Raw genomic sequence first — 54753 nt, 5'->3', positions numbered from 1 at the left:
TAGTGGAACGGCCCTGGAAAGGCCGGCCATAGTGGGTGATAGCCCCGTACACCAAACCGCCCTTGTTGTGAAATCGAGTAGGACGGGACACGTGTTATCCTGTCTGAACATGGGGGGACCATCCTCCAAGGCTAAATACTCCTGACTGACCGATAGTGAACCAGTACCGTGAGGGAAAGGCGAAAAGAACCCCTGTGAGGGGAGTGAAATAGAACCTGAAACCGTGTACGTACAAGCAGTGGAAGCCTCCTTGTGGGGTGACTGCGTACCTTTTGTATAATGGGTCAGCGACTTACTTTTAGTAGCAAGGTTAACCGTATAGGGGAGCCGTAGGGAAACCGAGTCTTAACTGGGCGATGAGTTGCTAGGAGTAGACCCGAAACCCGGTGATCTAGCCATGGGCAGGTTGAAGGTTGAGTAACATCAACTGGAGGACCGAACCCACTAACGTTGCAAAGTTAGGGGATGACCTGTGGCTGGGGGTGAAAGGCCAATCAAACCGGGAGATAGCTGGTTCTCCCCGAAAGCTATTTAGGTAGCGCCTCGGACGAATACTACTGGGGGTAGAGCACTGTTTGGGCTAGGGGGTCATCCCGACTTACCAACCCCATGCAAACTCCGAATACCAGTAAGTACTATCCGGGAGACACACGGCGGGTGCTAACGTCCGTCGTGAAGAGGGAAACAACCCAGACCGCCGGCTAAGGTCCCCAAGTTCTGGTTAAGTGGGAAACGAGGTGGGAAGGCTCAGACAGCCAGGATGTTGGCTTAGAAGCAGCCATCATTTAAAGAAAGCGTAATAGCTCACTGGTCGAGTCGGCCTGCGCGGAAGATGTAACGGGGCTAAACCAGGCACCGAAGCCGCGGATTCAGAATTTATTCTGAGTGGTAGGGGAGCGTTCTGTAAGTCTGCGAAGGTGTGTCGTGAGGCATGCTGGAGATATCAGAAGTGCGAATGCTGACATGAGTAACGATAAAGGGGGTGAAAAACCTCCTCGCCGGAAGACCAAGGGTTCCTGTCCAACGTTAATCGGGGCAGGGTGAGTCGGCCCCTAAGGCGAGGGCGAAAGCCGTAGTCGATGGGAAACGGGTTAATATTCCCGTACTGACACACATTGCGATGGGGGGACGGAGAAGGCTAGATGGGCCAGGCGTTGGTAGTCCTGGTGAAAGGATGTAGGTGGTGCGTTTAGGCAAATCCGGACGCACAACACTGAGACCCGAGACGAAGTCACCACGGTGACGAAGTCATTGATGCCCGGCTTCCAGGAAAAGCCTCTAAGCTTCAGATGTGTGTGAACCGTACCCCAAACCGACACAGGTGGTCGGGTAGAGAATACCAAGGCGCTTGAGAGAACTCGGGTGAAGGAACTAGGCAAAATAGTACCGTAACTTCGGGAGAAGGTACGCTGGAGCGGGTGAAGTCCCTTGCGGATGGAGCCTGAGCCAGTCGCAGTGACCAGGTGGCTGGGACTGTTTATCAAAAACACAGCACTGTGCAAACTCGTAAGAGGACGTATACGGTGTGACACCTGCCCGGTGCCGGAAGGTTAATTGATGGGGTTAGCCGCAAGGTGAAGCTCTTGATCGAAGCCCCGGTAAACGGCGGCCGTAACTATAACGGTCCTAAGGTAGCGAAATTCCTTGTCGGGTAAGTTCCGACCTGCACGAATGGTGTAACCATGGCCACGCTGTCTCCACCCGAGACTCAGTGAAATTGAAATCGCCGTGAAGATGCGGTGTACCCGCGGCTAGACGGAAAGACCCCGTGAACCTTTACTATAGCTTGGCACTGAACATTGACCCTACATGTGTAGGATAGGTGGGAGGCTGAGAAGCGGTGACGCCAGTTGCCGTGGAGCCGACCTTGAAATACCACCCTTGTATGTTTGATGTTCTAACGTTGGCCCCTAATCGGGGTTGCGGACAGTGCCTGGTGGGTAGTTTGACTGGGGCGGTCTCCTCCCAAAGCGTAACGGAGGAGCACGAAGGTTGGCTAAGTACGGTCGGACATCGTACGGTTAGTGCAATGGCATAAGCCAGCTTAACTGCGAGACGGACAGGTCGAGCAGGTGCGAAAGCAGGTCATAGTGATCCGGTGGTTCTGAATGGAAGGGCCATCGCTCAACGGATAAAAGGTACTCCGGGGATAACAGGCTGATACCGCCCAAGAGTTCATATCGACGGCGGTGTTTGGCACCTCGATGTCGGCTCATCACATCCTGGGGCTGAAGTCGGTCCCAAGGGTATGGCTGTTCGCCATTTAAAGTGGTACGCGAGCTGGGTTCAGAACGTCGTGAGACAGTTCGGTCCCTATCTGCCGTGGGCGTTGGATGATTGAGGGGGGTTGCTCCTAGTACGAGAGGACCGGAGTGAACGAACCGCTGGTGTTCGGGTTGTCATGCCAATGGCACTGCCCGGTAGCTAAGTTCGGAATCGATAACCGCTGAAAGCATCTAAGCGGGAAGCGAGCCCCGAGATGAGTCATCCCTAGAGCTTCGAGCTCTCTAAAGGGCCGTCCGAGACTAGGACGTAGATAGGCAGGGTGTGGAAGCGTAGCGATACGTGCAGCTAACCTGTACTAATGACCCGTGCGGCTTAACCATACAACACCCAAGAAGTGTGAGACCTTGCGGTTTCGAGAACGAATTCATCGAAGACAGCTTTTCCGGATTGAAAGTTTATGCCTGGCGGCGATAGCGTTGTGGTCCCACCTGACCCCATGCCGAACTCAGAAGTGAAACGCACCCGCGCCGATGATAGTGTGGCAGCTGCCATGTGAAAGTAGGTCACTGCCAGGCACCCAATTGGAAAACCCCGATACGAAAGTGTCGGGGTTTTTTCATATCTGTCATTCCTTGTGTTTGCCCGTATTCCCACCCTTGGCACCACCATGTGAGTAATATGCTGTACCGAATGGCAGCGAACGGGGACAGCCAAGCAGAGCCTCCGCGCCAGGTAGGGCACGGCGGAGCCCCAAGGATGTTCACGGTGTGTCGGCGTGTGGTGCCCGCTCGATGTAGCACTATCAGGATCAGTTATTTACAATGAGACCCTCTTTGCTTGGCGGGTGATCCGGGATGAAAACGCTGCTCTTTATCGGGATGGGGGGGGCCATCGGGGCCATTTTGCGTTTCAGTGTGACCGAGCTGATGGGGCGCCTGTTCGGCAAGGGCTTCCCCTTCGGTATCCTCTCGGTGAACCTGGCCGGCTCGCTGTTGATCGGGGTGGTGTTCGTGCTGATCCAGCAGGGGGTGGTCGGGGCCCACTCCTGGCGACCCTTCTTTGTGGTGGGAATGCTCGGCGCCCTGACGACCTTCTCTTCCTTTTCCCTCGATACGGTACTGCTGCTGGAGCAGGGCCACTGGCTCAAGGCGGTATTGAATGTGTCTCTCAATGTGGTTTGCTGTATCATCTTTACCTATTTGGGCATGCAGTTGACCGGCAGCCTGATCGCTTCCCGTTAGTCCGGTCTGCGCATTTGCAGTACACTACCCCCTTTGATTGTTACAGGTGTCTTCAGAATGTCAGAACAGCACAAGTCGACGACCCATTTTGGCTATAAAACCGTGGATGCCACTGAAAAGGAGCAGATGGTCGCCAGCGTGTTCCACTCTGTGGCCGCCAAGTATGATCTGATGAACGATCTGATGTCGTTCGGCATCCATCGTCTGTGGAAGCGCTTTGCTATCGACTGCTCCGGAGTGCGCAAGGGACAGAAGGTGCTGGATCTGGCCGGAGGCACCGGTGATTTGACCGCCAAGTTCTCCCGCATCGTGGGGGAAACCGGTCAGGTAGTGCTGGCCGACATCAACGACTCCATGCTCAAGGTAGGCCGGGACAAGCTGCGCAATATGGGGCTGGGCAGCAATATCGCCTATGTACAGGCCAATGCCGAACAACTGCCCTTCCCCGACAACCATTTCGACCTGATTACCATCGCCTTCGGCCTGCGTAACGTTACCGACAAGGACAAGGCGCTGGCCTCCATGCAACGGGTGCTCAAGCCCGGCGGACGCCTGTTGGTGCTGGAGTTTTCCAAGCCCCAGCACGAAGTCATGAACAAGCTGTACGACTTCTATTCCTTTAACATTCTGCCGAAGATGGGCGCCCTGGTGGCGAAAGACAGTGACAGTTACCAGTATCTGGCCGAGTCCATCCGCATGCATCCGGATCAGGAAACCCTGAAAGCCATGATGGAGCAGGCCGGCCTCGAACAGGTGGAGTATTTCAACCTGACCGACGGCATAGTGGCGCTGCACCGCGGGTTCAAGTTCTGATGAAGGATCTGCTGCTCCCCCTGTTGAATGGCGCTCTGGAAAGAATAGCTAACCGTTTTATCCTGCAGGATGCCGAGCGGCGGCGGAAGATGCAGCCGCTGCAGGGCAAGGTGCTGCAACTGACGGTGAACGAGATTGCCAGCGGTTTTCTGCTGTTTTCCGGCGAGCGTCTGGAGATCCTCGGACGCTACGAAGGTCGGCCGGACAGCCACCTGAGCCTGTCTCTCAATGCCCTTGGCCTGCTGAAAGACAAGGGCCTGCTGATGCAATATATCCGCGATGGGCGCATCGATCTGGAGGGCGATCCCCAGCCCTGGCAGGATCTGGCGGCCCTGCTCAAGGATCCGACCATCGATGTGGAGTCCCTCTTGGTACCCTATACCGGAGACATTCTGGCGCACCTGCTGTGCCGGCACGGCCGGGAGCTGGGCACCGGCGTCGAGCGGCGCCTGATGGGGGCCAGGGCCCACCTGGGCGACTATGTGCGCGAGGAAGCCCGGCTGGCGGTAGGCTCCCTGGAACTGGCCGACTTCAATGATGAGGTGGCGGAACTGAACAAGCGTCTGATCCGTCTGCAGGCACGGCTGGCGACCCTGGCGGACAAGGTGGTTCACTCATGAGAAAAGTGCGGGAATTGCTTCGCCTCTATCAGATTGGCAAGACCCTGTTCGACTACGGCCTGGACGAGCTGATCCCAGCCCGGTTGCAGGTGTGGCCGGCACGGCTTGCCCGCCGCAGCCTGTTCTGGCTGAAAAACCGACACCCGGATTTGTCCCGTGGCAAACGCATCCGCCTGGCTCTGGAAAGCCTGGGCCCGGTATTCATCAAGTTCGGGCAGATGCTCTCCACCCGCCGGGATCTGCTGCCGCTGGACATCGCGGAAGAGCTCGCCCTGCTGCAGGACAGGGTGCCGCCCTTCGATGGTGCCCTGGCCCGCAAGCAGATAGAGCGCAGCCTGCAGCATCCCATCGAAGCGCTGTTCGACGACTTCGATGAACGGCCCCTGGCCTCCGCCTCCATCGCCCAGGTGCATACCGCCCGGCTGAAGACGGGGCAGGAAATTGTGATCAAGGTGATCCGGCCCGGCATCGAGAAGGTTATCGAGGCGGACGTCAGCCTGATGTACTCCATGGCAACCCTGATCGCCCGCCTGGTGCCCGAACGCAGCAGCCGGCTGCGGCCGGTCGAGGTGGTGGAGGAGTACCGCAAGACCTTGCTCGATGAGCTGAACCTGTTGCGGGAAGCGGCCAATGCCATCCAGCTGCGCCGCAACTTCGAGGGCTCCCGGACCCTCTATGTGCCGGAGATCTACCCCAGCTATTGCCATGAAAACGTGCTGGTGATGGAACGCATCTACGGCATTCCCGTGTCCGATATCGAGGCGTTGGAAGCCAACGGCACCAACATGAAACTGCTGGCCGAACGGGGGGTGGAGGTGTTCTTCACCCAGGTGTTCCGCGACAGCTTCTTCCACGCCGACATGCACCCGGGCAATATCTTCGTGTCTTACGAGCACCCGGAAGACCCCCAGTGGATCGGCATCGACTGCGGCATAGTGGGCACCCTCAACCGGGACGACAAGCGCTACCTGGCGGAGAACTTCCTGGCCTTCTTCAACCGGGACTACCGCAAGGTGGCCGAGCTGCACGTGGAGTCGGGTTGGGTGCCGGCAGACACCAAGGTGGAGGAGTTCGAGTCGGCCATCCGTACCGTGCTGGAGCCCATCTTCGAAAAGCCCCTGTCCGAGATCTCCTTCGGCCATGTGCTGCTCAACCTGTTTAATACCGCCCGTCGCTTCAACATGGCGGTGCAGCCGCAACTGGTGCTGCTGCAGAAAACCCTGCTCTACGTGGAAGGAGTCGGTCGTCAGCTCTATCCGCAGCTGGATCTGTGGAAGACCGCCAAGCCGTTTCTGGAAGACTGGATGCAACAGCAGGTGGGCTACAAGGCGGTGATCAACGCGGTGAAGGAAAAGGCGCCGTTCTGGGCGGAGAAACTGCCGGATCTGCCGGAGCTGGTATACGACTCGCTGCGCCAGGCCAAGCTGCAGCAGCGGCAGATGCAGGGGCTTTACGACCAGTTTACCCGCCACAACAAGGGCCAGGGCCAGGGCCGCTTTCTGCTGGCGGTGGGGGCCTCCACCCTGCTGGCCAGCACCCTGCTGCTGGGCATGGACAAAACCCAGTGGGCCATGTCTGGTATGGTGTTCACTTTGGTTGTATGGTGGCTGGGATGGCGGCGCACGGCCCGGTAGTTTGATCTGGTATCAACACTCTGTCATCAAGCCCGGATATAATGGTTTTTTATCGTTCTCTGTCTACATAGGAAAAGTGTGTTATGGGTGGAATCAGTATTTGGCAATTGCTTATCGTGGTGTTGATCGTGGTACTGCTGTTCGGTACCAAGAAGCTGCGCGGCCTGGGCTCCGATCTGGGATCGGCGGTCAAGGGCTTCAAGAAGGCCATGAATGACGATGAGCAAGGCAAGAAAGACGCCGACTTCGAGCAGCAGAAACTGGCCGACAAGAAAGAGCAGGGCGAGCTGCCGAACCAGCAAGAGCAGGATAAAACCAAAGACAAAGATCGGGTGTAATCATGTTCGATATCGGTTTCTGGGAGCTGATCGTCATCTCCGTGATCGGGCTGCTGGTGCTGGGGCCGGAGCGGCTGCCCGTGGCCATCAGGACCGTATCCCGGCTGTTTAAAACGGTGCGCGATACCGCCAACGCGGTCAAGACCGAACTGGCCCAGGAGCTGAAAATGGAAGAGCTGCATCGGGATCTGAAAAAGGCCGAGCAGCTCGGCATGCAGGATCTGAGCCCCGAGCTCAAGCAATCCATCGACGAGTTGAAAGAGGCGGCGGCTTCGGTCAACCGACCCTACGAGAAAAAGTCCGGTTCGCCAGCCGTCACCGATGATGCCCCCACCCCGAAAGAGCCGCAGGACAAATCCTAAATGAGTCAAACGCAGCAGCCGCTGATCAGCCATCTGGTGGAGCTGAGGAGTCGTCTACTCCGTGCCTTCGCCGCCATCCTGGTGGTGTTCCTGGCCCTGGTTTATTTTGCCAACGATATCTACACCATACTGGCGGAGCCGCTGCTCAGCCAGTTGCCGGAAGGGGCCAGCATGATCGCCACCGGTGTGGCGACGCCCTTCCTGACGCCGCTGAAGCTGACCCTGATCGTGTCCTTCTTCGCCGCCATCCCCTATGTGCTGTACCAGGTGTGGGCCTTTATCGCCCCGGGCCTGTACAAGCACGAGAAACGGCTGATCGCGCCCCTGGTGTTTTCCAGTGCCCTGCTGTTCTATGCCGGTGCCGCCTTCGCCTATTTCGTGGTGTTCCCCCTGGCCTTCGGTTTCTTTACCAAGATGGCGCCGGAAGGGGTAACCATAGCGACCGACATCGCCAGCTACCTGGATTTCGTGCTGGGGCTCTTTATCGCCTTCGGTATCGCCTTCGAGATCCCCATTGCCACCATACTGCTGTGCTGGACCGGCGTGACCACGCCGAAGGATCTCTCTGCCAAGCGTCCCTATGTGATCGTCATCGTCTTTATCGTCGGCATGCTGCTGACGCCGCCCGACGTTATTTCCCAGACCCTGCTGGCCATTCCCATGTGGCTGCTGTTCGAGGTCGGGGTCTTCTTCGCCCGTTTCTATGTGCGAGCGCCGGAGGGCGATGAAGAAGAGCGGGACGGCAGCTCATGATCGACATCGGCGTCAACCTCACCAGCAGCCAGTTCGACAAGGACAGGGAGCTGGTGGTCGAGCGGGCCAGGGCGGCCGGGGTGACGGGCCTGATCCTCACCGGTACCAGCCTGGTGGAAAGCCGGGCGGTGGCCGACTATGCCGCCGCCAACCCCGCCTTCTGCCACGCCACCGCCGGTGTGCATCCTCACGAGGCGCGCCACTTCGATGAGCACAGCCTGGACGAGCTGCGCCGGCTGGCGGCCCAGCCCCAGGTGGTGGCCATCGGCGAGTGCGGCCTCGACTACAACCGGGACTTCTCGCCCCGCCCCCAACAGGATGCGGCCTTCGAAGCCCAGCTGGCCCTGGCCGCCGAGCTGAATATGCCGGTGTTTATGCACTGCCGGGATGCCCATCCACGTTTTATGGAGATACTGGCCCCCTGGCGCGATCGTCTGCCGGCCGCGGTGCTGCACTGCTTTACCGGCACCGAGGTGGAGCTGCGCGATTGCCTGGCGCTGGATCTGCATATCGGCATCACCGGCTGGATCTGCGACGAGCGCCGGGGCCGGGAACTGCAGCAACTGGTGCGCCAGATCCCGGCCGAACGGCTGATGGTGGAAACCGACAGCCCCTACCTGATCCCGCGGGATCTGCTGCCCAGACCGGCTTCCCGGCGCAACGAGCCCGCCTATCTGCCCCATATCGTCCGGCGTATCGCCGAGTGCCGGGGCGACGAACCCCATGCCCTGATCGCCGCCGTCACGGCGACCAGCCGCGCCTTTTTCCGCATTGAGGAGCAGTCATGACCGAACAAGTTTTCGGCGGTTTTCCCAACCGTCGCCTGCGTCGCGTGCGCAAGCACGACTTTAGCCGCCGGCTGGTGCGCGAGCATCGCCTGACCGTGGACGATCTGATCTACCCGGTGTTCGTGCTGCCCGGCTTCCAGCGCCGCGAGGCGGTGCCCTCCATGCCGGGGGTGGAGCGCCTGTCCATCGATTTGCTGCTGGAGGAGGCGGCCGAACTGGTGCGGCTCGGGATTCCGCTGGTCGCCCTGTTCCCCGTGGTCAACGCCAGCCAGAAATCCCTGCTGGCGGAAGAAGCCTACAGCCCCGATGGCCTGGCCCAGGAAGCGGTGCGGGCACTGAAGGAAGCCTTCCCGGAACTGGGGGTAATGACCGACGTGGCCCTGGATCCCTTCACCACCCACGGCCAGGACGGCATCATCGACGAGCAGGGCTATGTCCTTAACGACATGACCACCGAGGTGCTGGTCAAGCAGGCCCTGAGCCACGCCGAAGCCGGTGCCGACATAGTGGCGCCGTCCGACATGATGGACGGCCGCATCGGCGCCATCCGCCAGGCGCTGGAAGAAGCCGGCTTCGTCAATACCCAGATCATGGCCTATTCCGCCAAGTACGCCTCCAATTACTATGGCCCCTTCCGCGACGCGGTCGGCTCGGCGGGAAATCTCAAGGGCGGCAACAAGGCCACCTACCAGATGGATCCGGCCAACGGCGACGAGGCGCTGCAGGAAGTGGCACTGGACATCCAGGAAGGCGCCGACATGGTGATGGTGAAGCCGGGCATGCCCTACCTGGACGTGGTGCGTCGGGTCAAGGAGCAGTTCGGGGTGCCCACCTTCGCCTATCAGGTCAGCGGCGAGTACGCCATGCACATGGCGGCCATCCAGAACGGCTGGCTGAAGGAGCGGGAAACCATCATGGAGTCCCTGCTGTGCTTCAAGCGTGCGGGGGCCGACGGCATCCTGACCTATTTCGCCAAGCGGGTCGCCGCCTGGCTGCAGGAAGAGAAATAAGCTCGGGACTGGGGACCGGGGATTTGGGGTTGATTACGATCCCTAATCCCGCTCCATAATCTCAAGCGGCCAGCCCTGCTCGGTCTGGCGCCTGGCCTCCTGCTGCAACTCGCTGGCCCGCAGGTGGTGCTGTCGGCTCCAGCCGGTGGGCAGGGTGAGGATCAGGCGATGGCCCTCTGCCGCCAGGTGGAATTCGGGCACGGTGCCGCGGGTGCGGCGCAGGCAGAGGATGATGGCCAGCCGCAGCAGCCGGGCCAGCAGTATGGCCTGGTCGGTGTCGACGGCGCTCTGCCGGGTCAGCGGCGCCGGCTTGAATTCGTCCCGCTGATTGAGCAGCAGGGCGGCCAGCAGTTGCTTCTGGGCCGGGGTAAAGCCGGGCAGGTCGATATGGCTGATGATATAGGCGGCGTGCTCGGGCGCTTGTTTGTATTCGATGCACAGGCCCAGCTCGTAGAGCAGGGCGGCCCAGCCCAGCATGGGCGCCAGGGGCGCCGCGTTCGGGGAAACCTGCTCCAGGGCGCGCAGCGCCGTCTTCCTGACCCGCTCGCCCTGGCTGCGATCCAGCTGGTAGCGGGCGATCAGGCTGTCGGCGGTCCGCTCCTGGGCGTCGCACTCCTGGCGCCGGCCCAGCATGCCGTACACCAGACCCTCGCGCAGGGCGCCGCCGGCCAGCACCATGGATTCTATCGCCAGGGTATCGAACAGGGCGATCAGGATGGCGAGCCCCGAGGGGAACACGGGTACCCGCTCCGGCTGCAGCCCGGGCAGTTGCAAGCGGTCGAGATGGCCGCAGGCCATCACCTGTTGTTGCAGCTGGCGCAGCTTGGCCAGGGTGATCTGCTCGTTTTCCCCTTGGCTTATCATGATTTCCTGGATGGCCTGCACGGTGCCGGAGGCACCGATGCAGCCCTGCCAGCCCAGCTTGAGGTAGGCGGCGGCCACCGACGCCAGGGTCTGCTGGGCGGCGGTGATGGCCTGCTCGAAGTTGTGGGCGGACAGCTCGCCATCGGCAAAATGGCGCCGGAGCCAGGTGACACAGCCCATGTCCAGGCTGTGCAGCAGTTGCGGGCTGGTGCTTTCCCCGATGATGAGCTCGGTGCTGGCGCCGCCGATGTCGATCACCAGCCGCCGCCCGGTACCGGAAGAGGTCCAGGCCACGCCCTGGTAGATGGTGGCCGCTTCTTCCTCGCCGGAGATGATGTTGACGGGGTGGCCGAGGATGGACTCGGCCCGTTCGATAAAGACGTCGATATTGCGGGCCAGCCGCAGGGTGGCGGTGCCGACGATGCGGATCTGTCCGGCGGGCACGTCCTGCAACTGTTCGGCGAACAACCGAAGGCAGTCCCAACCCCGCTGCATGGCGGCGGCATCGAGACTGCCGTCCGGCTGCAGGCCGGCGGCCAGTCGGACCTTGCGCTTGACCTTGGCCAGGGTGCGGCAGGCACCTTCGACCTCGTGCACCACCAGCATGTGAAAGCTGTTGGAGCCGAGATCGATGGCGGCATACAGAGCCGGGTTTTTCACGTCAACTCAGCTCCGGGCACCCTGGGGGCGCCGGCGCCGGTTATTGCCACCGGGGCGGCGCTGGCCGCCGCTGCCCTGGCGATCACGCAGGTTGCGGTTGGCGGCTGCCCTGTGGTGGTGAATGCGTTTGGGCGGAGTTACGTCGTCGAGCAGGGCGTCCTTGTCGTACTTGCTGACCGGGATCTCGTGCTCGATATAGGCTTCCACCGCCGGCAGGTTGAACACGTATTCCTCGCAGGCGAAGCTGATGGAGTGGCCGCTAGCGCCGGCACGGCCGGTGCGGCCGATACGGTGCACGTAGTCTTCCGCGTCGTCGGGCAGGTCGTAGTTGAACACATGGGTGACGTCGGGAATGTGCAGGCCGCGGGCCGCCACATCGGTGGCCACCAGGATGTCGAGCACGCCAGTGGTAAACTCTTCCAGTATCTTCAGCCGCTTCTTCTGGGGCACGTCGCCGGTGAGCAGGCCAACCCGGTGGCCGTCGGCCTTCAGCCAGGCATAGACTTCCTCGCAGCTGTGCTTGGTGTTGGCGAAGACGATGGCCTTGTCGGGCCATTCCTCCTCCATCAGGCTGAGCAGCAGCAGCATCTTGTCTTCCTGGGCCGGGTAGAACAGCTCTTCCTGAATACGCACGCCGGTTTTTTGCTCGGGTTCGATCTGTACGTGTTCGGGGCTGTTCATATGTTCGTAGGCCAGCTCTTGCACCCGCAGCGACAGGGTGGCGGAAAACAGCATGTTCTGGCGCTCGAGGGCCGGCGGCATGCGACGGAACAGGTAGCGGATGTCCTTGATAAAGCCGAGATCGAACATGCGATCCGCTTCGTCCAGCACCACCACCTGGATGGCGCCCAGGTCGATCACCCGCTGCTTGAGGAAATCGATGATGCGGCCCGTGGTGCCGATCAGGATGTCGACGCCGGCTTCCAGCACCTGGACCTGCTTCTCATAGCCTTCGCCGCCGTAGGCCAGGCCCAGCTTGAGACCGGTACTGTCGCTCAGGGTGTCGGCATCGTTATAGATCTGCACCGCCAGCTCGCGCGTCGGCGCCATGATGATGGCCCTGGGCTGGTTTTGCTGGCGCGCCGCGGGGGCGGGGGTGGTAAGCAGGTGGTTGAAGGTAGCGGCGAGGAAGGCGATGGTTTTTCCGGTGCCGGTCTGGGCTTGTCCGGCGATATCCTTGCCTGCCAATAGATAAGGGAGTGACAACGCCTGGATGGGCGTGCAGTGGTGAAATCCCTTTGCTTCCAGTCCGGCCAGCACCTCGGGCAGCAGGCCCAACTGGGCGAATTTGACGTCTGTTAAGTGTGTTTTGCTCATAGCGCTCAGAATATCAGGTTAGGCTTGCAATAATAAACAGGATCATTTGAAATAGGGCAACTAAATTGCCCCGGCGTTTTCTGTGGCGGGGTCGAACAACTGACTGGAGTTGGAGATGAGTGACAAAATTGTTCAGCTGACCGATGCCAGCTTCGATGCTGATGTGATCAAGGCAGATGGCCCGGTTCTGGTAGATTTCTGGGCTGAATGGTGTGGTCCCTGCAAGATGATCGCCCCCATCCTGGATGAGGTGGCCGGTGAATACGAAGGCAAGGTTACCGTGGCCAAGCTGAATATTGATCAGAACGCAGATACTCCGCCCAAGTTCGGTATTCGTGGCATTCCCACCCTGCTGCTGTTCAAGAACGGCGAAGTGGCGGCGACCAAGGTAGGCGCCTTGTCCAAGACTCAATTGAAAGAGTTTCTGGACGCCAACCTGTAACGGTGATGCAAGGGGTGCGCAAGGCGCCCCTTGTGGTTTTTGCTAGACGCTTCCCCGTTTTGGTGCTAGTTTATTGGTCGTTTGCTAGCCTATTTGTGCCCTAGGGCTCTCCGAATTCAAGCATCAATCCAGCAGACTTTTCTGTCCGTTTAACATTCCTGGTTGATAGAAACTCACCACTATGAATCTTACTGAACTCAAGAATACCCCTGTCTCTGAGCTGATAAAGCTTGGGGAAGAGATGGGCCTGGAAAACCTCGCCCGCCTGCGCAAGCAGGACATCATCTTTGCCATCCTCAAGGCCCATGCCAAAAGTGGTGAGGACATCTACGGCGACGGCGTGCTGGAAATCCTGCAGGACGGCTTCGGCTTTTTGCGCAGCGCCGACTCTTCCTACCTGGCCGGCCCCGACGACATCTATGTTTCCCCCAGCCAGATCCGCCGCTTCAACCTGCGTACCGGCGACACCATCTCCGGCAAGATCCGGCCGCCGAAGGAAGGGGAACGCTATTTCGCCCTGCTCAAGGTCAGTGAAGTCAACTACGACAAGCCCGAAAACTCCCGCAACAAGATCCTGTTCGAAAACCTGACCCCCCTGCATGCCAACGAGCGCATGAAGATGGAGCGGGGCAACGGTTCCACCGAAGACATCACCGCCCGGGTACTGGATCTGGCCTCCCCCATCGGCAAGGGCCAGCGGGGCCTGATAGTGGCGCCGCCCAAGGCCGGTAAGACCATGCTGCTGCAGAACATCGCCCAGAGCATCGCCTACAACCACCCGGAATGCACCCTGATCGTGCTGCTGATCGACGAGCGTCCGGAAGAGGTGACCGAGATGCAGCGGATGGTGAAGGGCGAGGTCATCGCCTCCACCTTCGACGAGCCGGCGGCCCGTCACGTACAGGTGGCCGACATGGTGATCGAAAAGGCCAAGCGCCTGGTCGAGCACAAGAAGGACGTGGTGATCCTGCTCGACTCCATCACCCGCCTGGCCCGGGCCTACAACACGGTAGTGCCTTCTTCCGGCAAGGTGCTGACCGGCGGTGTGGACGCCAACGCCCTGCACCGGCCCAAGCGCTTCTTCGGCGCCGCCCGTAACGTGGAGGAAGGCGGCAGCCTGACCATCATCGCCACCGCCCTGGTGGAAACCGGCTCCAAGATGGACGACGTCATCTACGAGGAGTTCAAGGGCACCGGCAACATGGAACTGCACCTGTCGCGCAAGATCGCCGAGAAGCGGGTCTACCCGGCCATCGACATCACCCGTTCCGGCACCCGCCGGGAAGAGCTGCTCACCACCCCGGACGAGCTGCAGAAGATGTGGATACTGCGCAAGATCGTCCACCCCATGGGCGAGATCGACGGCATCGAGTTCCTCATCGACAAGCTGGCCATGACCAAGACCAACGACGAGTTCTTCGAAGCCATGAAACGGCAGCAGAAGTAAGCGTCCGTCTTCCTGAAAAAAAACCGCGGCCCGACCGCGGTTTTTTGTGGGCGATACAAGCCATCCTTAACCGGGTATAATCCCCGCTGCCACTCGATACACTCGGAACAAACCCATGAAATATAAGGATTTGCGAGACTTTATCGCGCAACTCGAAGCCCAGGGCGAACTCAAGCGCATCCGGCACGAAATCGATCCCTATCTGGAGATGACCGAGATCTGCGACCGCACCCTCAAGGCCGGCGGGCCGGCGCTGCTGTTTGAAAACCCCAAGGGCTTCGACATGCCGGTGCTGGGCAACCTGTTCGGCACGCCCAGGCGAGTGGCGATGGGCATGGGCCAGCAGGACGTGGCCGCGCTGCGCGACGTGGGCCGCTGGCTGTCCTACCTGAAGGAGCCGGAGCCGCCCAAGGGACTGAAGGAGCTGATGGAAAAGCTGCCCATCTTCAGGCAGGTATTGAACATGCCGGTCAAGCGGCTGAAAAGCGCCCCCTGCCAGGAAGTGATCCAGGAAGGGGACGAGGTCGACCTGACCCGGCTGCCGATCCAGCACTGCTGGCCCGGCGATGCCGCACCCCTCATCACCTGGGGCCTGACCATCACCCGCGGCCCCTACAAGAAGCGGCAGAACCTGGGGATTTACCGTCAGCAACTGCTGGGTAAAAACAAGGTGATCATGCGCTGGCTCAGTCACAGGGGCGGGGCCCTGGATTTTCGCGAGTGGCAGGAGGCCAACCCGTGCCAGCCCTATCCGGTGGCGGTGGCCCTGGGCGCCGATCCGGCCACCATTCTCGGCGCCGTGACCCCGGTGCCGGACACCCTGTCGGAGTACGCCTTCGCCGGCCTGCTGCGGGGCAGCCGCACCGAGGTGGTGAAGTGCATCGGCAGTGACCTGGAGGTGCCGGCCAGCGCCGAAATCGTGCTCGAGGGCCACATCTATCCGGACGAGACGGCGCCGGAAGGCCCCTATGGCGACCATACCGGCTACTACAACGAGATCGACGACTTCCCGGTGTTCACGGTGGAGCGCATCACCCGCCGGCGGGACGCCATCTATCATTCCACCTATACCGGACGGCCGCCCGACGAGCCGGCGGTGCTGGGGGTGGCGCTGAACGAGGTGTTCGTGCCCATACTGCAGAAGCAGTTCCCCGAGATAGTGGATTTCTACCTGCCGCCGGAGGGCTGCTCCTACCGCATGGCGGTGGTGACCATGAAAAAACGCTACCCCGGCCATGCCAAACGTGTCATGCTGGGCGTTTGGTCGTTTTTACGACAATTCATGTATACCAAATTCGTTATCGTGTGCGACGACGACATCAATGCCAGAGACTGGAAAGACGTGATCTGGGCCATTACGACCCGAATGGACCCGGCGCGGGATACCACATTGATCGAGCACACCCCCATCGACTACCTGGATTTCGCCTCACCGGTCTCCGGTCTGGGCTCCAAGATGGGCCTGGATGCCACCAACAAGTGGCCGGGCGAAACCGAGCGGGAGTGGGGTGAACCCATAGTGATGACGGATGAAGTAAAACAAAGGGTCGATGCGCTATGGGATCAACTCGGGATCCTGGATGCGAGTGCCGAACAGAGTGAGACCAAAGGATAGTCATGCAGAAAGTAACATGTAGTGTAGAAGCCCTGGAAGAAATGGCCGACACCCTCTGGTATGTGCGGCTCAAGCCTGCACAGACCGTGGATTTTCAGTCTGGTCAGTACCTGCTGGTGGTGATGGCGGACGACGACAAGCGGCCCTTTTCCATCGCCAACATGCCCAATGAGCAAGGCACCCTGGAGCTGCATATCGGCGCCTCCCCCGACAACAGCTATGCCATGCAGGTGCTGACGCGGATGCAGGAGCAGGGGCAAATCGAGGTGCAGTTGCCGGCGGGCAAGGCCTACCTGCGCGCCGAATCCCGTCATCCGGTGATCCTGATGGCAGGCGGCACCGGCTTTGCCTACACCCGTGCCATTCTGCAAAAGATGCTGGCGGATGGCCTGCACAAGCCGGTGTTCCTGTACTGGGGCGTGCGTTTCGAGGATCACCTCTACGCCGACGCCGAAATGAAGGCCTGGGCCGCCGAGCACAGGGAACTGACCTATGTGCCCGTGGTGCAGAACGGCAACGAGCACTGGCAGGGTCGCACCGGCCTGGTGCACGAGGCCATCATGGAGGACTTTCCCAGCCTGACCGGCTACGACGTCTATGTGGCGGGCCGCTTCGAGATGGCGGGCGTGGCGCGGGAGGCCTTCAAGGAGAAAGGGGTGGAAGCCGAGCGGTTGTTCGGGGACGCCTACGAGTTTATCTGACACTAAGACCGGGAAGCGCTTTCCCGGTCTTCGTCACAGAAGGGGGCCAGGGTCAGGTGGCGGATGGCATCCATCGCCAGCTCGAATCGGCCCTCCTGGCACAATCCGAGCAGGCCGCCCTGTTCATAAGCCTCGATGGCTACCTGCAGGCAGGCCTGGCGGATGTGCTCCGCCTCAGAGCTGTTCATCCCGGCCTTCGGCCAGCTGGCGCTCGAGCTGGGCCAGCTTGGCTTCCAGCTCGTTCAGCTTTTCCCGGGTGCGCAGCAGCACCTTGGTCTGCACATCGAATTCTTCCCGGGTCACCATGTCCAGCTTGCCCAGCTGCGCCTGCAGCACGGTGCGGATGCGCTTTTCCGCTTCTTCGCCAATGTTCTTCAGCCCGGCGGGCAGGTTGTTTTGGATCTGCTTGGCGATCTCTTCCAGTTTTTTCGGGTCCAGCATGGTCGCTCTCCTTAAAGTATTGACGCTATTGTAACCCAATCACCGGGGCAATGGGGATCAGGGATTGGCCAGTTGCAGGGCAATCTGGCGAAAGGCCTGGATCAGGGGATCCTCCAGCCGTTTCTTCAGCAGGCAGACACCCACTTCGAAGGGCTTGAGATCCGGGGTCACGTCGAGCCGGCGGATCTTGTCGGCCATGGGACTGTGCTCGATCACCGCCGTGGGCACCAGGGCGATGCCGCAGCCCAGGGCCACCATGCCGACAATGGCCTCGTTGCCGGCTACCTCCGCATAGACATGGGGGCTGATGCCCTTGTTGCGGAACCACTGGTTGGTGCGTTTGCGGGCCACCCCCTGCTCCGGCAATATCACCGGGATCCGGCTCCAGTCGGCGTTGGCCTCCTGCAGCAGTTCGTTGGCCAGGCAGGGGATGCGCGGGGCGATAAACACCAGGGGTACCGTCTGCAGCCGGATAAAGTCGAGCTTGGCGGGCAGGGCGTCGGGGCGGGCGCCGATGGCCAGATCCGATTCGTCGTTCAATACCTTGTCGATGGCCAGGGCGGGATCCCCGGTTTCCAGCCGCAGCTCCAGCTGGGGATAGCGGGTGCGAAAGCGCGCCAGTATGTCCGGCAGCAGAAAGTAGCTGGCGGTGACCGAGCAGAACAGCCGCAGCCGACCCTGCAGGGGGCTTTCGCTCTGCTTGAGTTGCTCCCGCATGGCCTGCCAGTCGGCCAGCCAGTTACCGGCGAACTGCTGCAGGCGCAGTCCGGCCGGGGTCAGGGTGACGCTGCGGTTGTCCCGGTCCAGCAGCTCGCAGCCCAGTTCCTGCTCCAGCCGCTGTATCGCCCGGCTCAGGGTGGAGGGGCTGACCGCCATGGCGTCGGCGGTGCGGCCGAAGTGCAGGCTCTGGCTCAGGTGGAGAAACAGCTCCAGGTTGCGGATATCCATCACATTGCGCCAAATGAAATACTCTGTTTCGAATATATCATTTCAAGCAACGAAAAGCCTGGGTTATAGTGCTGGGGTCGTCACCGCCGGGCGGTGCAGGAATTCAAGTATTAAACGGATTAATTGGAGCAAAAGGCCATGGCTAACTATTTCAACACCCTGAACTTGCGTCAGCAGCTCGAGCAACTGGGCAAGTGCCGTTTCATGAAGCGCGAAGAATTCGCCGATGGTTGCAACTACCTGAAAGGCAAGAAAGTCGTCATCGTCGGTTGTGGCGCCCAGGGTCTGAACCAGGGTCTGAACATGCGCGACTCCGGCCTGGACGTGTCCTACGCCCTGCGCGCCGAAGCCATTGCCGAAAAGCGCAAGTCCTACGTGCAGGCCACCGAAAACGGCTTCAAGGTGGGCACCTATGAAGAGCTGATCCCCACCGCCGATCTGGTGATGAACCTGACTCCCGACAAGCAGCACACCTCTGCCGTCAACGCCGTGATGCCGCTGATGAAGGACGGTGCCGCACTGGGCTACTCCCACGGTTTCAACATCGTGGAAGAAGGCATGCAGATCCGCAAGGATATCACCGTTGTGATGGTGGCGCCCAAGTGCCCCGGTACCGAAGTGCGCGAAGAATACAAGCGCGGCTTCGGCGTGCCCACCCTGATCGCCGTGCACCCGGAGAACGATCCCAAGGGTGAAGGCCTGGCCATCGCCAAGGCCTGGGCCTCCGCCACCGGCGGCGACCGTGCCGGCGTGCTCGAGTCCTCCTTCGTGGCCGAAGTGAAATCCGACCTGATGGGCGAGCAGACCATCCTGTGCGGCATGCTGCAGGCCGGCGCCATCGTCTGCCACGAGAAGATGGTGGCCGAGGGCATCGACGCCGGTTACGCCGGCAAGCTGATCCAGTTCGGCTGGGAAACCATCACCGAGGCCCTGAAGCAGGGCGGCATCACCAACATGATGGATCGCCTGTCCAACCCCGCCAAGATCAAGGCCTTTGACCTGGCCGAGGAGCTGAAGGAGCTGATGCGTCCGCTGTTCAACAAGCACATGGACGACATCATTGAAGGCCACTTCTCCGCCGGCATGATGGCCGACTGGGCCAAGGACGATCACGACCTGCTGACCTGGCGTGAAGAAACCGCCAGCACCAGCTTCGAGCAGTACCCAGCCACCGACGTGGTGATCGGCGAGCAGGAATACTTCGACAACGGCATCCTGCTGGTGGCCATGGTCAAGGCCGGCGTGGAGCTGGCGTTCGAAGCCATGACCGCGTCCGGCATCATCGACGAGTCCGCCTACTACGAGTCACTGCACGAGCTGCCGCTGATCGCCAACACCGTAGCGCGCAAGCGTCTGTACGAGATGAACGTGGTGATCTCCGACACCGCCGAGTACGGCAACTACCTGTTCGCCAACGCCGCCGTGCCGCTGCTGCGCGAGAAGTTCATGCCCAAGGTGGGCACCGACGTGATTGGCAAGACCATCAGCGTCGAGTCCAACTCCGTCGACAACCGTCGCCTGATCGACGTCAACGAGGCCATTCGCAACCACCCGGTGGAAATCATCGGCAAGACCCTGCGTGCCTACATGACCGACATGAAGAACATCGCCGTCGGCGGCTGAACCGGATAATAAACAGAGCGGTAACAACGGGAGGCTTCGGCCTCCCTTTTTGTTTGCACAATGGGGAGGAGTGAGGGGGCAGGGCTCCATTATGTACCGGCGTAGCTCTCCTCACCCCTCACCTTTCACTCCTCACGGAGAGCGGGCTTGATATAATGCCCGCTTAACCAAGGGGAGCAGAAGATGAGTTTTGACGAGCGTTTTGGTGGTATCGCCCGGCTGTACGGGGCGGAGGCCCTGGCCCGTTTCGCCGCGGCCCGGGTGTGCGTGATCGGCATCGGCGGGGTGGGATCCTGGGCGGCGGAGGCGCTGGCGCGCTCCGGCATCGGCGGCATCACCCTGATCGACATGGACGATATCTGCATCACCAACACCAACCGTCAGATCCATGCCCTCTCCAACCGGGTCGGGGCCGAGAAGACCGCCGCCATGGCCGAGCGGATCGCCCTGATCAACCCGGACTGCGAGGTGAGGGTGGTGGACGACTTTATCGGTCCGGACAACCTGGAAGCACATCTGCTGGCGGGGTTCGACCATGTGCTGGACGCCATCGATTCGGTCAGGGCCAAGGCGGCGTTGATCGCCTTCTGCAAGCGCAACAAGATCCCGGTGATCACCGCCGGCGGCGCCGGCGGCCAGATCGATCCTTCCCAGATCCAGCTCGCCGATCTCAGCCGGACCATCCAGGATCCCCTGGCCGCCAAGGTACGCGGCGAGCTGCGCCGCAATTACCAGTTCAGCAAGAACCCCAAGCGCAAGTTCGGGGTGGACTGCGTCTTCTCCACCGAGCAGCCCCGTTACCCCGACGGAAGTGGCGGCATCTGCCGCAGCAAGCAGCAGTCGGACGGCACCATGAAGATGGACTGCGCCTCCGGTTTCGGCGCCGCCACCCATATCACTGCCACCTTCGGCTTCTTTATGGTCGGCCGGGTGCTGGCGAAGCTGGCGGCTGAAGCCGGAAGCGAGAAGCCGGAGGCTGGAAGTTAAGAGCGCCTCCGGCGGCTCATCCCCTGGTCACCAGCTGTTGTTGGCTTTTGATGGGGTGTGGACCATCGGCCAAAGGGCATACTCCAGCTTCTAGCTTCCGGCCTTGGTTTTAATCGCCTCCACCACGGCCCGCAGGCCGTTGCCCCGAGAGGGGCTCAGGTGGTTGAGCAGCTGCAATTCCTCGAAGTAGGCCTCCATGTCGAAGGCGGCGATGTCGGCGGCGGTTTTATTGTTGAGTGCGGCCAGCACCACCGCCATCAGACCCTTGACGATGCGGGCGTCCGAGTCGCAGTGCAGCTGCCAGCGGCCCTGCGCGTCCTGTCCGGCCAACAGCCAGGCCTGGCTTTCGCAGCCGTGGATGGCGTTGGCCTCGGTTCTCGCCTCCGGCGGCAGTGGCGGCAATTGCCTGGCCAGCAAAATCAGCTGCTTGTAGCGGGCCTCCCAGCCGTGGGCGGCGGCAAAGAGGGCGCGGATATCCTGGTCGGTGATGGCGGTGCCGAAGGGGTGGTTCATCACAGCAGCTCCCGGGCTTTGTCGATGCCGGCCAGCAGGGCGGCGACATCGTCGTCGGTGTTGTAAAAGGCGAGGGAGGCGCGCACCGTGCCCTGGGGCAGGGCCAGCGCCTGCATCAGCGGCATGGCGCAGTGGTGGCCGGTGCGCACCGCTATGCCCTGCATGTCGAGCAGGGTGGCCAGATCCTGCGGGTGAACGTCGTCCATCACGAAGGAGACGGCGCCGGCCCGGGGGCGGCCGATCACCCGGATATCGGCCATGGCGCTTAGCCCGTCCACCAACTGGCGCAGCAGGGCGTCCTCGTGGCGCATCAGGGCGGCCCTGTCCTGCGCGGCCAGGTAATCCACCGCCGCCCCCAGGGCGATGGCGCCGGCGATATTGGGGGTGCCCGCCTCGAACTTGAAGGGCGGTGCGTTGAAGGTGGTGGCCTCGAAGCTCACGGTTTTGATCATCTCGCCGCCGGTCTGCCAGGGCGGCATCCGCTCCAGCCATTCGCTCCGGCCATAGAGCACGCCGATGCCGGTGGGGGCGAACATCTTGTGGCCGGAAAAGGCGTAGAAGTCGCAGCCGAGCGCCTGCACGTCCACCGGGAAGTGGCCCACCGCCTGGGCGCCGTCTACCAGGGTAACGGCGCCGGCGGCCTTGGCCAGGCGGATAAGCTCTGCCACCGGGTTGACCTGGCCGAGGGCGTTGGACACATGGCCGATGGCCAGCAGCCGGGTGCGCTCGCTGATAAGGGCCCCGGCGGCGTCCAGGTCCAGCTCGGCGCTGTCGGTAAGCGGAATGACTTTCAGCACGGCGCCGGTGGCCGCCGCCGCCTGCTGCCAGGGCACGATATTGGCGTGATGTTCCAGGGTGCTGAGCAGGATCTCGTCCCCGGGTTGGAGGACGTGCCGGCCGAGGCTGAAGGCCACCAGGTTGATGGCTTCGGTGGTGCCCCGGGTCCAGATGATTTCCCGGGCCGAGGGGGCGTGGATAAAGCGCGCCACCTTTTCCCGCGCCTGCTCGAAGGCCCGGGTGGCCTGGCCGCTCAGGGCGTGGGAAGCCCGGTGCACGTTGGCGTTGGTATCCCGGTAGTAGTGGTTGAGGGCGTCCAGCACCGGCTGCGGCTTCTGGGTGGTGGCGGCGTTGTCCAGGTACACCAGGGGGTGGCCGTTGACGATTTGGGCCAGGGTGGGAAAGTCGCGTCTGAGTGCCTTGATGTCGGTCGCCATGATGTTGCCGGGAAAAGAAAAAACTGAGCGGATCATGAGCCAAAGCCGGGCCCATGACAAGGCGGCCTTCACCCGGAGGCTGTCTGCCGTTAAAATGACCGGCCGTTCAACGCCCCAGGAGCCTCGATGAAACTCAACCCCGCCCAGGACGACGCCGTACGCTATATCGCCGGGCCCTGCCTGGTGCTGGCCGGCGCCGGCAGCGGCAAGACCCGGGTGATCACCAACAAGGTAGCCTACCTGGTGCGCCAGTGCGACTACAAGGCGCGCCATATCGCCGCCGTCACCTTCACCAACAAGGCGGCGCGGGAGATGAAGGAGCGGGTGGCCCAGACCCTGGGCAAGCACGAGGCCCGGGGGCTGATGGTGTCCACCTTCCATACCCTGGGGCTGGAGATCCTCCGCCGCGAGCATAAGACCCTGGGGCTCAAGGCCGGCTTCTCCCTGTTCGACGATCAGGATCAGCTGGCGCTGATCAAGGAGCTGACCGAGCAGGAGCTGGATAACGACAAGGACAAGATTTCCCGCCTGCTGTCCACCATCTCCAACTGGAAGAACGATCTGGTGCTGCCGGCGCGGGCGGCCCGGCTGGCCACGGATCCGGAAACGGTGCTGTTCGCCCAGTGCTATGAGCGCTACCAGCGGCAGATGAAGGCCTACAATGCCCTGGACTTCGATGATCTGATCCTGATGCCGACCCTGCTGCTCAAGACCAACGCCGAGGTGCGCGCTTACTGGCAGAACAAGATCCGTTACCTCCTGGTGGACGAATACCAGGACACCAACACCAGCCAGTACGAGCTGGTCAAGCTGATCGCCGGCGAGCGGGCCCGCTTCACCGTGGTGGGGGACGACGATCAGTCCATCTATTCCTGGCGCGGGGCGCGGCCCCAGAACCTGGTGCTGCTGAAGGAGGACTACCCCAGCCTCAAGGTGATCAAGCTGGAGCAGAATTACCGCTCCCGGGGGCGCATCCTGCAGTGCGCCAACATCCTGATCGCCAACAATCCCCATGTGTTCGACAAGCAGCTGTTCTCGGAGATGGAATACGAGGCACCGGTACGGGTGCTGTTCGCCAAGCACGAGGAGCACGAGGCGGAGCGGGTGGTGGCCGAGATCATGGGCCACAAGTTTATGAACGGCAGCAAGTTCGGCGACTACGCCATCCTCTACCGGGGCAACCACCAGTCCCGGGTGCTGGAAAAGGCGCTGATGACCAACCGCATTCCCTACAAGATCAGCGGCGGCACTTCCTTTTTCTCGCGCACCGAGATCAAGGACATCATGGCCTACCTGCGGCTGCTGGTGAACCCGGACGACGACAACGCCTTCCTGCGGGTGGTGAACACCCCGCGGCGGGAAATCGGGCCCACCACCCTGGAAAAGCTGGGCACCTACGCCAATCAGCGGGGAAAAAGCCTGTTCGCCGCCAGTTTCGAGCTGGGCCTGGAGCAGCACCTCGGCGGCCGGGGCCTGGTGGCGGTGCGCGCCTTCTGCGACTGGCTGGTGCGCCGGGGCGACGAGGCGGCGCGCGGCAACGCGGTGGAAGCGGTGCGCGACATGATCAAGGACATCCACTACGAGGAGTGGCTGTACGAGAGTTCCCCCAGCCCGCGGGCGGCGGAGATGCGCATGCAGAACGTGTCCACCCTGTTCAAGTGGGTCAGCCAGATGCTGGAAGGCTCGGATCTGGACGATGCCATGACCCTGCCCCAGGTGGTCACCCGCCTGACCCTGCGCGACATGATGGAGCGGGGCGAGGAGGAAGACGACGGCGAACAGGTGCAGTTGATGACGCTGCACGCCTCCAAGGGCCTGGAGTTTCCCTTCGTGTTCATGGTGGGCATGGAAGAGGGGCTGCTGCCGCACCAGAGCAGCATCGACGAGGACAATATCGAGGAAGAGCGGCGCCTGGCCTATGTGGGCATTACCCGCGCCCAGCAGGCGCTCACCTTCACCCTGTGCCGGGAGCGGCGCCAGTTCGGTGAAATGGTGCGGCCCGAGCCGAGTCGCTTTTTGCTTGAGCTGCCCCAGCAGGATCTGGACTGGGAGCACAATCGCAAGCCGCCGAGCGAAGGGGAGCGGATGCAAAAGGGCCAGGCAGGTATCGCCGGTTTGAGGGCCATGCTGGGCCGGAAGTCGTGAGGCTGGCGTGAGGGGTAAGGTGTGAGGTGTGAGGTGTGAGGTGTGAGGAGGGAAGTGTGTCCGATGTTTTTTCTCCCCACTCCTCACCTTTTACGCCTCGCTGTCTTCAATAAAAAAGCCGCATTGCTGCGGCTTTTTTATGGGCTGCGGTGCCTCAGAGGGCTTCCAGCATATAGTCGACGGCGTTGGTGATCTCTTCGTCGGAGCAATTGCCACAGGCGCCGCGGGGCGGCATGGCGTTGAAGCCGTTGAGGGCGTGGCTCAGCAGGGTATCGCGGCCCTGGGCAACGCGCGGTCCCCAGGCGTCGGCGTCGCCCTTGATGGGAGCGCCGGCGGCGCCGGTGGCATGGCAGGCGGCGCAGGCCGCGGTATAAACGGCCTCGCCGCTGCGCGGGGCGGCAGGCTCGCCGCTGTTACCGGCGGCGGTGTCCACGATTCCTTCCAGATCGGCGGCGGTATAGACGCTGCCTACCGGCTTGGTGCGCTCGGCGATGGCTTCCGGCGACATATCATTGGCGGCGTAGGCCATGCCACTCAGCGAGGCAGCGGCAACACCGGCAAGCAACAGGTTTCTTAACAGGCTCACCTTTTTATTCTCCCAGTTGGCTTATTTGTTTCCGTTAAACCCGCGGAGTATACCCCAAGTGCGGCGGTCATTAAACGGTCTGGCTAAAAGAGTGTCGGGTCATAAAAACAGCAACTTGGGTACGGTCCCGGGGCATGATGCCAGCGGTCTGACTGGATCCTTTATGTTATTATCAATATTCTCTTGATATGAAAATGGCTGCGAGCATCACGGAGCACCCGACAACAATGAACGACAACAACACGCAGAATACCGGCCCGGACGACACCCAGGTCATGGATCAGATCGATCGTATCGTGACCCTGTGGCGGCGGGCTCGCCCCGATCTGGCCTTTGGGAGTACCGAGGTGATCGGTCGGGTGGTGCGGCTGGAATATTTTATTACCCGCCGGGTGCTGCAGGATCTGGCCCGCTACGACCTCAATGTGGGGGAGTTTGACGTGCTGGCCGCCCTGCGTCGCCACCCGCCCTATTTCCAGCTGTCGCCCAACCAGTTGCAGTCCATGGTGCTGATCTCCTCCGGCGCCCTGACCAACCGCATCAATCGGCTGGAAAGCCGGGGCCTGGTTACCCGGGCCCAGGCGGATCACGATCGCAGGGGGGTGATCGTCACCCTGACCGACGAAGGCTTCCGGGTGGTGGAGGACGCGGTCAAGTACCACCTCGCCGCCGAGGCCGAGCTGGCCTCGGCCCTGTCGGCCGAGGAGCAACGGCAATTCGCCGCCCTGCTGAAAAAAATGCTGCTGGCGGTGGAAGACTGAGGCCCATCTCACCTTTTTGACCTGCAGATGGCGATGACAGATTGATGACATCGCCATTTCCCGATTTCCTGCTGATAATTAGTAAAGGCCGGCCTTGAGCGGTGACACCGGTACAAGGCCGGACGCGTTCACCCTATTCAGACAGGCAGCGGTCGCCGTGCCGCCCGAGGAGGTCATCGAATGAAGTTATATTACAAGCCGGGCGCCAGCTCGCTTGCTCCCCATATCGTCTTGTCCTGGCTGGGCCTGCCCTACGAGCTGGAGCTGGCCGATACCCGGGATCCCGAGTTTCTCAAAATCAACTATATGGCCTCGGTTCCCGTGCTGTTCACGGAAGATCTCGGCCACTTGTACCAGAACAGCGCCATACTGCGTTACCTGTCCCGGCTCCCCGAAGGCGAACACCTGGGACCGGGTACGGATCCGGTGCTGCAATACCAGTGCGACTACTGGCTCAGTTTTCTCAATACCGATGTCTACAGTACCTTCGTCCCCTATTTTGCGCCGCAGAAATACACCAGTGATCGCAGCTTCGCCGCCCACGATGCCATCAAGGCCGCCGTGCCCGAGCGGGTCGCCCGCTTCCTGCAACGGATGGACAACCACCTCGCCAGCCGCACCTGGTACATGGACGAGCACAAGAGCATAGTGGACGCCTGCGCCTTTCCGCTTGAATACTGGGCGACCCTGGTGCTGCCCGAGGGGCTGGGTCCCTATCCCCACCTGGCCCGCCACTTCCAGGACATGAAGGAAGATCCGGGCGTACGCAAGGCCCTCGACGAGGAAGGCCTTAAACTCTAATGCCGGGCCACGATTAACCCGGTTCCCACCACGGTGGCCAGGGCGCCCAGCCAGGCGCCATTGGCCGGCCGCCGTTTCATCACCAGCCACAGCAAGGGCAGCACCAGCACCGGGCTGACCGAGCTCAGCATGGCCACCATGCCCACCTCGCCGTAACGCAGGGCCAGCAGGATCAGCGTCATGCCCACGCCCATCGCCAGGAAGGCATTGAGCGCCACCATGCCGAACACCGGCCAGTTGATGGCGCGCAGCGGCCTGGCCACCGCCAGGCCGCACCAGAGCAGGGCCAGGTGGGCGACAAAGGCGGTGCTCATGCGTACCGCCGAGGCGGCGACCGGATCTATCTCGCCCATCATCACCGGTTTGACCATCAGGGTGGCCACCGACTGGCACAGGGCCGACAACAGCCCCAGGCCGATGCCGGGCCAGGGGTTGCCGTCATCCTGCTCCCAGGCATGGGTGTCGTTGCCGCGCTTGCCGAAGAAGATGGCGGTCATGACCCCGCCCACCAACAGCAGGCAGCCGAGCAGGGTCAGGCCGATGATGGTCTCGCCGAACACCAGGTAGCCGAGCAGGGCCGAAAACAGGGCATGGGTGGCGAACAGCACCCCGGCCCGGCGGGGACCGAGCCGGTTCATGGCGGCGAACAGCGCGGTATCGCCGATAAAGATCCCGATCAGCCCGGAAATGGCCATTATCCCCAGGCTGTGGGGACTCAGGCTGGCCCAGCCACCGCCGAGCAGGGCCACCGACCACAGCATCAGGCTGACGCAGAACATCCGCCAGCGGGAAAAGGCGAAGGCGCCCAGGTGGCGGGCGGCATTGGCCGAGAGCAGGCTGGCCACCGCCCAGCAGGCGGCCGCCGCCAGGGCGAGAAAATCGTAGGAAAAAGGCATCTTCGGGCAGAATGTCGGGAGAAAGGCCCAGTCTAGCAAGTTTTCTGCGCCCGCCAAGGGCATTTGCGCCCGGCCTCCTTAGCGGGTTTAATAGCGGCTGAGCCGTTACCACAAGAATCACAAGAGCCGCCATGCGCATACTGCACACCTCCGACTGGCACCTGGGCCAGCATTTTCTGGGCAAGAACCGTTATGACGAACACCGGGCCTTCCTGAGTTGGCTGGTGGAGCAGGTCGAAGGGCACGGGGTCGATGCGGTCATCCTGGCCGGCGACGTGTTCGACACCGGCACGCCGCCGAGCTATGCGCGCGAGCTGTACAACCAGTTTGTGGTCGAGCTGCAGCGAACCGGCGCCCATCTGGTGGTATTGGGCGGCAATCACGACTCGGTGGCCATGCTCAACGAGTCCCGGGAACTGCTCGGCTGCCTGAACGTGTCGGTGATCGCCGGGGTGCTGGCCGAGCCGGAACGGCAACTGCTGACCCTGCACCGGCGAAACGGCGAGCCCGGCGCCCTGCTGTGCGCCGTGCCCTTTATCCGCAGCCGGGAGGTGCTGGAAAGCCAGGCCGGCCAGAGCGGCCGGGACAAGCAGCAGGCCCTGCAGCAGGCCATCGCCGACCACTACCGGACCCTGTTCGAGCTGGCCGAAGGGCGGCGCGCGCAACTGGCTGCGGCCCTGCCCATCCTCGCCACCGGCCACCTCGCCACCGTGGGGGCCAGCAGCAGCGACTCGGTGCGGGAGATCTACATCGGCACTCTGGAGGCGTTTCCCGCTGCCGCCTTTCCCGCCGCCGACTATATCGCCCTGGGTCATATCCACCGGCCCCAGAAGGTGGCCGGACTGGAGCACGTTCGCTACTGCGGCTCGCCCATTCCCCTCAGTTTCGACGAAGTTGGCCGGCAGAAAGAGGTACTGCTGGCGGAGTTCGCCGGAGGGGGCCTGGAACGGGTGACCCCGCTGCCGGTACCCCTGTTCCAGCCGCTGGCCCGGATTGGCGGCAACCTGCAGGAACTGGGCGCAGCCATGGCCGATGTGGCGGCTAACGGCAGCGAAAACCGGCCAGTCTGGCTGGAGGTGACGGTCACCGGCGACGACTACCTGAGCGATCTGCAGCCCCGGGTGCAGGCCCTGGCCGAGGGGCTGGCGCTGGAGGTGCTGCTGGTGCGCCGGGGGCGGCGGGAGCAGGCCGCGGCCCTGGTGGCCGGGCAGCGCGAGACCCTGAGCGAGCTGACGCCGGAGCAGGTGTTTGTGCGGCGGCTGGCGGCGGAGACGCTGGCGGAGGCGGATCTGGCCGCGCTGAACGGGCTGCATGCCGAGGTGCTGGCGGCGCTGGGGGAGGAGGCATGAAAATCCTGACCCTCAGGCTGAAGAACCTGAATTCCCTCAAGGGCGAATGGAAAATCGACTTTACCCGGGAACCCTTCCTGGACAGCGGCCTGTTCGCCATCACCGGGCCCACCGGGGCCGGCAAGACCACCCTGCTGGACGCCATCTGCCTGGCGCTCTATCACCAGACACCGCGGATGAAGGTGATCTCCGCCGGCGGCAACGAGTTGATGACCCGCCATACCGCCGACTGCCTGGCGGAGGTGGAATTCGAGGTGAAAGGAGAAGGCTACCGCGCCTTCTGGAGCCAGCGGCGGGCCCGGGACAAGAGCGACGGCAAGCTGCAGGCACCCAGGGTGGAGCTGGCGAAGCGGAGCGGCGAGATCCTGACCGACAAGATCAACGACAAGTTGAAACTCACCGAGCAACTGACCGGGCTCGACTTCGGCCGCTTCACCAAGTCCATGCTGCTGGCCCAGGGTGGCTTCGCCGCCTTTTTGCACGCGGACGCCAACGAGCGGGCGGAACTGCTGGAGGAACTGACCGGCACCGACATCTACGCCCGCATTTCCCAGCGGGTGTTCGAGCAGACCCGGGAGCACAGGGCCGCCCTGGCGCAACAGGAGGCCAGGGCCCAGGGCGTGGCGCTGCTGAGCGAGGAGGAACGGCAGAGCATCGAGCAGGAGCGGGCCGGGACAGGCACCGAGCTGGCCGGGCAGCAAGAGGGGTTGCGGCAAACCCGGGCCGAGCTGCAGCGCCGCCGCCAGTGGGATCACTGCGAGCAACAGCGGGTTGCCGCCCGCCGGGAGCAGCAACAGGCCCTGGCCGCCCTGAACGACGCGGCTGACGAACAACAGCGTCTGCGGCAGAGCGAGCCGGCCGCCCGCTTGTATCCGCAATGGCAACAGCTGCAACAGCACCAGGCGCGGCTCGGCACCCTGGCGGCCCAGCTGGAGCGGCGCGAGGCCGGGCTGGCCACCCTGACGGCTGAGCGCCGCCGGCACAGCTGGCAGGGACTGTCGTTCAGCCACCAGCACCATCAGGCCTTGCAGGCCCGGGACGCCGAACTGGAGCGGCAACAGCAAGGGCTGGCCGAGGCCATGGCCGCCAACGCCGCCGGTGAACGCTTGGGCGAGCAGCTGGCGGGCTGGCGCGCCAGTGTGGAGCAGCTCGACCGGCTGCAGCAGCAGGCTTACAAGGCGCGGCTGCGGCTGCAGCAACAGGGCGAGGAACAACAGCGGCTTGAGCATGACCGGCAAGTGCTGGCACAGCAACAGCAGCAGGCGCAGCAGGCCGAACAACAGGCGGAAGCACAATACCGGCAACAACAGCAGGCACTGGCCAATATTCTGGGCGCGCTCACCGAGGCGGAGCTGAAGGCGCGCCTTCAGCAATTGCGCGGGCAACAGCCAGACTGGCTGACCCTGCAGCAAAGTGTCGACCGGCTGCGGGAGCTGCAGCACGAGCGGCAACAGGAGCAGCAAAAGCAGGCCCGGATGGAGCCGGAATGGCGACAGGGCGAGCAGCAACTGGAACAGGCCCGTGAGCAGTACCGCGTGCTCCAGGAGCAGGTGAAGGACAAAACCCGCTTGCTGGAGCAGGAAAAGCTGATCCGCTCCCTGGAGCAACACCGGGCGCAGTTGCAGCCCGGCGAAGCCTGCCCGCTGTGCGGCAGCGAGTCTCATCCGGCCATCGAGGCGTATCGGAACCTGGATGGCAGCACGGCAACCGAGCTGCAGCAAAAGAGCGCCGAGCTGGAAAAGATGGAGCAGCAGGGCCAGAGACTGAGCGCTCTGCAGGCGGAGCGCAAGGCGGTGCTGGAGCAGATCGGGCTGCGGCTGCAGCAGCTGGACAGGGCCATGGCGGAGCACGGCGCACGGCAAGCCGCGCTGCTGCTGGCCCTGGCTCTGGATGCGGATCACTGGCCAGCACAACTTGACGAGCGCCGGCAACAGCTGGCGCGGCTCGAGCAGCAGGCCGAACAGCTGGATGCGGCCAAAACCGTCCTGAACCACGGGGAGCAGGCCAAACAGGCCGCCACTGCCCAGGCCGACAGGCTTAAACACCGGCAACAGTTGCTGGAGCAGCAGCAGCAAACCCTGCTGCGGGCACAGCAGCAGCTGAACGAAGAATGCCGGGCCATTGAGCAGCAGCGGAAGGAGCTGGAGCAACGGCTGACTGCCAGCGTCGGTCACAAGCCCGCAAGCTGGCAGGACTGGTTGCAGCAGACCGAGCAGCAATGGCAGCACTGGCGGCAGCAGCAGGCCGCCGTCACCCGCTTGAAAGAGGAGCGCCAGCAGTTGGCCGTCAGCCTGAGCGAGGCGGGCAGCCTGTTCCTGCGCTGGCAGCAGCGCTGGCAGGCGCTGGGGCTGCCCGATGGCGAGCCGGTCACGGCGGCAGATCCGCTGGCCGCGGCCCAGGAAGCGGAAACACGGCTGGCTAGCCTGAATGACGAACTGCAGCGCCAGGGGGCCATTCAGGAGCAGGAGCAACAGCAACTGGCGGTGTTGCAACGGGAGCTGAGCGACGCACAGGCAAGCTGGCAGCAGGCCCTGGCCGCCAGTCCCTTCGCCGACGAGGCCGCCTTTATCGCCGCCCGGCTGGAGGAGGACGAGCGCCAGCAGTTGCAGGCGCGGCTGCAGGCCCTGCAACAGGCGCGGGCGCTGGCCGCGGATCGGCTGGCCCAGGCCGAGCAGGCCTGGCAGCAACTGGGGCCGCAGCCGCCGGCGCCGCTGGCGGAGCTGGAGGCCCGGGAGCGGCGACAGCAGGACGCCGTCAACCTGTTGCAGCAGCAGTTGGGCCGGCTCGACGGCCGGCTGGAGCACGACGCCGCCCAGCGCCGGCAGCAGCAGGCCCTGCTGGACGAGATCGAGCGGGGACGCCGGCAGCTGCATCACTGGGAGCAACTCAACAGCCTGATCGGCTCCGCCGACGGGGCCCGCTACCGTCGCTTCGCCCAGGGGCTGACCCTGGAGCACCTGGTGCACCTGGCCAACCGCCGGCTGGCGCGGCTGCACGGCCGTTACCGGCTGGCCCGCAAGGACGGCGGCGAGCTGGAGCTGGCGGTGATCGACGGCTGGCAGGCGGACGCGGCCCGGGATACCCAGACCCTGTCCGGCGGCGAGAGCTTCCTGGTCAGCCTGGCGCTGGCGCTGGCGCTGTCGGATCTGGTCAGCAGCAAGACCCGCATCGACTCCCTCTTCCTCGACGAGGGCTTCGGCACTCTGGACGCCGAGACCCTGGAGGTGGCCCTCGACGCCCTCGACGCCCTCAACGCCAGCGGCAAGATGATCGGCATCATCAGCCATATCGAGGCGCTGAAGGAGCGGGTGCCGGTGCAGATCCGGCTGAGCAAGAGCCAGGGCCTGGGCCTGAGCCGGCTGGCACCGGAATTCGCGGTGAGCTAGCCGCCCAGGCCGTGGTCGGCCGGGCGCAGCCCGCTGTCGTCGATGGGGGCGGGGTCGCCGCCGATCCGGGCCGCCAGCAGCGAGGCCGAGCCCATGGCCAGGGTCCAGCCCAGCATGCCGTGGCCCAGGTTAAGGTAGAGGTTGTCGGCCCCGGCCCGGCCGATGATGGGGGCGCTGCTGGGGGTGACCGGGCGGAAACCGGTCCAGCGGTCGAGCAGGCGATCGTAGTCGCCGGCCTCGGGGAAGCGTTGCCGGCAGACCCGCAGCAGGTGAGCGATACGATCCTGGTCCAGCGTCCGATCGTCACCGACGATATCGGCGCAGCCGGCCACCCGAAGCCGGTCGCCGACGCGGGCGAACACCACCTTGTTGTCCACGTCGGTGATGCACACCGCCGGGGCCCGCTCGGTGGCGGGGACCGTGATGCTGTAGCCCTTGATCGGATAGATGGGAATATGCAGGCCGATGCCGCGGGCCAGCGCCAGGCTGTCGGGGCCGGTGGCGAGCAGGTAGGCGTCGGCGGTGATACTGCCCTGGCTGGTGTCCAGCCCGGTGATGCGGTTCCCTTCTTTGTGCAGGCGGTGGACCCGGCAGTGATAATGCGCTTCGAACCCTGGTTGTTGGCGCAGCCGGTCCAGCAGGGCGAGGGCGAACCGGTGGCAGTCGCCCACCTCGTCGAGGGGGGAATGGACCCCGCCGGCCATGGGGGCGGACAGCTGAGCCAGGCCGGGTTCAAGCGCCAGGCACTGCCGCCAGTCCAGCACCCGCTGCGGGCAGCCCCACTCTCTTTTCTGCCGGACCCGGGCGGCGGCCTGCTCCAGATCCTGGCGGCTGCCGTAGAGATGCAGCTTGCCCGAAGGCCGGTGATCGAACCCGAGTTCACACTCTTCCATTAGCTCATGCAGCCTGTCCCGCGAATGCAGGGCGAGCCGCAGTATATTGCGGGTATTGCGCTCTTCCCGGCTCGCCCGGGCGTGCAGCAGGAAGCGGCCGCCCCAGCGCAGCAGTTGTCCGTCCACCGACATCCGTACCCGGAAGGCGGGATCCCGGCCCAGCAATATCCGGGGCATCTTGGCCACCAGGCCCGGCGAGGCCATGGCGTCGGTATAGGAGTAGCTCAACTGGGCCCCGTTGGCGAAACTGGTGCCGAGGGCGGGCCCCTCGTCCGCGTCCAGCAGCATCACCCGATAGCCGGCACGGGCGAGCAGGTAGGCGGAGGTGACGCCGATGATGCCGGCGCCGATGATGGCGATGGACTCTGTCTTCATGGTACACCTCGTCCTAGTTGGCCAGGGGGAGGGCGGCCGCGTGCCGGCGGTACTGGGTCGCCGCCGCGACCAGCGCCTCGAACAGCCGGCGCTCCCCCTGGTTGATCAGGTATTCGGGGTGCCACTGAAAGCCCAGGCAGAAGTGCTGGCCGGGAATTTCGATCGCCTCGACGATGCCGTCGTCGGCGACGGCGCTGACGATGATGTCCGGCGGCAGATCCCGCACCGCCTGATGATGCACGCTGTTCACTTCCAGCGATTCCTGCCGGAACAGCTGGAACAGACGGGTGCCGGGGGTGAGGTGCACCCGGTGTCCGGCCTGGTGGTGGGGCTGGGGTTGCATATGGCTCAGGCTGTCCTTCACTTCGCTGGGAATATCCTGAATAAGTTTGGCACCCTTGAGCACCGCCAACAGCTGCATGCCGCCGCAGATGCCGACAAGGGGAATGTCGCGGGCCAGCGCTCCTTCGATCAGCTTGCGTTCGAACCGGGTGCGGCCTTCCTTGGTCACCAGCTCACCCTGGCGCAGGGATTCTCCGTAGAGTTCGGGGGGGATGTCATACATGCCGCCGCTGATCACCAGGCCGTCGACCAGGTCGAGATAGTGCTCCGCCGCGTCCTGTCCGTGGGGCAGGGCCAGCGGCAGCCCGCCCGCCGCCGCTATGGCGGAGCAGTAGTTCTCCCGCAGCGCGTACCAGGGCTCCGGGGCATAGCCCGGGGTGTGTTCGATATCCAGTGTGATTCCGATGACCGGCATGGAAGACATGATGCGTACCTCTGTGACTGTGATGAAGGCTTCGTTAATGTTTGATCGTGCGTCGGCGGCGGTGGTTTCGTGTTCCCCGCTACCCGCGCGGGTTATCGCCCCATCGGCTGGTAGCCCAGGATCACCTCGGGCAGCAGCAGCGACAGCGACGGGATAAAGGTGGTCAGCAAGAGCACCGGCAGATAGCCGAACAGGATGAACGCCATGGTGTATCCGATCATCCGGGGCAGGGTGGTGTTGCCGATCAGCCCGGAAAAATAGAGGATGGGCGCCGTGGGCGGGGTGATCAGGCCCATCCCCAGGTTGACGCCGACAATGGCGCCGAAATGCACCGGATCCATGCCCAGGCTGACGGCAACCGGCAGCAGCATGGGGGAGGCCAGCAGGACGCCGCTGATGTCGTCCAGGAACATGCCGATCAGCAGCAGGAACAGGTTGATGAGCAGCAGCAGCAGTATCTTGTTGTCGCTGAGGCCCAGAATGAACTCCATCACGGTCTGCGGTACGTTGCCCATGGTCCAGACCCGCGCCAGCATCGACGAAAAGAACACCAGTATCATCAATACCGCCGCTATCTGGCCGGTCTTCCAGGCCACGTCGGCAAGGGAGCGGAAGCTCAGTCCCCGGTAGATGAACACGGCGACGGGAATGGCGTAGATCACGGCAATGGCGGCGGCTTCGGTGGGGGTGGTGATGCCGCCGTAGATGCAGCCCAGAATGACGATGGGCATGGCCAGCCCGAAGGCGGCGCGCTTGGTCTTGAGCCAGACATCGGTGCCCGTCTCCCGCAGCGAACGGCGAGGGGGCTCGACCACCGCCATGTTCCGGGTCAGCACCAGGTTCAGCAGGGTGAAGCTGCCGATCAGCAGCAGGGCCGGCAGCACCGGGGCCAGGAACATGGCGGTGATCGAGGTGTTGGTCACCCAGCCGTAGAGGATCATCGAGGAGCTGGGCGGGATCAGCAACGCCAGCACGGAAGAGGCCGCCACCAGGGTGGTGGCGTAGCCCCGGTCATAACCGCGCTCGACCATCTTGGGGATCATGATGGATCCGATGGAGGCGACCGCCGCGGTGGACATGCCGGAGATGGCGCCAAAGATGGCGGTGGAAAACACCACCACTATGCCGAGCCCGCCCTTGACCCGGGCGATCAGGCTTTCGGCCAGATCGATCAGGCGGCCGGCGATGCCGCCCTGGGTCATCAACCCGCCGGCGAAGATGTAGAGGGGAATGGCCAGCAGGATCAGCGATGACAGCTTGGTAAAGCCCGACGACACCAGGAAGTTGGCGTTGTGAAAGTCACCCGTCGCAAACAGGAACAGGGCGGCGGCCGCAAAGCACAGGGGAGCGGGCACACCCAGCAGCAGCAGGCCGACGAGGATGATGGCATCAATCAGAATATCGATATTCATCAGGATCTTCCTTCCGCCTTGCGGGCGGTGTCGTTATCGTCGCGTTCCGCCAGGGAATGATAAGGGCGGCCCGCGACCAGGCAGTGGAGCCTGCCGACCAGCTCGATAAGGGTGTACAGAAACATGAGCCCCGCTCCCGCCAGCATGGCGGCATGCACGTAGTAGAGCGGTATTCTCAGCTCCGGCGACTTGGGCACCCGGGCCAGGCTCCACTGGAAATAGCCGAGGCAAAGCCAGCAGACCCAGCCGATGATGGCCAGTGAAAGCAGCGAGACCAGGGCCTGGAGGGCCGCCTTCGCCGCCGGGGAGGACAGGGCGATGTCCATGACGCCGGCCGAGATATGGTTGCCGCGATAAACACCATAGCCGGAGCCGATGAAATAGAGCCAGACCGCCAGGTAGACCGCGATCTCTTCCACCCCATAGAGGGGCAGATCCAGGAAGTAGCGAATAAACACCTGAACGAAAATCAGGGCGGAAAAGGCGATGGTGGTCAGTCCCATCACCAGGCGCTGCAGCCACAACAGCTTGTTATGCAGCAGGGATAAAACGGTCGTGTCCATGACGATCCCCTGTGTCGGGGCCCTTCCGGCCGCCGAAGGGCGGGGAAGGGCAGGAAGGGCGGGTCTTATGCCAAAGTGGGCATGGCGGTGGTGCCGGCGGGGATGGCCCCACTCGGGTAGGGCCCTGTCACCGGATGCCGGCCACTGGCCGGAGGGACTACCTGATGCCCAGGCTGAGCTTCAGGCGGGCCATGTTGATAGCGCCTATTTCATCCTCTATCTTCGGCCAGACATCGGCACGCACCACCCGGGCCACGGACTCGAGTTCGGACTTGTCCAGCTCCACCACCTCAATCCCCTTGTCGCGCATCTGCTGCAGGAATTTCTCGTGCTCCTGCTCGGCCGTGGCGAAGCGCTCGGCGGACAGCTCGGTGGCGGCCCGGCGGATGGCCTGCTGCTGCTCCCGGGAGAGGCTGTCGAAACGGCCCTTGTTCACCGCCAGGAAAGACACCTCGAAGTGGTCGTTGTTCTGCACCCACATCTTGGCGATGTCGGCGAAGTTGTTCATGACCAGCTCGGGCGTCGCCCCGATGGCGCCATCCACCACCCCGGTCTGCATGGCGGTATAAAGATCCGACCAGGGGATGGGGGCGGTCTGATAGCCCAGGCGCTTGAGCAGCTCCTGGTGGGTGGTGCCACCCGGCCAGACCCGGATCTTGAGGCCCTGGCTGGCGTTCGGATCCCGGGGGGCGGGCGCCGGCCTGGTATAGACGATGCCGCCCATGCCTGAGACAAAGGCGCCCAGTATCTTGATGTCCTGCTCGGCCAGGGCCTCGTTGATGATTTCATGGACGACGCCGCCTTCCGAGAAGGCATCCCGGCCGGATTCGAAGTCGAGGGCCGCGTAGGGGAACCATTGCAGGGCGAGCACTTCGTTGAAGCTGTTGGACAAAGGCTGCAGGGCGAGATCGATGGTGCCTTCCATCACCTGTTCGTGCACCTCGACCCAGTCGCCGAGCTGGCTGGAGGGATAGACCTTGATGTCGATGCTGTCCTGGCTGTACTGCCTGACCCGCGCCGAGAAGGCATTGGCGAACGCCACCACGGTGGAGGTGGGGGGCTCGATCGCCGACAGCCGCAGGGTCTCGGCGGAGAGGGCGGTAAGGGGGCTCAGCGCCAGGGCGCTGGCCAGGGCGACAGCGGAAAAGGTGGGGATGCGATGCAAGAGTTTCATGGCCGACTTCCTTGTGGTTGGGACGGAGGAGATGGCGCCCCGCAGGCGCCTCCTGGGTATCCATTAGAGCAGGGGCCGCCGTCGGCGAGCAGTTCGCAGCCGGCACAGCCCGGCGCACTTGGTGCGTCATCCCTGGCGCAATCTGTGCGCCCGGTCGGAAAGGTGCCAACCGGGGCCTTCCGCAAATGGCATGGGAGCCGTCCCGGTGGCACAATTGGCCACAGCCATGGCCGCCCTGCCGGGCGGCCAAGTCCTTGGAGAGACGACGATGATCAGGGGAAAGCGAAGAAGGAAGCCGGCTGCGGCCGCACCTTTCGGGAGCAGAATGCAGGCCGGGAAGCAAGGTGATGGCTTCCGGGGCGGGAGGAAAAGCATGATGTGCCTGGAAGGCAGGGAGTGAGCCGGGTGGATTTTACGGACAACCTGAAGCTGCTCTGCGGCCACTACCCGTCGATGGCCCAGGTATGCCAGAAAATGGGCATCAACCGGACCCAGTTCAACAAGTACCTGAGCGGCAAGGTGCATCCCTCCAAGGCGAACCTGCGCCTGATCTGCGACTTTTTCGGGGTGGAGGAGTTCGAGATCCTGATGCCCCATGAGCAGTTCACCAAGCAGGTGATCGCGGCTCGCGCCGGGAATGCTCCCCAGGACGGCTACTCCCGGAAAATGGCCGAGCTGCGCAGTCGGTCCCGGCCGAGCCTGGAGCGCTACCTGGGCTGGTATCACGAATACTACTATTCCCTGGGCTACCCGGGACGGATTTTCCGCTCGCTGATCCAGCTCAGCACCAGCAAACAGGGCATCGCCTACACCAGGTACGAACGGCTGATCGGCGCGGGGGCGCGCGGCGAAAAAGTGACCCACTGCCGTTACCATGGCATCGCCGTCAACCTGTGCGACCGTATCTTCCTGATGGACTACGAGGCGCTGACGGAAAACGAAATCACCCAGACGGTGCTGTTCCCCTCCTACAAGAGCCAGCTCAGGCACCTGCTCGGCGTGAAAATCGGCGTGTCGTCCAAGAGCCATCGCACCCCGGCCTGTACCCGGGTGCTCTATGACTACCTGGGCGACAGCATCGATTTCAAGAAGCAGTTCAGGGTGTGCGGCCTGTATGAGGAAGCCGAGGTCGACGGCCGTATCCGGGCCGCCATCGACAACCGGCGAGCTGTAGACGAGCCGCTGTTTCTCGCCATCGGCGAGTAGGGCCTTTGCGGCGGCGAATCAAAAAAAACCGGGGCTGGGCCCCGGTTGGAAACGTGAACTTCACTTGAGGTCTTTCAGGAGATCTTCATCAGCGCCGGTATGCCGGGCAGCATGCCCACCATGGCCATGATCACCAGCAGCACCGCGAAGGTGATGCCGGGGATCACCCAGCGGTCCATCAGGCGCAGCTTCTTGCCGCGCTCCTTGTCACCGATAAGTCCCAGGTTGTCGAGCAGCATGGTCATGGACCAGCCGAACACCGGGTTGACGAAGGCGGAGGCGAACACCACTATGCCGGCGGACTGGCTGCTGGTGGTGTTGCGGGTCATCTGCATGCCGGCTTCCAGCAAAGGCATGAAGACACCGACGAGCAGCGCCACCCGCAGCACCGGATCCCACACCGCCAGATCCATGGGGTAGCCCCAGAGGGCGGCGACCACGCAGAACAGGCCGGTGAGCACGGCGCCGGCGGGGATGGGGCGCTTGGCGATGGCGGCGGGGATCATGTAGGTGCCCCAGGAGGAGGCCAGGTTGCCGCCGCCGAGCAGGCTGCCCACCGCCTGGCGTACCGAGGCCACGCCCATGGTGTCGTCCACGTTCATCAGCACCTTGTCGGCCTTCTTCGGGTAGTTCAGCTCCTGGAACACCCGGTGGCCCATAAAGTCCGGCGACCACATGGCCACCGCCAGCACCGCGAAGGGGATCACGCTCACAAAGTGGTGCAGCTCGGGCCAGCCCATCTGCCAGCCGGTGCTTTCGCCCCACCAGTAGCCCGGGCTCAGGTGGGGGATGCCCGGCTCGGTCACGAACTCGAAGGGCGCACCCAGGACGATGGCGATCAGGAAGGCCAGGCCGGAGCCGAGCGGGATCGACAGCCAGCGCATTTCCAGCCGGGCCAGCAGGGCGTACATGATGATGGTGGCGAGGATCACCGCAAAGGCGATATGGCCCATGTCGATGCCCGTGGCCCAGGCGTTGAGCGCCTTGATCTGGCTGAGCAGGCCCATGGCGCCCAGGTAGATCAGCAGGCCGCCGCGCACCCCGTCGCTGGTAAGCGCCATCAGCTTGCTGCCGCCCTTGCTGATGCTGAGCAGCAGGCCGAACAGGCCCACCATCAGCCCCAATGCCAGGGGGTGACCGCCGGAGGCGACGATCAGCGGGATCAGCGGGATCATGGGGCCGTGGGTGCCGGCCAGGTTGGCGTTGGGGTTGATCAGCCCCGAGAACAGGATCACGAACAGCAGGGCGGCGATCAGCATCTCGAAGCGGACGTTTTCCACCACGAAGTCGTTGCCGAGGCCGAGCGGGCCGGCGAAGGCGGCCACCACGGCGGCCACCATCACTATCTTGCCGATGGTCGCGGCCAGGGCCGGCACCAGATCTTCCAGTTCGAAGCTGTAGTCGCGAAACGGCAGGTTGATGCGCCAGCGGCGGGGGGCCATGATCGACAGCTCGTGCTCCAGGTAGGCGGCGCGGCTGTCGAACTCGCGCCGGGGCTTGCGCAAATCGCGGTAACGGGGGGATTGGGCCTCTGACACGGGACTCTCCTTGATGATGCTCATCACTATGGTGTCATGTTGGCGCCCATGGTATGGCCTGTTACCGCTTTGTGCCATGCGACCTAAGTCTTAACAAAATGCCATTTCGTGAAATATTTCTTTAACAGTGAACGGGCTTGCCCAGGCCCTCAGCCGTCGGCGGGGGCAGGGCTGCCCTGCACGATATGGATGAAATTCTGCAGGGCCGGGGAGTGGTTGTGGCGGTTCCAGGCGAAGTGGATCGACATGTCGCACTCCCGCAGCTCGGCCATGTCGATAAAGTGCACCCCGGGCGGCGAGCTCCAGCGGCAGTCGCCGGGCACGATGGAAATGCCCAGGCCGGCGGCGACCAGGCTGAGGATGGTGATGTTGTCGGCCCCCTGCTGCACCACCCGGGGCACCAGGCCGAGCCGGGTGAAGTAGGCGCTCAGCCGATCGTAATAGAGGGGGGAGGTATGGCGGGGGCCCCAGACGAAGTCGAACTCGTTCAGCGCCCGCACCCGGGCGGGCGGCGAGGCCACCAGCGGGGAGCCGGCGGGCACCGCCAGCACCAGGTGATCCCGGTGGAACAGATGGCTCTGCAGGAAGTCGGGAACCCTGTCCTCCAGATACAGGAAACCCGCGTCTATGCTGCCCTCCTTCAGCCTCTCGCCCTGGGGCCCCGAGAGCAGCGGATAGACTTCCAGCGCCACCTGGGGGTAGTCGTCCCGGAAGCGGGCCAGCAGCCGCCGGATATCCGGCACCCACAGGTGGGACACCGTCACCCCCAGGGTGACCTTGCCGGTCAGACCCTGGCCCAGGGCGCGGATGCGCGCCATCACCTGCTCCCGGTTTTCCAGCATCTTGCCGGCTTCTTCGTAGAGCGCCTGGCCGGCCACGGTCAGCGTCATGCCCCGGGTATGGCGCTCGAACAGGCTGACCTGCAGTTTTTCTTCCAGGGCGTGGATCTGGCGGGTCAGGGCCGGCTGGGCGATGTGCACCCGGCGGCTGGCCGCCGACAGGGAGCCTTCCTCCACCACGGCGACGAAATAATGCAACTGGCGAAAATCCATCTCAACATTCCGGTGGTTTCACACCGGTCTCCATACCTTAATGGCATTGCGGGTATAGATATTTACTATTTTTTATATTGCTGTAACAAGTCCTATCTTGATTATTAACACTTGCCCTGTCGGCGAGTCGAGGAAAGCCATTGCGAAGGAGATGCTTTATGAATACCAACCGCTGGATAGGGCTGCACTTTGTGCTTTGCACCCTGGCCATGATCTGGCCCGGGGCCCTGATCGCCAACCGGGTGGAGCCCATGATACTGGGCCTGCCGTTCCTGTTCTTCTGGTACATCCTGTGGATGTTCCTGCTGTTCGCCGGCCTGCTGGCCGCCTTTATCAAGCAGTATGGAGGCCAGCGCCATGTCTGACGCCGTCATCGTTACCGGCATTACCCTGTCCTACCTGCTGCTGGTGCTGTGGGTGGGGGTGCGCGCCCGCGGCAAGGGCACCGGCTCCAGCCTGGAGCAGTACGTGGCCGGCGGCCGCCACGTGGGAGTGCTGATCCTGTTCTTTATCCTGGGGGCGGAAATCTTTTCCGCCTTCGCCTTTCTCGGCACCCCGGGCTGGGCCTACAAACACGGCGCCCCCGCCCTCTACATCCTGGCTTACCTGAGTCTTATCCCCATCATCATCTGGGTGATGGGGCCGCGGGTGCGCGAGCTGGGCAAGGCCCACGGCTACCTGACCCAGGCCGACCTGATCGCCCATCACTATCGCAGCCCGGGCCTGGGCGCCTTCGCCGGCATCATCAGCGTGGTCGCGCTGATCCCCTACCTGGCCATCCAGATCGCCGGCGCCGGCCTGCTGTTCCAGGCGGCCACCGGCGGCCTGGTGCCCTTCTGGCTGGGGGCGCTGCTCGCCTTCCTGGTGGTGGCGGCCTATGTGTACTGCAGCGGCCTGGGCGGCATCGGCTGGACCAACCTGCTGCAGGGGGTGATGATGGTGGCCATCGCCTGGTTCCTCGGCTGGGCGGTGACCGACCGCCTGTTCGGCGGCGTGGGTCCCATGTTCGAGCAGATCCAGCTGCAGATGCCCGAGTACCTGGTGATGCCGGGCGCCACCGGGGTCATGGGCTGGGGCGCCTTCAGCACCGCCATACTGGTCAGCGCCTTCGGCGGCGCCATGTGGCCGCACCTGTTCATGAAGTTCTACACCGCCGAAAACGACCGTACCCTGCGCCAGGTGGCCGTGTTCTACCCGCTGTTCGCCTACCTGCTGGTGCCCCTGCTGCTGATCGGCTTCGCCGGCATCCTGGTGTTCGCCGATCAGCCCCTGGCCCGGCCCGACGAGGTGCTGCTCAAGCTGGTGATGGACGTGGCCGGCTTCTCGCCCTGGGTGACCGGCATCATGCTGTCCGGCGCCCTGGCGGCGGCCATGTCCACCGGCGCCAACCTGGCCCATACCGCCGCCACCATAGCGGTGCGCGACATCCTCTGCATCTCGGTGATGCGCAAGGCGTCCGAACGGGCCGTGGTGCGGGCCATCCAGCTGGGGGTGCTGGTGGTGTCGCTGCTCGGCTACCTGTTCGCGCTCTACAACCCGGCGTCGCTGGTGGCGGTGCTGCTGGGCGCCTTCGGCATCATAGTGCAGCTGATGCCCATGGTGGTCGGCGCCCTCTTCCTGCCCGCCCTCACCAAACAGGCGGTGATCGCCGGCACCCTGCTGGGCAGCGGCCTGACCCTGCTGTACCAGTTCTACCTGCCGTCGCCGCTGCAGTTCCATCCCGGCTTCTGGGGCTTTTTGCTCAACCTGCTGGTGGTGGCCCTGTGGCAATGGCTGTTCAACAACAAGACCGACGCCGTGGCGTCCAAGGTATAAGGAAACCCCATGCAGATACATGAGCTGATCAAGGGCGCCCTGGCCCGTGTCTACGACGATATCGACCACCTCTACCAGGACCTGCACCGGCATCCGGAGCTGCCGTTCGAAGAGGTCGAGACCGGCCGCAAGCTGGCCGCCCGGCTGGACGCCATCGGCTATGAGGTGACCACCGGCCTCGGCAAGACCGGGGTGGTGGGCCTGCTGCAAAACGGCGAGGGGCCCTGCGTGATGCTGCGCGGCGACATGGACGCCCTGCCCATCCGCGAGCAGACCGGGCTCGATTACGCCAGCTGCCGCCACGGCGGGGAGGGGCCGGCGGTGATGCACGCCTGCGGCCACGACCTGCACGCCAGCTGCCTGACCGGCGCCGCCGCCGTGCTCCATGCCCTGCGCGAGCACTGGCGGGGCACCCTGATGGTGGTGCACCAGCCGGCGGAGGAGGTGTTCGGCGGTGCCCGCGCCATGCTCAGGGACGGCCTCTACGAGCGCATCGCCCGGCCCGACGTCATCTTGGGCCAGCACAACATGCCGGCGCTGGCCGGCATGGTGGGCCACATCGCCGGCCGGGCCATGGCCGCGGCCACCACCCTGGGGGTGACCATCCACGGCAACGGCGGCCACGGCTCCATGCCGGCCCAGGCGGTGGACCCGGTGGTGATCGCCGCCCACGCCGTGGTACGGCTGCAGACCATCGTCTCCCGGGAAGTGGAGCCCAGCGAGCAGGTGGTGGTGACGGTGGGCAAGCTGCAGGCGGGCACCCAGGGCAACATCATCCCCCACAGCGCCGAGCTGGAGATCAACGTGCGCTGCTTCAGCGACACGCTGCTGCAACAGGTGCTGGATGCTATCCGGCGCATCATCGACGCCGAGTGCCTGGCGGGGCGCTCGCCGAAGCCGGCGGAATACCGGGTGCTGAGCGAAACCATCACCCTGGACAACGACGCCGCCACCGTGGAACGGCTGCGCCGGGCCCACGGCGACTACTTCGGCGAGCAACGGCTGTTCGAGATGGGGCGGCTCGGCGGCAGCGAGGACTTCCCCTACTTCGGCAACGCCGCCGCCGGCGGCTTCGAGGGCGGGGACATCCCCTACGCCTACTGGTTTATCGGCGCCGCCACCGCCGAGAGCTGGGCCGGCACCCGCGGCGAGCGGGTCTATGATCGCATGCGCCAGCTGCCCATGCCCCACTCGCCCTACTACGCGCCCGACCGCCAGCCCTCCCTGGAAACCGGCATCGCCGCCCTGGTCACCGGCGCCCTGGCGTTTCTGGAACGGTAGCGGCGGCAGGGCTTTCTGCCACCCTTGCGGCGGGCTTTCAGGCGGCCTGCCGTCTGGCCTCGGCGCGGGTCTCGCTCAGGATAAAGCGGCCCCGCTCGTCCCGGCCGACCCGGCCCAGGGCGATGTCCGGATCGTGGGTCAGCACGATGCGGCCGCCCCGTTCGACCAGGTCGGCCAGCAGTTGCTCCTTCTCCTCGATCAGCCCTTCCGGGAAGCGGTCGTAGCCCATGGTGATCGGCAGGTGCACCCAGGGGGCGCCGGGAATGAGATCGCCGGCGAACACCACCGGGCCCCCGGGCATGGCGAATTCCGGCAGCAGCTGGCCCGGGGTGTGGCCGTCGCTGACATGAAAGCGCCAGCCGGGGCCGAGCAGGGGCGGGCCGTCCCCTTCGTCCAGCAGCAGCAACCGTCCGCTGTCTTCCAGCCGCGCCACGAGCTCGGGAATAAAGGAAGCCCGGTCGCGGGCATGGGGCTTTTGGGCTCGCTGCCAGTGACGCCGGCCGGTGATAAAGCGGGCCCGGGGGAACAGCAGCTGGCAGGGGGCGTCCGGGCGCCAGGCCGAGAGCAGGCCGCCGGCGTGGTCGAAATGCAGGTGGGTGAGGATGACGATGTCGATGTCGTCATGGCCGAGGCCGACGGCGGCCAGGCTGTCGAGCAGCACATGGTGCTCTTCCTGCACCCCGAAGCGGCTTTTCAGCTCGGGCGAGAAGAAGGCGCCGATGCCGGTTTCGATCAGTATGTTGCGGCCCGGTTCCTGCACCAGCAGGGCCCGGCAGCCGAGGCGGATGCGGTTGTGTTCGTCCGCCGGCATCCAGCGGTTCCACAGGGCCTTGGGGGCGTTGCCGAACATGGCGCCGCCATCCAGTTTCTGGCTGTTGCCGGCCAGGGTGGTAAAGGTTCTCATGGGTGCTCCTTGAAAGGGGCCCGACGGGCCCCGCCTGACTCAGCCATTGTCCGGCGACTTGGTGCTGAAGCGCAGCAGATGGGTGCGCTCCACCAGGATGTAGAGGATGACCCCGGTGGCCAGGCCCCAGCTGGCGCCGTACACCGCCAGCACCACGCCCATGGTGCCGGCGATGCCCCGCTCGGTGTTGTTGTTGAGCTGCTCGAAGCCCACCATCAGGCAGATGTAGCCGGTGAGGATCAGGGTCAGCGACAGGGCGATGGGCAGCACCGGCTGGAAAAAGCTGACCAGGGGCAGCATGAACAGGGCGAGGAAACCGGTGATCCAGAAGGTGCCGGCCCCGCTGTAGATGGACTCCATGGCCTCGCGGCCGTGCTTGTAGCGCTCCGCCATGGTGGCGGCGACGGCGGTCCACAGGGGGCCGGCCAGGCCCGGGTAGGGGGCGAAGCAGGCGTGCAGGGCGTTGCGGATGGCGGTGACCAGGTGCACCCGGTCGATGTTGTTTTCGATCAACTCGTCGGTGCGCAGCTCGTCGGCCCGCTGCATCAGCGACTGGCCGACGATGATGTCGCCGAAGGCGATGATGTAGGCGATCACCGCGGTAGGCACCGCCAGCATAAAGACCCGGGGCTCGGGAAAGCCGACGCTGAACGGCAGATACTGCCACATGGCGGCGAAGTCGGGCTGGGTGATGCCCCACCTGACGTCGGGCATGGAGTATTCGCCCACGGCGATGCCCACCAGTATGGCGATGATCATGCCCGGCACCATGCCGTAGTTGACGATCTTGCGGGCCATGGGCACCCGCTCCAGCAGCCCCTTGAAGGACACCGAGAACATCAGGTACAGGCAGATCAGGCTGCCCAGCACCAGGGAGATGGGGGTGTTGGCCAGGCGGCCGCCGCTGGAGATCTCGCCCATCAGGGCGGCGATGCCGGCGCCGATGATGATGCCGCCCTTGAGCGAGTTGGGCACCAGCCGCACCATCACCGAGCCCAGCCGGGTCAGGCCCAGCACCAGGAAGATCAGGAACACCAGCAGCTGCAGCGCGAACAGCGCCTGGATGGCGGCCGGCCCCGGCTCGAAGTCACCGAGGAACAGCAGCACCACCGGAATGCCGGGGGTGATCCAGCCGGGCACGAAGGGCACCCCGAGCAGGGCCGGCAGCATAAAGCCGATGCCGCACACCACCACATAGGCCAGGGCCACCTCGTAGGGCAGGCCCAGGTATTTTTCCAGCAGCGGGATCATGGCCAGGCTGACCACGAACATGATCAGCGCCTGCATCATCTCCGCTGTTTCCCAGCGGTAATGCACGAAAGGCAGGCGGATCTTGAACGGGCCGAGCGGCCAGTGGGGCTGTTCGGCCCCGTGTTGACGTTTGAATACTTGCATGGTTCCCTCCAGCGCACACCACAGGTGTGCGGATCATGGCGTTGAGTGATCAAAGGGGTGCGACGGCTCCCTGCACCCGGCTTGTCTTCGGCGGCGCGGTCAGAGCTCCCTGGCCCAGTCGCGCAGCACGTATTTCTGCACCTTGCCGGTCGAGGTCTTGGGCAGGTTGGTGAACACCACCGTCTTCGGCACCTTGAAGCCGGCCAGGTGCTGGCGGCAATAGCCGATGATGTCGTTTTCGCTGGCGTACTCGCCGCTTTTCAGGGTCACGAAGGCGCAGGGCGTTTCGCCCCATTTCTCGTCCGGCCGGGCCACCACCGACACTTCCAGCACCGCCGGGTGTTTGTAGAGCACGTCTTCCACTTCGATGGTGGAGATGTTCTCGCCGCCGGAGATGATGATGTCCTTCAGCCTGTCCTTGATCTCGATGTAACCGTTGGGGTGGCACACAGCCAGATCGCCGGTGTGGAACCAGCCCCCTTCGAAGGCCTCGGCGGTGGCGTCCGGGTTTTTCAGGTAGCCCTTCATCACCGTATTGCCGCGCATAAAGATTTCGCCGATGGTCTGGCCGTCCTTGCTGACCGGCGCCAGGGTCTTGGGATCCGCCACCATGACGCCCTCCAGGGTGGGGTAGCGCACCCCCTGGCGGGCCTTGAGCCGGGCCCTTTCCTCCAGGCTGTGCCGGTCCCATTCCCGGTGCCAGGCGCAGACGGTGACCGGGCCATAGACTTCGGTCAGGCCGTAGACGTGGGTGACCCTGATGCCCATTTCCTCGATGGCGCCGATCACCTTGGCGGGCGGCGCCGCCCCCGCCACCATGGCGTGGATCGGGTGGTCGATGGCCGCCTTGGCGGCCTCGGGCATGTTGATCAGGGCGTTGAGGATGATGGGGGCGCCGCATAAATGGCTGACCCCGTGCTCGCGGATCAGGGTGAGGATCTTCTGGGGATCCACCCGGCGCAGGAACACATGGGTGCCGGCCAGGGCGGTCACCGTCCAGGGATAGCACCAGCCGTTGCAGTGGAACATGGGCAGGGTCCACAGGTAGACGGGGTGCTGGCCCATGGCCCAGGTCATCTGGTTGCCCAGGGCGTTGAGGTAGGCGCCCCTGTGGTGATAGACCACTCCCTTGGGGTTGCCGGTGGTGCCCGAGGTGTAGTTGAGGGAAATGGCCTGCCATTCGTCCTCCGGCCACTGCCAGTCGAAGGCCGGATCCCCTTCCGCCAGCAAGGCCTCGTAGTCCAGCTCGCTCACCGGCTCGCCCTCGCCGTATTCCGGGTCGTTGACGTCGACCACCAGCGGCGGCACAGGCAGCAGGGCCAGGGCGTCGCGGATCACCTGGTGGAACTCCCGGTCGGTGATCAGCACCTTGGCCTCGCCGTGGCGCAGCATAAAGGCGATGGCCTCGGCATCCAGGCGCACATTGAGGGTGTTGAGCACGGCGCCGATCATGGGCACGCCGAAGTGGGCTTCCAGCATGGCCGGGATATTGGGCAGCATCACCGCCACGGTGTCGCCCCGGCCTATGCCCCGCCCGGCCAGGGCCGAGCCCAGGCGGCGACAGCGTTGGTAGGTGTCGGCCCAGGTCCGGCGGATGGCGCCGTGGATCACCGCCGGATAATCGGGGTAAACGGCGGCGGTGCGCTCGATAAAGCTCAGCGGCGACAGGGCCAGGTGATTGACGGCGGTGGGGGCCAGGCCGGTTTCAAATATGGACATCGTCTTTCCCTCTTGCGAACGTTGGCTTCTGTATCACTGTTGTTTCATTTAGGTAATCTTTTATTAACATGCGATACTTTATAGCAACGGGATATTGTTTATGGAAATATTCTGTAGTCTTATAGTGTTTTCACTAGATGGTGGCACCCATGATTGAGGAGCAACAGCAGGGCATCCGATTGCAGGCCTGGCTACGGCTGCTGCGGGAAGGAGGTCCGGCGGGGGAAAGCGCCGATGCCCTGTGCCGCTATGTGCGGGCTTGCCCCGGCGTACAGCAGGCCTACTGGCTGGGCTGGCAGGAGCGGGGGCGGATCTATGCCCATGAAGGCCGGGGGCCGGATCTGCCGCCGGGGCAGGGCGATCCGCTGCAGGCCAGCGATCTGGCGCTGTACCGGGCCTTGCAGCGACGGCGCTACCTGAGCCTGGAGCAGGCCAGGGAGCAGCCTTGCTGGCTGGCGGGCCGGCTGCGGCGGGCCGGGCTGGTCCATGGCGGCCTGCTGCCCCTGGCCCAGCCCCGGCCGGGGATACTGCTGGTGGCCATGGCGCCCGGGGCCGACCCGGCCTGGTTGCCCGAGCTGGGGGTGCTGTTGCACAGCCTACTGGCCCAACTGCCCCTGATGGCGGCCAGTAGCCCCCTGCTCAACACCGATCCCCAGGCTGCCATCGAGTTCGAGCCCGACGCCACGCCGCGGGCGCTCAATGCCGCCATGCAACGGCTGCTGGGGGAGCGGCCCCTGACCGAGGTGGCCGCCCTGCTGCCGGTCAACTACCGCCAGCTGGTGTCCGCCTGCCTGGGTCAGGGCCGTGCCATCGGCGAGGTGGAAGCCCAGGTGGGCGAGCGCATCCTGCTGTGGCAGTTCATTCCCGAGCCGGCCGAACGGCGGGTGCTGGCCCGCTGCCGGGACGCGACCGAGGAACTGACCGCCAGCCGCGAGGCGGCGGTGGCCACCCGCCTGTACCGGCTGATCACCGAGAACACCACCGACCTTATCTCCCGCCATACCCCCGACGGCCGCTTCCTCGATGCCTCGCCCGCCTCCTGGGTGCTGCTCGGCTACTGGCCGGAGCAGTTGCGCGGCCAGCCGGTGCAGCCGCTGCTGCACCCGCGGGACAGGGCGCTGCAACTGCGCCGGGCGGGCGAGGCCCTGGCGCGGGACGGCTACCTGACCCTGACCTACCGGGTGCGGCACCGCCAGGGGCATTATCTGTGGTTCGAGACCGCCTGCCGCGCCATCCGGGAGACCTACACCGGCGCCGTGGTGGAGGTGGTGTGCGTGTCCCGGGACATCACCGCCCGGGTGCAGGCGGAAGAGAACAACCGTCGCCTGGCGGAGGTGGTGAAGGCCAACACCGATCTGGTGCTCTTTATCGATCCCGAAGGGCGGCTGACCTCGGTCAACCCCTCGGGCCGGCGGGCGCTGGGGATCGAGGAAGGAGGGGCGCTGCCGGCCCTGGCCGCGCTGATGAGCGGGGAAGACTTCGCCCGCCTGCAGCGGCAGGGCTGGGCGGCGGCCGAGCGGGACGGCGCCTGGACCGCCGAAGCCCGGCTGCTGCCCCTGGGCGGGGGCACCGCCCTGACGGTGTCGCTGGTGTTGCTGGCGCACAAGGGCGCCGGGGGCCAGTACTACTTTTCGCTGGTGGCGCGGGACATGACCGAGCGGGAGCTGCGGGAGGCCCAGCAACGCCGGCACCAGGACGAGCTGGCCCATACCGCCCGGCTGGTCACCCTGGGGGAGCTGGCCTCGGGCATCGCCCACGAGATCAACCAGCCCCTGGCCGCCGTGGTCAATTACGCCGGCGCCAGCCTGCGCTACCTGAACGGCATGGCCGACAATCCCGGTGCCCTGGACAAGGTAGCGGAGGGGTTGCACCGTATTACCGGCCATGCCCGCCATGCCGCCGAGGTGATCAGTCGGCTGCGGGGCTTCCTGCGCAAGGGGCAGCGGCGCATGCAGGCGCTGGACATGGAGGAGGTGGTGCGCGAGGCCATCGACTTCTGCGCCTGGGAGGCGGCCCGGCACAGGATCACCATAGTGCCGCAGCTGGCGCCGGCCCTGCCGGTGGTGTACGGGGATCCGGTGCTGCTGGAGCAGGTGCTGCTCAACCTGCTGCGCAACGCCATAGAGGCAAACCGGGAGCGGCACCCGGATGCCGACTCCCGCATCCGGCTGCGGGTGGAGGCCGAGCCGGAGCGGCTGCTGCTGCGGGTCAGCGATCAGGGGCCGGGGGTGGGGCCCGAGCAGCGGGCGCGGCTGTTCACCCCCTTTTATACCAGCAAGGCGGATGGCCTGGGCTTGGGTTTGTCCATGAGCCGCAGTATCGTAGAGGGCTTTGGCGGCGGCCTGGATCTGGAGCCAAACGGCAGTGAAGGCGCCACCTTCTATTGCTGGCTGCCGCGCCGGCCCGAGGACGGGGCGGGGAATGCCATCGCCGGTGAACAACGGACAGGAGGACAATGATGCCGACCCGGGAGCAAATCGTGTATGTGGTGGACGACGACCAGGGCATGCTGGATTCCACCGTCTGGCTGTTCGAGTCGGTGGGCCTGAAAGCCGAGCCCTTTACCAGCGGCCAGGCCTTTCTCGCCGCCTGCGACGCCGGTGCCAATGCCTGTGTGCTGCTCGATATCCGCATGCCGGGCATGGGTGGCCTGCATGTGCAGGAGGAGATGCGCGCGCGCGGCATAGCGCTGCCGGTGATCTTCGTCAGCGGCCATGCCGACGTGCCCATAGTGGTGCGGGCCTTCCGTGCCGGGGCGGTGGATTTTATCGAAAAACCCTACAACGAGCAGCTGCTGCTCGACAGCGTGCAACAGGCCCTGAGTCGGGGCCGGCAGGAGGCCTGCGACGATGTGGCCAGACAGTTGGTGCGCGCCCGGCTGGCGGAGCTGACCCCACGGGAGCAGGATATCTTCCTGCCCCTGGCACAGGGCTACGGCAACAGGGAGATTGCCGAGCAACTGGGCATCAGCGTCAAGACGGTGGACCTGTACCGCTCACGCATCATGAAGCGGCTGGCGGCGAACAACCTGCCCGAACTGGTGGGCCTGGCCATCGCCGCCGGCCTGGTCGATCCCCTGGATCTGCGCGGCACCTCGCCGGGCTGATCGGCGGCGTGCTATTTCCCCTGCTTTCTGCGCTCGGTGATGGTGGCGCCACCCACGCCGTAGTTGTCGGTGTCGACCTCGTCGATCACCACCACAGTGGTGCCGGGGCCGCGGCCCACCACCTGCACCAGCAGCTCGGTGACGCCGGCGATCAGTTCGGCCTTCTGCTCCCGGGTGATGGGCTCTTGTTCCCGGGTGAGCTTGATGTTGACGTAGGGCATGAGGGTTCTCCTTGGGTGGTTGACAACGGGTATCGGTAGCGGCCCCAGAGCAGGGCCAGGGCGCCGAGCAGCACCGCCAGGGCGCCGCCCAGCAGGGCCTGATCGTAATTGTATTGGTGACTGAGGCTCAGCCCCGCCAGCACCGGGCCGATGATCTGGCCCAGGCCGAAGGCGGCGGTGAGCCCGGCCAGGGTAGCCTGGACCCAGATTGGGGCCAGTTTCCGGCCCAGCGACAGGGTCAGGGCGGTGATGCCCATAAAGGTGCCGCCGAACAGCAGGGCGCCGAGCAGGGCCCCGGCCGGGCCTGGCCAGAGCAGGGGCAGCACTATGCCCAGGGCCTGCGCCAGGTGGGCGGCGACCAGGGTGCCGGCCAGGCCCAGGCGGTGGCCCAGCCCCAGCCAGAGGCCGCAGGAGGGGATGGCCGCCAGCCCCACCAGCAGCCAGCTCAGGTGGCCGAGCCCGGCCAGCGCCGGTTGCTGGTGCAGCATGGCCACCATAAAGGTGCCGGTGATGATGTAGCCCAGCCCCTCGCAGAAATAGGCCAGCAGCAGCCAGGGCAGCAGGCCCTGCCGGAAAGGGGGGCGTCCTGCCACCGGCACGACCGGGGCGGGCGCGGAGGCGGAGGCGCCGGGCAGGCCGAACCAGGGCAGCAGTGCCAGCAGTCCGCCCAGTGCCGCCAGCCCCAGCCAGCCACCCCGCCAGCCGGCCAGGCCGTCCAGCCAGGGCACCGCCAGGGCGCTGAGGGCGATGCCCAGTCCCACGCCGCTGTACAGCCAGCCACTCTTGGCCGCCCGGCCCCGGCGGGCCAGCTCCTCCAGCACCAGCCCCGAGGCCAGCACGAAGGCGGCGGCGCTGCTCCAGCCGGCCAGAAAACGCCACAGCAGCCAGAGCCAGGGGGAGCTGGTCAGGCCCATGGCAGCCACGCAGGCCAGGTTCAGCAGCAGCTGGCGGCGCAGGCGTGGCAGCGGCTGGCTGCCGGGGCGGGCGCCGGCCAGCCAGAGGGCGCCGAGCAGGTAGCCCAGGTAGTTGCCCGAGGCCAGCCAGCCGGCCAGCAGATCCGACAGGGGCTGGTCGGCCTGCATCAGCGGCAGCAGCGGGGTATAGGCGAAGCGGCCTATGCCCATGACGATGGCCAGCAGGGCGATACCGGCGGCCAGGCTCAGGTGCCAGGAGGCGTGGGATGTCACTGTGGTTCCTCGTTCTCGTTCCTGCTTCATCATTGCCCTTGTACGCCATCCAGTCTAATGATTAGTTATGATGCGGCTTTCATAAAAAGTGATGGGTAAGGCGATGGCGATGGATTTGCATGAACTCAGGGTGTTCCTGGCGGTGTGGGAGCAGGGCGGGGTGACGGCGGCGGCCCGTCAGCTGCACTGCGTGCAGTCGAACGTGACCGCCCGGCTGCAGGCGCTGGAGAGCAGCCTGGGCACGCCGCTGTTCTACCGCCGGGCCAGGGGCATGGTGCCGACGCCGGCGGCGGAAAAACTGCAGGGCTATGCCCGGCGCCTGCTGCACCTGGCGGAGCTGGCGCACCAGGCGGTGCAACCGGCGGCGCAGCCGGAAGGCAGCCTGGTGCTGGGTTCGATGGAAACCACGGCGGCCATCCGCCTGCCGCCGGTGCTGGCGGACTTCCACCGGGCCTATCCCGGGGTGGAGATCCGGCTGCACACCGGAACCAGCGCCGAGCTGTGCAGCGGCGTGCTGGAATACCGGCTGGAAGGGGCCCTGGTGGGGGGCGAGCTGGATCACCCTGAGCTGGTGCAGCAGGTGCTGTTCGCCGAGGACATGGTGCTGGTGGCGCCGGAAGGCTGCTGCGGGCTGGAGGACGAGCGTATCCGCGCCCTGCTCGGTTTTCGCCAGGGTTGCTCCTACCAGGCCCGGCTCGACGCCTGGCTGAAGGAGATGGGCCGGTCGCCGCTGCGGCTGATGGAGTTCGGCTCGCTCGAGGCCATCCTCGGCTGCGTGGCCGCCGGCATGGGGGTGAGCCTGATGCCCAGGGCGGTGGTGGAGCACCGGGACTATGGCCGGGGAGTGCGGCAACTGCCGGTGCCGGAGCACCTGGCCCGGGTCAACACCTGCTTTATCCGCCGCCGGGACATGCCGCCCAGCGCGGCGCTGCAGGATCTGCTGGCGCGGCTGGGCGGTGTGGCATAGTCAATATCGGGCCCGGCGCGACACCGGCGCCATCAGGTTCTGAAGCTCGATACCAGTTGCGTCAACTGGCGGCTGAGGCCGGTCTGCTCGCCGTAGGCGCCTTCGACGTCGGTGGACATCTCCTGCAGCCGGTTGGCCGACTCGCTGATCGCCAGGATGTTCCGGTTGATGTCTTCGGTCACCAGTTGCTGCTCTTCGGCGGCGCTGGCGATCTGGGTCGTCATGTCCCGGATCTGCTCGACCGAGGTCTCTATGGCTTCGAACGCCTGCCTCGTCTCATCGGACAGGGCGATGGCGGCGTCGGACTCGCCGAGGCTGCGTTCCATGGTCACGGAAACCGTCCGGGTACGGCTGACCAGCAGGCCGAGGATGTTGTTGATCTCCTCGGTCGACTGTTGGGTGCGGTTGGCCAGGGTCCGGACTTCGTCGGCGACCACCGCGAAGCCGCGGCCCTGCTCTCCGGCGCGGGCCGCCTCTATGGCGGCATTCAGGGCCAGCAGGTTGGTCTGACCGGCGATATCCTGAATGGTGGAGATGATATCGTTGATGTTCCCGGTCTCCTTCTCCAGTTCGAGGATAACGGTGTTCGCCTGGCGGATGCTTTCACCCAGCCGGCCGACGCCGGTGGCGCTGCGGTCGATGATCTCCTTGCCGTCGCGGGTCGCGTCGAGGCTCCGATTAGACACGTCGGCGGTGTC

General features: G+C 64.4%; 49 protein-coding genes and 2 rRNA genes (2 of these 51 only partly in view). 29 read left to right on the top strand and 22 right to left on the bottom strand.

Annotation, left to right across the window (positions count from 1 at the left end; all coding sequences use genetic code 11):
* From AN401_RS17900 to hemB, 11 genes are all read left to right on the top strand, one after another.
* Positions 1-2606, top strand: a 23S ribosomal RNA gene (locus tag AN401_RS17900) (it extends 284 nt beyond the left edge of the window).
* An 80-nt stretch (positions 2607-2686) separates the two neighbouring features.
* Positions 2687-2801 (top strand): 5S ribosomal RNA (gene rrf, locus AN401_RS17895).
* Positions 2802-3080: 279 nt separating this feature from the next.
* A complete protein-coding gene (gene crcB / locus AN401_RS17890; RefSeq protein WP_096780100.1) occupies positions 3081-3467 on the top strand; it encodes a fluoride efflux transporter CrcB in 387 nt (128 codons plus the stop codon).
* 57 nt (positions 3468-3524) lie between these two features.
* On the top strand, positions 3525-4280 hold the full coding sequence (gene ubiE, locus AN401_RS17885; RefSeq protein WP_094039092.1) for a bifunctional demethylmenaquinone methyltransferase/2-methoxy-6-polyprenyl-1,4-benzoquinol methylase UbiE: 756 nt from the start codon (positions 3525-3527) through the stop codon (positions 4278-4280).
* A complete protein-coding gene (locus AN401_RS17880; protein ID WP_094039091.1) occupies positions 4280-4900 on the top strand; it encodes a ubiquinone biosynthesis accessory factor UbiJ in 621 nt (206 codons plus the stop codon). Before ubiE ends, AN401_RS17880 begins: the two co-directional genes overlap by 1 nt.
* Positions 4897-6534 (top strand): ubiquinone biosynthesis regulatory protein kinase UbiB, encoded by a 1638-nt coding sequence (ubiB, locus tag AN401_RS17875; RefSeq protein WP_094039090.1) that lies wholly within the window; start codon positions 4897-4899, stop codon positions 6532-6534. Before AN401_RS17880 ends, ubiB begins: the two co-directional genes overlap by 4 nt.
* An 83-nt stretch (positions 6535-6617) precedes the next feature.
* Positions 6618-6872, top strand: a complete 255-nt coding sequence (tatE, locus tag AN401_RS17870) for a twin-arginine translocase subunit TatE (protein WP_094039089.1) — start codon at positions 6618-6620, stop codon at positions 6870-6872.
* A 2-nt stretch (positions 6873-6874) separates the two neighbouring features.
* Positions 6875-7234, top strand: coding sequence for a Sec-independent protein translocase protein TatB (gene tatB, locus AN401_RS17865; protein ID WP_094039088.1), 360 nt, complete (start codon positions 6875-6877; stop codon positions 7232-7234).
* Entirely contained in the window at positions 7235-7987 is a 753-nt protein-coding gene (tatC, locus tag AN401_RS17860) for a twin-arginine translocase subunit TatC (RefSeq protein ID WP_094039087.1), read from the top strand.
* Complete coding sequence (tatD, locus tag AN401_RS17855; RefSeq protein ID WP_094039086.1) at positions 7984-8775, top strand: 3'-5' ssDNA/RNA exonuclease TatD; 792 nt, start codon at positions 7984-7986, stop codon at positions 8773-8775. The genes tatC and tatD overlap by 4 nt, the downstream gene beginning before the upstream one ends.
* Positions 8772-9785 (top strand): porphobilinogen synthase, encoded by a 1014-nt coding sequence (hemB, locus tag AN401_RS17850; RefSeq protein ID WP_094039085.1) that lies wholly within the window; start codon positions 8772-8774, stop codon positions 9783-9785. Before tatD ends, hemB begins: the two co-directional genes overlap by 4 nt.
* Before the next feature lie 42 nt (positions 9786-9827).
* Here hemB and gppA read toward each other — a convergent pair whose 3' ends face one another.
* Both gppA and rhlB read right to left on the bottom strand, forming a co-directional pair.
* On the bottom strand, positions 9828-11309 hold the full coding sequence (gene gppA, locus AN401_RS17845) for a guanosine-5'-triphosphate,3'-diphosphate diphosphatase (RefSeq protein ID WP_096780099.1): 1482 nt from the start codon (positions 11307-11309) through the stop codon (positions 9828-9830).
* A gap of 6 nt (positions 11310-11315) precedes the next feature.
* Positions 11316-12626 carry an ATP-dependent RNA helicase RhlB gene (rhlB, locus tag AN401_RS17840; protein ID WP_094039083.1) on the bottom strand — a complete coding sequence of 437 codons (1311 nt, stop codon included), beginning with the start codon at positions 12624-12626 and terminating at the stop codon, positions 11316-11318.
* A gap of 115 nt (positions 12627-12741) precedes the next feature.
* Between rhlB and trxA the strand changes: the two genes are divergently transcribed.
* From trxA to fre, 4 genes are all read left to right on the top strand, one after another.
* A complete protein-coding gene (trxA, locus tag AN401_RS17835) occupies positions 12742-13068 on the top strand; it encodes a thioredoxin TrxA (protein WP_094039082.1) in 327 nt (108 codons plus the stop codon).
* Positions 13069-13249: 181 nt separating this feature from the next.
* On the top strand, positions 13250-14515 hold the full coding sequence (rho, locus tag AN401_RS17830) for a transcription termination factor Rho (protein ID WP_094039081.1): 1266 nt from the start codon (positions 13250-13252) through the stop codon (positions 14513-14515).
* Positions 14516-14630: 115 nt separating this feature from the next.
* Positions 14631-16130: a 4-hydroxy-3-polyprenylbenzoate decarboxylase gene (gene ubiD / locus AN401_RS17825; protein WP_096780098.1), complete on the top strand. Its 1500-nt coding sequence runs from the start codon at positions 14631-14633 to the stop codon at positions 16128-16130.
* Positions 16131-16132: 2 nt separating this feature from the next.
* The gene (fre, locus tag AN401_RS17820) at positions 16133-16831 is read left to right on the top strand and encodes an NAD(P)H-flavin reductase (protein WP_094039079.1); all 699 of its coding nucleotides are present in this window, start codon (positions 16133-16135) and stop codon (positions 16829-16831) included.
* A gap of 2 nt (positions 16832-16833) precedes the next feature.
* Here fre and AN401_RS17815 read toward each other — a convergent pair whose 3' ends face one another.
* Genes AN401_RS17815 through ilvY form a run of 3 tightly spaced genes read right to left on the bottom strand, consistent with a single transcriptional unit; the run spans position 16834 to position 18220 of the window.
* Entirely contained in the window at positions 16834-17019 is a 186-nt protein-coding gene (locus tag AN401_RS17815) for an acetyltransferase (RefSeq protein WP_096780097.1), read from the bottom strand.
* A complete protein-coding gene (gene ubiK, locus AN401_RS17810; RefSeq protein ID WP_096780096.1) occupies positions 17006-17272 on the bottom strand; it encodes a ubiquinone biosynthesis accessory factor UbiK in 267 nt (88 codons plus the stop codon). Before ubiK ends, AN401_RS17815 begins: the two co-directional genes overlap by 14 nt.
* A gap of 57 nt (positions 17273-17329) precedes the next feature.
* Positions 17330-18220 (bottom strand): HTH-type transcriptional activator IlvY, encoded by an 891-nt coding sequence (ilvY, locus tag AN401_RS17805; RefSeq protein ID WP_094039076.1) that lies wholly within the window; start codon positions 18218-18220, stop codon positions 17330-17332.
* 138 nt (positions 18221-18358) lie between these two features.
* On the opposite strand from ilvY, the gene ilvC reads away from it, so the two are divergent.
* A complete protein-coding gene (gene ilvC, locus AN401_RS17800) occupies positions 18359-19843 on the top strand; it encodes a ketol-acid reductoisomerase (protein ID WP_094039097.1) in 1485 nt (494 codons plus the stop codon).
* 183 nt (positions 19844-20026) lie between these two features.
* A complete protein-coding gene (tcdA, locus tag AN401_RS17795; protein ID WP_096780095.1) occupies positions 20027-20830 on the top strand; it encodes a tRNA cyclic N6-threonylcarbamoyladenosine(37) synthase TcdA in 804 nt (267 codons plus the stop codon).
* A gap of 90 nt (positions 20831-20920) precedes the next feature.
* Here the strand turns inward: tcdA and csdE are convergent, their stop codons facing one another.
* Entirely contained in the window at positions 20921-21343 is a 423-nt protein-coding gene (gene csdE, locus AN401_RS17790) for a cysteine desulfurase sulfur acceptor subunit CsdE (protein ID WP_096780094.1), read from the bottom strand.
* Positions 21343-22557 (bottom strand): aminotransferase class V-fold PLP-dependent enzyme, encoded by a 1215-nt coding sequence (locus AN401_RS17785; protein ID WP_096780406.1) that lies wholly within the window; start codon positions 22555-22557, stop codon positions 21343-21345. The genes csdE and AN401_RS17785 overlap by 1 nt, the downstream gene beginning before the upstream one ends.
* A gap of 126 nt (positions 22558-22683) precedes the next feature.
* On the opposite strand from AN401_RS17785, the gene rep reads away from it, so the two are divergent.
* Positions 22684-24702, top strand: a complete 2019-nt coding sequence (rep, locus tag AN401_RS17780) for a DNA helicase Rep (protein ID WP_096780093.1) — start codon at positions 22684-22686, stop codon at positions 24700-24702.
* A 154-nt stretch (positions 24703-24856) separates the two neighbouring features.
* Here the strand turns inward: rep and AN401_RS17775 are convergent, their stop codons facing one another.
* Positions 24857-25231, bottom strand: a complete 375-nt coding sequence (locus AN401_RS17775; RefSeq protein WP_408645778.1) for a c-type cytochrome — start codon at positions 25229-25231, stop codon at positions 24857-24859.
* A 284-nt stretch (positions 25232-25515) separates the two neighbouring features.
* Between AN401_RS17775 and AN401_RS17770 the strand changes: the two genes are divergently transcribed.
* Positions 25516-26049: a MarR family winged helix-turn-helix transcriptional regulator gene (locus AN401_RS17770; RefSeq protein WP_176442015.1), complete on the top strand. Its 534-nt coding sequence runs from the start codon at positions 25516-25518 to the stop codon at positions 26047-26049.
* A 180-nt stretch (positions 26050-26229) separates the two neighbouring features.
* Positions 26230-26850: a glutathione S-transferase family protein gene (locus AN401_RS17765; protein ID WP_094039071.1), complete on the top strand. Its 621-nt coding sequence runs from the start codon at positions 26230-26232 to the stop codon at positions 26848-26850.
* On the opposite strand, the gene AN401_RS17760 is transcribed toward AN401_RS17765, so the two are convergent.
* The gene (locus AN401_RS17760; RefSeq protein WP_096780405.1) at positions 26847-27746 is read right to left on the bottom strand and encodes a DMT family transporter; all 900 of its coding nucleotides are present in this window, start codon (positions 27744-27746) and stop codon (positions 26847-26849) included. The genes AN401_RS17765 and AN401_RS17760 overlap by 4 nt on opposite strands.
* A gap of 131 nt (positions 27747-27877) precedes the next feature.
* On the opposite strand from AN401_RS17760, the gene sbcD reads away from it, so the two are divergent.
* Both sbcD and AN401_RS17750 read left to right on the top strand, forming a co-directional pair.
* Positions 27878-29095: an exonuclease subunit SbcD gene (gene sbcD, locus AN401_RS17755; protein WP_096780092.1), complete on the top strand. Its 1218-nt coding sequence runs from the start codon at positions 27878-27880 to the stop codon at positions 29093-29095.
* Positions 29092-32481: an AAA family ATPase gene (locus tag AN401_RS17750; RefSeq protein ID WP_096780091.1), complete on the top strand. Its 3390-nt coding sequence runs from the start codon at positions 29092-29094 to the stop codon at positions 32479-32481. The genes sbcD and AN401_RS17750 overlap by 4 nt, the downstream gene beginning before the upstream one ends.
* Here AN401_RS17750 and AN401_RS17745 read toward each other — a convergent pair.
* The 5 genes from AN401_RS17745 to dctP all read right to left on the bottom strand — a co-directional run bounded on the left by AN401_RS17745 (position 32478) and on the right by dctP (position 37664).
* Positions 32478-33749: a D-amino acid dehydrogenase gene (locus AN401_RS17745; protein ID WP_096780090.1), complete on the bottom strand. Its 1272-nt coding sequence runs from the start codon at positions 33747-33749 to the stop codon at positions 32478-32480. The two genes, AN401_RS17750 and AN401_RS17745, sit on opposite strands and share 4 nt — an antisense overlap.
* Positions 33750-33762: 13 nt before the next feature.
* A complete protein-coding gene (locus tag AN401_RS17740) occupies positions 33763-34515 on the bottom strand; it encodes a gamma-glutamyl-gamma-aminobutyrate hydrolase family protein (RefSeq protein WP_096780089.1) in 753 nt (250 codons plus the stop codon).
* Between the two features lie 92 nt (positions 34516-34607).
* Entirely contained in the window at positions 34608-35927 is a 1320-nt protein-coding gene (locus AN401_RS17735; RefSeq protein WP_096780088.1) for a TRAP transporter large permease, read from the bottom strand.
* Positions 35927-36490 carry a TRAP transporter small permease gene (locus tag AN401_RS17730; protein WP_096780087.1) on the bottom strand — a complete coding sequence of 188 codons (564 nt, stop codon included), beginning with the start codon at positions 36488-36490 and terminating at the stop codon, positions 35927-35929. Before AN401_RS17730 ends, AN401_RS17735 begins: the two co-directional genes overlap by 1 nt.
* Positions 36491-36647: 157 nt before the next feature.
* Positions 36648-37664, bottom strand: a complete 1017-nt coding sequence (gene dctP, locus AN401_RS17725) for a TRAP transporter substrate-binding protein DctP (protein ID WP_094039064.1) — start codon at positions 37662-37664, stop codon at positions 36648-36650.
* Between the two features lie 405 nt (positions 37665-38069).
* Here dctP and AN401_RS17715 point away from each other — a divergent pair, with 405 nt between their 5' ends.
* A complete protein-coding gene (locus tag AN401_RS17715) occupies positions 38070-38870 on the top strand; it encodes a helix-turn-helix domain-containing protein (protein WP_142995585.1) in 801 nt (266 codons plus the stop codon).
* A gap of 74 nt (positions 38871-38944) precedes the next feature.
* On the opposite strand, the gene AN401_RS17710 is transcribed toward AN401_RS17715, so the two are convergent.
* Positions 38945-40408 (bottom strand): DUF3360 family protein, encoded by a 1464-nt coding sequence (locus tag AN401_RS17710; RefSeq protein WP_232513344.1) that lies wholly within the window; start codon positions 40406-40408, stop codon positions 38945-38947.
* A gap of 149 nt (positions 40409-40557) precedes the next feature.
* Positions 40558-41460, bottom strand: a complete 903-nt coding sequence (locus AN401_RS17705; protein ID WP_094039060.1) for a LysR family transcriptional regulator — start codon at positions 41458-41460, stop codon at positions 40558-40560.
* A gap of 158 nt (positions 41461-41618) precedes the next feature.
* Between AN401_RS17705 and AN401_RS17700 the strand changes: the two genes are divergently transcribed.
* The 3 genes from AN401_RS17700 to AN401_RS17690 are packed head-to-tail and all read left to right on the top strand — an operon-like array spanning position 41619 to position 44556.
* Positions 41619-41825, top strand: coding sequence for a hypothetical protein (locus AN401_RS17700; RefSeq protein WP_094039059.1), 207 nt, complete (start codon positions 41619-41621; stop codon positions 41823-41825).
* Positions 41818-43275 carry a sodium:solute symporter family protein gene (locus AN401_RS17695; RefSeq protein ID WP_096780085.1) on the top strand — a complete coding sequence of 486 codons (1458 nt, stop codon included), beginning with the start codon at positions 41818-41820 and terminating at the stop codon, positions 43273-43275. The genes AN401_RS17700 and AN401_RS17695 overlap by 8 nt, the downstream gene beginning before the upstream one ends.
* A 9-nt stretch (positions 43276-43284) precedes the next feature.
* Entirely contained in the window at positions 43285-44556 is a 1272-nt protein-coding gene (locus tag AN401_RS17690; RefSeq protein ID WP_096780084.1) for an amidohydrolase, read from the top strand.
* A gap of 37 nt (positions 44557-44593) precedes the next feature.
* Here AN401_RS17690 and AN401_RS17685 read toward each other — a convergent pair whose 3' ends face one another.
* From AN401_RS17685 to AN401_RS17675, 3 genes are all read right to left on the bottom strand, one after another.
* On the bottom strand, positions 44594-45460 hold the full coding sequence (locus AN401_RS17685; RefSeq protein WP_096780083.1) for an MBL fold metallo-hydrolase: 867 nt from the start codon (positions 45458-45460) through the stop codon (positions 44594-44596).
* Between the two features lie 39 nt (positions 45461-45499).
* Positions 45500-46855: a solute carrier family 23 protein gene (locus tag AN401_RS17680; RefSeq protein WP_096780082.1), complete on the bottom strand. Its 1356-nt coding sequence runs from the start codon at positions 46853-46855 to the stop codon at positions 45500-45502.
* A gap of 99 nt (positions 46856-46954) precedes the next feature.
* On the bottom strand, positions 46955-48574 hold the full coding sequence (locus AN401_RS17675) for an acyl-CoA synthetase (RefSeq protein WP_096780081.1): 1620 nt from the start codon (positions 48572-48574) through the stop codon (positions 46955-46957).
* 149 nt (positions 48575-48723) lie between these two features.
* Here AN401_RS17675 and AN401_RS17670 point away from each other — a divergent pair, with 149 nt between their 5' ends.
* Complete coding sequence (locus AN401_RS17670; protein ID WP_096780404.1) at positions 48724-51033, top strand: PAS domain-containing sensor histidine kinase; 2310 nt, start codon at positions 48724-48726, stop codon at positions 51031-51033.
* Positions 51030-51680, top strand: a complete 651-nt coding sequence (locus AN401_RS17665) for a response regulator transcription factor (RefSeq protein WP_096780080.1) — start codon at positions 51030-51032, stop codon at positions 51678-51680. The genes AN401_RS17670 and AN401_RS17665 overlap by 4 nt, the downstream gene beginning before the upstream one ends.
* 11 nt (positions 51681-51691) lie before the next feature.
* Here the strand turns inward: AN401_RS17665 and AN401_RS17660 are convergent, their stop codons facing one another.
* Complete coding sequence (locus tag AN401_RS17660; protein ID WP_096780079.1) at positions 51692-51901, bottom strand: tautomerase family protein; 210 nt, start codon at positions 51899-51901, stop codon at positions 51692-51694.
* Positions 51832-53088, bottom strand: coding sequence for a YbfB/YjiJ family MFS transporter (locus AN401_RS17655; protein WP_157772325.1), 1257 nt, complete (start codon positions 53086-53088; stop codon positions 51832-51834). The genes AN401_RS17660 and AN401_RS17655 overlap by 70 nt, the downstream gene beginning before the upstream one ends.
* 109 nt (positions 53089-53197) lie before the next feature.
* Between AN401_RS17655 and AN401_RS17650 the strand changes: the two genes are divergently transcribed.
* Positions 53198-54055 (top strand): LysR family transcriptional regulator, encoded by an 858-nt coding sequence (locus AN401_RS17650; RefSeq protein WP_157772323.1) that lies wholly within the window; start codon positions 53198-53200, stop codon positions 54053-54055.
* 32 nt (positions 54056-54087) lie between these two features.
* Here the strand turns inward: AN401_RS17650 and AN401_RS17645 are convergent, their stop codons facing one another.
* Positions 54088-54753: the 3' portion of a methyl-accepting chemotaxis protein gene (locus AN401_RS17645; protein ID WP_096780076.1), read on the bottom strand. Its footprint extends 1296 nt past the window's final position; only the last 666 of its 1962 coding nucleotides appear in the window; its start codon lies beyond the right edge, outside the window; its stop codon occupies positions 54088-54090.

The organism is Zobellella denitrificans (genome assembly GCF_002407485.1).
In the GTDB taxonomy this organism is placed as follows: domain Bacteria; phylum Pseudomonadota; class Gammaproteobacteria; order Enterobacterales; family Aeromonadaceae; genus Oceanimonas; species Oceanimonas denitrificans.
Note: the sequence above shows the minus strand (reverse complement) of the source record. Positions and strands in the feature narration are given on the sequence as shown.

Bases quoted from the DNA above. Each gene is read 5' to 3' on its own strand.
- AN401_RS17675 (WP_096780081.1), bottom strand. From the start codon at position 48,574: ATGTCCATATTTGAAACCGGCCTGGCCCCCACCGCCGTCAATCACCTG.
- AN401_RS17685 (WP_096780083.1), bottom strand. From the start codon at position 45,460: ATGAGAACCTTTACCACCCTGGCCGGCAACAGCCAGAAACTGGATGGC.
- ubiK (WP_096780096.1), bottom strand. From the start codon at position 17,272: ATGCTGGACCCGAAAAAACTGGAAGAGATCGCCAAGCAGATCCAAAAC.
- tatE (WP_094039089.1), top strand. From the start codon at position 6,618: ATGGGTGGAATCAGTATTTGGCAATTGCTTATCGTGGTGTTGATCGTG.
- AN401_RS17740 (WP_096780089.1), bottom strand. From the start codon at position 34,515: ATGTCTTCCATGCCGGTCATCGGAATCACACTGGATATCGAACACACC.
- ubiE (WP_094039092.1), top strand. From the start codon at position 3,525: ATGTCAGAACAGCACAAGTCGACGACCCATTTTGGCTATAAAACCGTG.
- AN401_RS17705 (WP_094039060.1), bottom strand. From the start codon at position 41,460: ATGGATTTTCGCCAGTTGCATTATTTCGTCGCCGTGGTGGAGGAAGGC.
- ilvY (WP_094039076.1), bottom strand. From the start codon at position 18,220: ATGGATATCCGCAACCTGGAGCTGTTTCTCCACCTGAGCCAGAGCCTG.
- AN401_RS17700 (WP_094039059.1), top strand. From the start codon at position 41,619: ATGAATACCAACCGCTGGATAGGGCTGCACTTTGTGCTTTGCACCCTG.
- AN401_RS17770 (WP_176442015.1), top strand. From the start codon at position 25,516: ATGAACGACAACAACACGCAGAATACCGGCCCGGACGACACCCAGGTC.
- sbcD (WP_096780092.1), top strand. From the start codon at position 27,878: ATGCGCATACTGCACACCTCCGACTGGCACCTGGGCCAGCATTTTCTG.
- rhlB (WP_094039083.1), bottom strand. From the start codon at position 12,626: ATGAGCAAAACACACTTAACAGACGTCAAATTCGCCCAGTTGGGCCTG.
- ilvC (WP_094039097.1), top strand. From the start codon at position 18,359: ATGGCTAACTATTTCAACACCCTGAACTTGCGTCAGCAGCTCGAGCAA.
- AN401_RS17745 (WP_096780090.1), bottom strand. From the start codon at position 33,749: ATGAAGACAGAGTCCATCGCCATCATCGGCGCCGGCATCATCGGCGTC.
- AN401_RS17760 (WP_096780405.1), bottom strand. From the start codon at position 27,746: ATGCCTTTTTCCTACGATTTTCTCGCCCTGGCGGCGGCCGCCTGCTGG.
- AN401_RS17660 (WP_096780079.1), bottom strand. From the start codon at position 51,901: ATGCCCTACGTCAACATCAAGCTCACCCGGGAACAAGAGCCCATCACC.
- fre (WP_094039079.1), top strand. From the start codon at position 16,133: ATGCAGAAAGTAACATGTAGTGTAGAAGCCCTGGAAGAAATGGCCGAC.
- tatB (WP_094039088.1), top strand. From the start codon at position 6,875: ATGTTCGATATCGGTTTCTGGGAGCTGATCGTCATCTCCGTGATCGGG.
- AN401_RS17695 (WP_096780085.1), top strand. From the start codon at position 41,818: ATGTCTGACGCCGTCATCGTTACCGGCATTACCCTGTCCTACCTGCTG.
- hemB (WP_094039085.1), top strand. From the start codon at position 8,772: ATGACCGAACAAGTTTTCGGCGGTTTTCCCAACCGTCGCCTGCGTCGC.
- ubiB (WP_094039090.1), top strand. From the start codon at position 4,897: ATGAGAAAAGTGCGGGAATTGCTTCGCCTCTATCAGATTGGCAAGACC.
- rho (WP_094039081.1), top strand. From the start codon at position 13,250: ATGAATCTTACTGAACTCAAGAATACCCCTGTCTCTGAGCTGATAAAG.
- AN401_RS17735 (WP_096780088.1), bottom strand. From the start codon at position 35,927: ATGAATATCGATATTCTGATTGATGCCATCATCCTCGTCGGCCTGCTG.
- tatD (WP_094039086.1), top strand. From the start codon at position 7,984: ATGATCGACATCGGCGTCAACCTCACCAGCAGCCAGTTCGACAAGGAC.
- dctP (WP_094039064.1), bottom strand. From the start codon at position 37,664: ATGAAACTCTTGCATCGCATCCCCACCTTTTCCGCTGTCGCCCTGGCC.
- AN401_RS17690 (WP_096780084.1), top strand. From the start codon at position 43,285: ATGCAGATACATGAGCTGATCAAGGGCGCCCTGGCCCGTGTCTACGAC.
- AN401_RS17775 (WP_408645778.1), bottom strand. From the start codon at position 25,231: ATGGCCTACGCCGCCAATGATATGTCGCCGGAAGCCATCGCCGAGCGC.
- rep (WP_096780093.1), top strand. From the start codon at position 22,684: ATGAAACTCAACCCCGCCCAGGACGACGCCGTACGCTATATCGCCGGG.
- AN401_RS17730 (WP_096780087.1), bottom strand. From the start codon at position 36,490: ATGGACACGACCGTTTTATCCCTGCTGCATAACAAGCTGTTGTGGCTG.
- AN401_RS17650 (WP_157772323.1), top strand. From the start codon at position 53,198: ATGGATTTGCATGAACTCAGGGTGTTCCTGGCGGTGTGGGAGCAGGGC.
- AN401_RS17880 (WP_094039091.1), top strand. From the start codon at position 4,280: ATGAAGGATCTGCTGCTCCCCCTGTTGAATGGCGCTCTGGAAAGAATA.
- AN401_RS17765 (WP_094039071.1), top strand. From the start codon at position 26,230: ATGAAGTTATATTACAAGCCGGGCGCCAGCTCGCTTGCTCCCCATATC.
- trxA (WP_094039082.1), top strand. From the start codon at position 12,742: ATGAGTGACAAAATTGTTCAGCTGACCGATGCCAGCTTCGATGCTGAT.
- ubiD (WP_096780098.1), top strand. From the start codon at position 14,631: ATGAAATATAAGGATTTGCGAGACTTTATCGCGCAACTCGAAGCCCAG.
- crcB (WP_096780100.1), top strand. From the start codon at position 3,081: ATGAAAACGCTGCTCTTTATCGGGATGGGGGGGGCCATCGGGGCCATT.
- AN401_RS17815 (WP_096780097.1), bottom strand. From the start codon at position 17,019: ATGAACAGCTCTGAGGCGGAGCACATCCGCCAGGCCTGCCTGCAGGTA.
- csdE (WP_096780094.1), bottom strand. From the start codon at position 21,343: ATGAACCACCCCTTCGGCACCGCCATCACCGACCAGGATATCCGCGCC.
- AN401_RS17665 (WP_096780080.1), top strand. From the start codon at position 51,030: ATGATGCCGACCCGGGAGCAAATCGTGTATGTGGTGGACGACGACCAG.
- AN401_RS17785 (WP_096780406.1), bottom strand. From the start codon at position 22,557: ATGGCGACCGACATCAAGGCACTCAGACGCGACTTTCCCACCCTGGCC.
- AN401_RS17670 (WP_096780404.1), top strand. From the start codon at position 48,724: ATGATTGAGGAGCAACAGCAGGGCATCCGATTGCAGGCCTGGCTACGG.
- AN401_RS17750 (WP_096780091.1), top strand. From the start codon at position 29,092: ATGAAAATCCTGACCCTCAGGCTGAAGAACCTGAATTCCCTCAAGGGC.
- tatC (WP_094039087.1), top strand. From the start codon at position 7,235: ATGAGTCAAACGCAGCAGCCGCTGATCAGCCATCTGGTGGAGCTGAGG.
- tcdA (WP_096780095.1), top strand. From the start codon at position 20,027: ATGAGTTTTGACGAGCGTTTTGGTGGTATCGCCCGGCTGTACGGGGCG.
- AN401_RS17680 (WP_096780082.1), bottom strand. From the start codon at position 46,855: ATGCAAGTATTCAAACGTCAACACGGGGCCGAACAGCCCCACTGGCCG.